The organism is Amycolatopsis sp., assembly GCF_036008905.1.
In the GTDB taxonomy this organism is placed as follows: Bacteria; Actinomycetota; Actinomycetes; order Mycobacteriales; family Pseudonocardiaceae; genus Amycolatopsis.
Genome location: NZ_DASYMU010000064.1, coordinates 1 through 57,671, shown reverse-complemented (window position 1 = coordinate 57,671; position 57,671 = coordinate 1). Strand labels below are relative to the sequence as shown.

The 57,671-nt window shown below is 67.9% G+C and carries 52 protein-coding genes and 1 pseudogene (1 of these 53 running past the window's edge); 21 read left to right on the top strand and 32 right to left on the bottom strand.

Annotated features, from left to right (window positions below):
* Positions 1-354, bottom strand: partial view of an alpha/beta hydrolase gene (locus tag VGP60_RS12620; protein ID WP_327548143.1) — the 5' end (the start) only. 498 nt of this gene lie to the left of the window's left edge; 354 of the gene's 852 nt are visible here — the first part of the coding sequence; its start codon is at positions 352-354; the stop codon falls past the left edge of the window.
* Positions 355-452: 98 nt separating this feature from the next.
* On the opposite strand from VGP60_RS12620, the gene VGP60_RS12615 reads away from it, so the two are divergent.
* Positions 453-1,007, top strand: coding sequence for a TetR/AcrR family transcriptional regulator (locus tag VGP60_RS12615; RefSeq protein ID WP_327548153.1), 555 nt, complete (start codon positions 453-455; stop codon positions 1,005-1,007).
* A 2-nt stretch (positions 1,008-1,009) separates the two neighbouring features.
* On the opposite strand, the gene VGP60_RS12610 is transcribed toward VGP60_RS12615, so the two are convergent.
* The 7 genes from VGP60_RS12610 to VGP60_RS12580 form a co-directional block, all read right to left on the bottom strand.
* Entirely contained in the window at positions 1,010-1,390 is a 381-nt protein-coding gene (locus VGP60_RS12610) for an allophanate hydrolase-related protein (protein WP_327548142.1), read from the bottom strand.
* The gene (locus VGP60_RS12605) at positions 1,381-2,826 is read right to left on the bottom strand and encodes an NCS2 family permease (RefSeq protein WP_327548141.1); all 1,446 of its coding nucleotides are present in this window, start codon (positions 2,824-2,826) and stop codon (positions 1,381-1,383) included. Before VGP60_RS12605 ends, VGP60_RS12610 begins: the two co-directional genes overlap by 10 nt.
* A 123-nt stretch (positions 2,827-2,949) precedes the next feature.
* Positions 2,950-3,444 (bottom strand): nucleoside deaminase, encoded by a 495-nt coding sequence (locus tag VGP60_RS12600; RefSeq protein ID WP_327548140.1) that lies wholly within the window; start codon positions 3,442-3,444, stop codon positions 2,950-2,952.
* Between the two features lie 23 nt (positions 3,445-3,467).
* A complete protein-coding gene (gene pucD, locus VGP60_RS12595) occupies positions 3,468-5,765 on the bottom strand; it encodes a xanthine dehydrogenase subunit D (RefSeq protein WP_327548139.1) in 2,298 nt (765 codons plus the stop codon).
* Positions 5,762-7,111: an 8-oxoguanine deaminase gene (locus VGP60_RS12590; RefSeq protein WP_327548138.1), complete on the bottom strand. Its 1,350-nt coding sequence runs from the start codon at positions 7,109-7,111 to the stop codon at positions 5,762-5,764. Before VGP60_RS12590 ends, pucD begins: the two co-directional genes overlap by 4 nt.
* A complete protein-coding gene (locus VGP60_RS12585; protein ID WP_327548137.1) occupies positions 7,108-7,581 on the bottom strand; it encodes a (2Fe-2S)-binding protein in 474 nt (157 codons plus the stop codon). The genes VGP60_RS12590 and VGP60_RS12585 overlap by 4 nt, the downstream gene beginning before the upstream one ends.
* The gene (locus tag VGP60_RS12580; protein WP_327548136.1) at positions 7,572-8,453 is read right to left on the bottom strand and encodes a xanthine dehydrogenase family protein subunit M; all 882 of its coding nucleotides are present in this window, start codon (positions 8,451-8,453) and stop codon (positions 7,572-7,574) included. The genes VGP60_RS12585 and VGP60_RS12580 overlap by 10 nt, the downstream gene beginning before the upstream one ends.
* A gap of 125 nt (positions 8,454-8,578) precedes the next feature.
* Between VGP60_RS12580 and VGP60_RS12575 the strand changes: the two genes are divergently transcribed.
* Together VGP60_RS12575 and VGP60_RS12570 are read left to right on the top strand one after the other, a co-directional pair.
* Positions 8,579-10,063 (top strand): PucR family transcriptional regulator, encoded by a 1,485-nt coding sequence (locus VGP60_RS12575; RefSeq protein ID WP_327548135.1) that lies wholly within the window; start codon positions 8,579-8,581, stop codon positions 10,061-10,063.
* 75 nt (positions 10,064-10,138) lie between these two features.
* The gene (locus VGP60_RS12570; RefSeq protein WP_327548134.1) at positions 10,139-11,437 is read left to right on the top strand and encodes a DUF2786 domain-containing protein; all 1,299 of its coding nucleotides are present in this window, start codon (positions 10,139-10,141) and stop codon (positions 11,435-11,437) included.
* A gap of 5 nt (positions 11,438-11,442) precedes the next feature.
* Here VGP60_RS12570 and VGP60_RS12565 read toward each other — a convergent pair whose 3' ends face one another.
* Together VGP60_RS12565 and dctA are read right to left on the bottom strand one after the other, a co-directional pair.
* A complete protein-coding gene (locus VGP60_RS12565; protein ID WP_327548133.1) occupies positions 11,443-11,610 on the bottom strand; it encodes a hypothetical protein in 168 nt (55 codons plus the stop codon).
* Between the two features lie 202 nt (positions 11,611-11,812).
* Positions 11,813-13,114 carry a C4-dicarboxylate transporter DctA gene (gene dctA, locus VGP60_RS12560; RefSeq protein ID WP_327548132.1) on the bottom strand — a complete coding sequence of 434 codons (1,302 nt, stop codon included), beginning with the start codon at positions 13,112-13,114 and terminating at the stop codon, positions 11,813-11,815.
* Positions 13,115-13,214: 100 nt separating this feature from the next.
* Here dctA and VGP60_RS12555 point away from each other — a divergent pair, with 100 nt between their 5' ends.
* Positions 13,215-14,546, top strand: coding sequence for a DUF2786 domain-containing protein (locus tag VGP60_RS12555; protein ID WP_327548131.1), 1,332 nt, complete (start codon positions 13,215-13,217; stop codon positions 14,544-14,546).
* Positions 14,547-14,630: 84 nt separating this feature from the next.
* Here VGP60_RS12555 and VGP60_RS12550 read toward each other — a convergent pair whose 3' ends face one another.
* Both VGP60_RS12550 and aceB read right to left on the bottom strand, forming a co-directional pair.
* Positions 14,631-15,842 carry a DUF6986 family protein gene (locus VGP60_RS12550; RefSeq protein WP_327548130.1) on the bottom strand — a complete coding sequence of 404 codons (1,212 nt, stop codon included), beginning with the start codon at positions 15,840-15,842 and terminating at the stop codon, positions 14,631-14,633.
* A gap of 4 nt (positions 15,843-15,846) precedes the next feature.
* The gene (gene aceB, locus VGP60_RS12545; protein ID WP_327548129.1) at positions 15,847-17,424 is read right to left on the bottom strand and encodes a malate synthase A; all 1,578 of its coding nucleotides are present in this window, start codon (positions 17,422-17,424) and stop codon (positions 15,847-15,849) included.
* A 100-nt stretch (positions 17,425-17,524) separates the two neighbouring features.
* Here aceB and VGP60_RS12540 point away from each other — a divergent pair, with 100 nt between their 5' ends.
* Positions 17,525-18,301, top strand: a complete 777-nt coding sequence (locus VGP60_RS12540) for an IclR family transcriptional regulator (RefSeq protein ID WP_327548128.1) — start codon at positions 17,525-17,527, stop codon at positions 18,299-18,301.
* A 31-nt stretch (positions 18,302-18,332) separates the two neighbouring features.
* Here the strand turns inward: VGP60_RS12540 and ftsY are convergent, their stop codons facing one another.
* Complete coding sequence (ftsY, locus tag VGP60_RS12535; RefSeq protein WP_327548127.1) at positions 18,333-19,628, bottom strand: signal recognition particle-docking protein FtsY; 1,296 nt, start codon at positions 19,626-19,628, stop codon at positions 18,333-18,335.
* A 144-nt stretch (positions 19,629-19,772) separates the two neighbouring features.
* Between ftsY and VGP60_RS12530 the strand changes: the two genes are divergently transcribed.
* Positions 19,773-20,993, top strand: coding sequence for an anhydro-N-acetylmuramic acid kinase (locus tag VGP60_RS12530; protein WP_327548126.1), 1,221 nt, complete (start codon positions 19,773-19,775; stop codon positions 20,991-20,993).
* On the top strand, positions 20,980-22,539 hold the full coding sequence (locus VGP60_RS12525; RefSeq protein WP_327548125.1) for a sodium:solute symporter: 1,560 nt from the start codon (positions 20,980-20,982) through the stop codon (positions 22,537-22,539). The genes VGP60_RS12530 and VGP60_RS12525 overlap by 14 nt, the downstream gene beginning before the upstream one ends.
* A 76-nt stretch (positions 22,540-22,615) precedes the next feature.
* Here the strand turns inward: VGP60_RS12525 and smc are convergent, their stop codons facing one another.
* Complete coding sequence (gene smc / locus VGP60_RS12520; protein ID WP_327548124.1) at positions 22,616-26,461, bottom strand: chromosome segregation protein SMC; 3,846 nt, start codon at positions 26,459-26,461, stop codon at positions 22,616-22,618.
* Positions 26,462-26,665: 204 nt separating this feature from the next.
* The gene (locus VGP60_RS12515; RefSeq protein ID WP_414640332.1) at positions 26,666-26,953 is read right to left on the bottom strand and encodes an acylphosphatase; all 288 of its coding nucleotides are present in this window, start codon (positions 26,951-26,953) and stop codon (positions 26,666-26,668) included.
* A gap of 223 nt (positions 26,954-27,176) precedes the next feature.
* Here VGP60_RS12515 and VGP60_RS12510 point away from each other — a divergent pair, with 223 nt between their 5' ends.
* Complete coding sequence (locus VGP60_RS12510; protein ID WP_327548122.1) at positions 27,177-27,758, top strand: hypothetical protein; 582 nt, start codon at positions 27,177-27,179, stop codon at positions 27,756-27,758.
* A gap of 101 nt (positions 27,759-27,859) precedes the next feature.
* On the opposite strand, the gene VGP60_RS12505 is transcribed toward VGP60_RS12510, so the two are convergent.
* Genes VGP60_RS12505 through kdpF form a run of 6 tightly spaced genes read right to left on the bottom strand, consistent with a single transcriptional unit; the run spans position 27,860 to position 35,621 of the window.
* Entirely contained in the window at positions 27,860-28,570 is a 711-nt protein-coding gene (locus VGP60_RS12505) for a response regulator (protein ID WP_327548121.1), read from the bottom strand.
* Positions 28,567-31,140 carry a sensor histidine kinase KdpD gene (locus tag VGP60_RS12500; protein WP_327548120.1) on the bottom strand — a complete coding sequence of 858 codons (2,574 nt, stop codon included), beginning with the start codon at positions 31,138-31,140 and terminating at the stop codon, positions 28,567-28,569. The genes VGP60_RS12505 and VGP60_RS12500 overlap by 4 nt, the downstream gene beginning before the upstream one ends.
* 16 nt (positions 31,141-31,156) lie before the next feature.
* Positions 31,157-31,762, bottom strand: coding sequence for a potassium-transporting ATPase subunit C (locus VGP60_RS12495; RefSeq protein ID WP_327548119.1), 606 nt, complete (start codon positions 31,760-31,762; stop codon positions 31,157-31,159).
* A 5-nt stretch (positions 31,763-31,767) separates the two neighbouring features.
* Positions 31,768-33,861, bottom strand: coding sequence for a potassium-transporting ATPase subunit KdpB (kdpB, locus tag VGP60_RS12490; protein WP_327548118.1), 2,094 nt, complete (start codon positions 33,859-33,861; stop codon positions 31,768-31,770).
* Complete coding sequence (gene kdpA / locus VGP60_RS12485; RefSeq protein ID WP_327548117.1) at positions 33,858-35,519, bottom strand: potassium-transporting ATPase subunit KdpA; 1,662 nt, start codon at positions 35,517-35,519, stop codon at positions 33,858-33,860. The genes kdpB and kdpA overlap by 4 nt, the downstream gene beginning before the upstream one ends.
* Positions 35,520-35,621 carry a K(+)-transporting ATPase subunit F gene (gene kdpF / locus VGP60_RS12480; protein WP_327548116.1) on the bottom strand — a complete coding sequence of 34 codons (102 nt, stop codon included), beginning with the start codon at positions 35,619-35,621 and terminating at the stop codon, positions 35,520-35,522.
* A 358-nt stretch (positions 35,622-35,979) separates the two neighbouring features.
* Between kdpF and asnB the strand changes: the two genes are divergently transcribed.
* Entirely contained in the window at positions 35,980-37,836 is a 1,857-nt protein-coding gene (gene asnB / locus VGP60_RS12475; protein ID WP_327548115.1) for an asparagine synthase (glutamine-hydrolyzing), read from the top strand.
* 28 nt (positions 37,837-37,864) lie between these two features.
* Here asnB and VGP60_RS12470 read toward each other — a convergent pair whose 3' ends face one another.
* The 10 genes from VGP60_RS12470 to VGP60_RS12425 form a co-directional block, all read right to left on the bottom strand.
* Positions 37,865-38,728 carry an ABC transporter permease gene (locus VGP60_RS12470; protein ID WP_327548114.1) on the bottom strand — a complete coding sequence of 288 codons (864 nt, stop codon included), beginning with the start codon at positions 38,726-38,728 and terminating at the stop codon, positions 37,865-37,867.
* A gap of 15 nt (positions 38,729-38,743) precedes the next feature.
* Positions 38,744-39,544 carry an ABC transporter permease subunit gene (locus VGP60_RS12465; RefSeq protein WP_327548113.1) on the bottom strand — a complete coding sequence of 267 codons (801 nt, stop codon included), beginning with the start codon at positions 39,542-39,544 and terminating at the stop codon, positions 38,744-38,746.
* Between the two features lie 27 nt (positions 39,545-39,571).
* Positions 39,572-40,465 (bottom strand): ABC transporter ATP-binding protein, encoded by an 894-nt coding sequence (locus VGP60_RS12460; RefSeq protein WP_327548112.1) that lies wholly within the window; start codon positions 40,463-40,465, stop codon positions 39,572-39,574.
* The gene (locus VGP60_RS12455; protein ID WP_327548111.1) at positions 40,462-40,854 is read right to left on the bottom strand and encodes a GntR family transcriptional regulator; all 393 of its coding nucleotides are present in this window, start codon (positions 40,852-40,854) and stop codon (positions 40,462-40,464) included. The genes VGP60_RS12460 and VGP60_RS12455 overlap by 4 nt, the downstream gene beginning before the upstream one ends.
* 58 nt (positions 40,855-40,912) lie before the next feature.
* On the bottom strand, positions 40,913-41,395 hold the full coding sequence (locus tag VGP60_RS12450) for a GNAT family N-acetyltransferase (RefSeq protein ID WP_327548110.1): 483 nt from the start codon (positions 41,393-41,395) through the stop codon (positions 40,913-40,915).
* 89 nt (positions 41,396-41,484) lie between these two features.
* A complete protein-coding gene (locus VGP60_RS12445) occupies positions 41,485-41,964 on the bottom strand; it encodes an SRPBCC family protein (protein WP_327548109.1) in 480 nt (159 codons plus the stop codon).
* On the bottom strand, positions 41,961-42,305 hold the full coding sequence (locus tag VGP60_RS12440; protein ID WP_327548108.1) for a metalloregulator ArsR/SmtB family transcription factor: 345 nt from the start codon (positions 42,303-42,305) through the stop codon (positions 41,961-41,963). The genes VGP60_RS12445 and VGP60_RS12440 overlap by 4 nt, the downstream gene beginning before the upstream one ends.
* A 136-nt stretch (positions 42,306-42,441) precedes the next feature.
* Positions 42,442-43,443, bottom strand: coding sequence for a Gfo/Idh/MocA family protein (locus VGP60_RS12435; protein WP_327548107.1), 1,002 nt, complete (start codon positions 43,441-43,443; stop codon positions 42,442-42,444).
* Between the two features lie 22 nt (positions 43,444-43,465).
* Positions 43,466-44,959: a CoA-acylating methylmalonate-semialdehyde dehydrogenase gene (locus tag VGP60_RS12430; protein WP_327548106.1), complete on the bottom strand. Its 1,494-nt coding sequence runs from the start codon at positions 44,957-44,959 to the stop codon at positions 43,466-43,468.
* Positions 44,960-44,990: 31 nt separating this feature from the next.
* Positions 44,991-45,989, bottom strand: coding sequence for a LacI family DNA-binding transcriptional regulator (locus tag VGP60_RS12425; RefSeq protein ID WP_327548105.1), 999 nt, complete (start codon positions 45,987-45,989; stop codon positions 44,991-44,993).
* A 130-nt stretch (positions 45,990-46,119) separates the two neighbouring features.
* Here VGP60_RS12425 and VGP60_RS12420 point away from each other — a divergent pair, with 130 nt between their 5' ends.
* From VGP60_RS12420 to iolD, 8 genes are read left to right on the top strand one after another with little or no spacing between them, the layout of a single operon-like run.
* Positions 46,120-47,022 carry a sugar phosphate isomerase/epimerase gene (locus VGP60_RS12420; RefSeq protein WP_327548104.1) on the top strand — a complete coding sequence of 301 codons (903 nt, stop codon included), beginning with the start codon at positions 46,120-46,122 and terminating at the stop codon, positions 47,020-47,022.
* A gap of 43 nt (positions 47,023-47,065) precedes the next feature.
* Positions 47,066-48,085 (top strand): sugar ABC transporter substrate-binding protein, encoded by a 1,020-nt coding sequence (locus tag VGP60_RS12415; protein ID WP_327548103.1) that lies wholly within the window; start codon positions 47,066-47,068, stop codon positions 48,083-48,085.
* Complete coding sequence (locus tag VGP60_RS12410) at positions 48,082-49,125, top strand: ABC transporter permease (RefSeq protein WP_327548102.1); 1,044 nt, start codon at positions 48,082-48,084, stop codon at positions 49,123-49,125. The genes VGP60_RS12415 and VGP60_RS12410 overlap by 4 nt, the downstream gene beginning before the upstream one ends.
* Positions 49,122-49,937 carry an ATP-binding cassette domain-containing protein gene (locus VGP60_RS12405; RefSeq protein WP_327548101.1) on the top strand — a complete coding sequence of 272 codons (816 nt, stop codon included), beginning with the start codon at positions 49,122-49,124 and terminating at the stop codon, positions 49,935-49,937. Before VGP60_RS12410 ends, VGP60_RS12405 begins: the two co-directional genes overlap by 4 nt.
* On the top strand, positions 49,934-50,863 hold the full coding sequence (gene iolC / locus VGP60_RS12400; protein WP_327548100.1) for a 5-dehydro-2-deoxygluconokinase: 930 nt from the start codon (positions 49,934-49,936) through the stop codon (positions 50,861-50,863). Before VGP60_RS12405 ends, iolC begins: the two co-directional genes overlap by 4 nt.
* Before the next feature lie 2 nt (positions 50,864-50,865).
* Positions 50,866-51,756, top strand: a complete 891-nt coding sequence (locus tag VGP60_RS12395; RefSeq protein WP_327548152.1) for a Cgl0159 family (beta/alpha)8-fold protein — start codon at positions 50,866-50,868, stop codon at positions 51,754-51,756.
* Entirely contained in the window at positions 51,753-52,640 is an 888-nt protein-coding gene (iolB, locus tag VGP60_RS12390; RefSeq protein WP_327548099.1) for a 5-deoxy-glucuronate isomerase, read from the top strand. Before VGP60_RS12395 ends, iolB begins: the two co-directional genes overlap by 4 nt.
* On the top strand, positions 52,637-54,472 hold the full coding sequence (gene iolD / locus VGP60_RS12385; RefSeq protein WP_327548098.1) for a 3D-(3,5/4)-trihydroxycyclohexane-1,2-dione acylhydrolase (decyclizing): 1,836 nt from the start codon (positions 52,637-52,639) through the stop codon (positions 54,470-54,472). Before iolB ends, iolD begins: the two co-directional genes overlap by 4 nt.
* Here iolD and VGP60_RS12380 read toward each other — a convergent pair.
* The gene (locus tag VGP60_RS12380) at positions 54,469-54,711 is read right to left on the bottom strand and encodes a hypothetical protein (protein ID WP_327548097.1); all 243 of its coding nucleotides are present in this window, start codon (positions 54,709-54,711) and stop codon (positions 54,469-54,471) included. The two genes, iolD and VGP60_RS12380, sit on opposite strands and share 4 nt — an antisense overlap.
* 150 nt (positions 54,712-54,861) lie before the next feature.
* On the opposite strand from VGP60_RS12380, the gene VGP60_RS12375 reads away from it, so the two are divergent.
* The 4 genes and pseudogenes from VGP60_RS12375 to VGP60_RS12360 all read left to right on the top strand — a co-directional run.
* The gene (locus tag VGP60_RS12375; protein WP_327548096.1) at positions 54,862-55,614 is read left to right on the top strand and encodes an ESX secretion-associated protein EspG; all 753 of its coding nucleotides are present in this window, start codon (positions 54,862-54,864) and stop codon (positions 55,612-55,614) included.
* Between the two features lie 71 nt (positions 55,615-55,685).
* Positions 55,686-56,174: a hypothetical protein gene (locus tag VGP60_RS12370; RefSeq protein ID WP_327548095.1), complete on the top strand. Its 489-nt coding sequence runs from the start codon at positions 55,686-55,688 to the stop codon at positions 56,172-56,174.
* A gap of 55 nt (positions 56,175-56,229) precedes the next feature.
* Positions 56,230-56,799: a DUF3558 domain-containing protein gene (locus tag VGP60_RS12365; RefSeq protein ID WP_327548094.1), complete on the top strand. Its 570-nt coding sequence runs from the start codon at positions 56,230-56,232 to the stop codon at positions 56,797-56,799.
* 5 nt (positions 56,800-56,804) lie between these two features.
* A pseudogene (locus tag VGP60_RS12360) lies at positions 56,805-57,671 on the top strand (hypothetical protein); the annotation flags it as partial.

The window sequence follows — 57,671 nt, the reverse complement described above, 5'->3', positions numbered from 1 at the left end:
GCTGAGCACGAGCCTGCCGACGCGGTCCGCGCGGTCTTCCGAAAGCAGGAGCTGGCCGCCTCCCCAGTCGTTCAGGACGAGCGTGACGTCGGTGAGTCCAAGCTTCTCGAGGAACTCGTCGATGAGCAGGGCGAGGCCGCGCAGCGAGAGGTCGGCGTCCGGGTTCATGGGCTTGCGGTGGCCGCCGATCGGCCAGGTCGGCACCACACAGCGGTAGTCCCCGCGCAGGTCGGCGACCACGTGACGCCACACCGTGCCGTTGATGGTCAGGCCGTGCAGCAACACAAGCACCGGTCCTTCGCCACCGGTGTCCTCGTACTCGATCGGGCCTGCGGACAGTTCGACCTCGGGCATCACAGCCTCCGATTTGATAGATCGCTCTAGCGTGACGGTAGCCTATACTCGGCGTCGACGCGAGGAGGTTCGAGTTGGCAGGCACGAAGGACCGCATCATGGCGGCCGGCGCGGAGCTGTTCCGCCGCAACGGGTACACCGGCACCGGTCTCAAGCAGATCGTGGCGCAGGCGGGCGCGCCGTTCGGCTCGCTCTACCACTTCTTCCCCCGTGGCAAGGAGCAGCTCGGCGAGGAGGTCATCCGCTCGTCCGGGCTGATGTACCTGCAGCTCTTCGACATCCACTTCGGCCACACCGACGACCTCGTCGGCGGCGTCGAAGCGGCTTTCGCCGGCGCGGCCGAGACACTGCGTGAGACGGACTACGCCGACGCTTGCCCGATCGCGACCGTCGCGCTGGAAGTCGCCAGCACGAACGAGCCGCTCCGGAAAGCGACCGCGGACGTCTTCACCGCGTGGATCGACGCCGGTACGGCGGTTTTCGCGAGGTTCGGCATCGGCGAGGAAGCGGCCCGCACGCTCACCATTTCGGTGGTCACGAGCCTGGAAGGCGCCTTCATCCTCAGCCGCTCCCTGCGCACCACCGAACCCCTCGCCGTCGCCTCCGCCACCTCAGTCCTGGCCGCCCGCGCCGCCCTCGCCACCGTGAGCTGAACTCACGTCAGGGTGGCGAGGTGGGCTCGCCAGTCACCCAGGGCCGTGATGTCGATGAGGTCAGGAGCGTCCACAAAGGACTTACGCAGGACGGTGGCGAGACAGGCGGCGCCGTCTTCGAGTTCGATGATGCCGATCTCGAGCTCGGGTGGTTCCGACGGGATCAGGTGGTCACGCAGGACACGCAGCGGCAGGTCGTAGACCTCGCCGACGACGCTGCCGCCGCCGGATTCGACCTCGTACATCGCCGGAAAACGGTCCCCGACGGAGAAGTACCGATACTTCGGGGCGGACTTCGCGACGCACAGCAGCGGCGCGCCCTGGAGCTGGATGTGCAGCGGGCCGCCCCGCATGCCACCACCGTTGAGGAACATCAAAGCCACGGCATGATCCCTTCGATTCCGAAGTAACAGGCGAAGACCACGGCCAGGATGCCGAGCAGCCAGCCGATCTCCCGCCACTGTCCCTTGCCGACCTTGATCAGAACGTACGCGACCAAACCGGCGCCGATGCCGTTCGTGATCGAATAGGTGAACGGGATCAGCGCGATCGTCAGGAACACCGGGATCGCGAAATCCAAGTCCCGCCAGGGAATCCGCGCGCACTGGGCCATCATCATGCCGCCGATGACGACCAGCGCCGGTGCCGCGGCCTGCGCCGGGACCACCGCCGCGATCGGCGTCAGGAACAGCGTCGCGGTGAACAATCCACCGGTCACGACACTCGCCAAGCCAGTCCGCGCGCCTTCGCCGACCCCCGCTGCCGATTCGAGGAACACCGTGTTCGGCGCGGAACCCGTGACGCCACCGGCGAACGCGCCGATCCCATCGACGAGCAGGATCCGGCCCATGCCCTCGACACGGCCGTCCTTCACCAGCCCGGCTTCCTCGGAAACGCTGGTGATGGTGCCCATGGCGTCGAAGAACCCGGACAGCACCAGAGTGAACAGGAACACCGTCGCCGTCGCGATCCCGGCCGAGCCGAAACCGCCGAACAGATCGATGTCGCCCAGCAAACTGAAATCAGGACTCGCGACCACGTGCTCCGGCACGTTCGGCACGACCAGACCCCAGCCGCCGACGTGGAACACACTGTTGACGACGATCGCCAAGACGGTCGCCACCAGGATGCTGATGAGCACCGCGCCCGGTACCGCGCGGCTGATCAGCACGATCATCAGCAGCAGGCCGATGCAGAAGATCGCGATCGGCCAGCCGACGAGATGCCCGCCGATACCCATCCGCACCGGGACCGTCGAGTTCGCCGCGTCCGGGGTCCGCGTCACGAAACCCGCGCTGACCAGGCCGACCAGCGCGATGTAGAGCCCGATCCCGACGGTGATCGCCACCTTCAGCGGCATCGGGATGGCGTTGATGATCCGTTCCCGCACCCCGGAGACGGCCATCAGCACGATGCACACGCCCTCCAGCACCACGAGCCCGAAAGCCTGCGCCCATGTCATCGCCGGCGCCATCTGGAACGCGACGACGCCGTTGACGCCGAGTCCCGCCGCGAGCGCGAGCGGCGCGTTGCCGATCAGGCCCATCAGGATCGTGGTGATCCCCGCGGCCAGCGCGGTCGCGGTGGTGACCTGCTCGGTGGTCAGGCGGGCGCCGGTGATGTCGGCCGACGCGCCGAGGATGAGCGGGTTGAGCAGCACGATGTAGCACATCGCGACGAACGTGGTCACGCCTCCGCGAACCTCGCGGCCCACCGTGCTGCCACGAAAGGAAATCTTGAAGAAGCGGTCTAGCCGGGAGGCGTTTGCGGGAGCCGGTTCCGGCGAGTGGTGGGGCGGGTTAGCGCGCAGCTGGGTCATGAGTGTCTCCACAGCGGTGTGGGCGTGCTCGACCAAGGCCCCCTTTTCGGAAGGGGCCCGGCTGGGTGGGTGGCTCGTGAGTGGCTACGAGTGTTCTAACACTCGTAGCCACTCACGAGGTCTTTAGTAGGCGAGCTTGTCGGGTTTCGACAGCCAGGCCTGGAAAGGCGCGTTGAAGTCCGAAGTGGACAGTTGGTCGATCGGGACGGGCCAGCTCTCACGCGGCTTGCCGAAGAGCTCGTAGAACTCACGGTCGTCGAAGCCCGCTTTGGCGGCGTCGTCACGATCCGCGGTGTACAGGACGCGATCCACCCGCGCCCACAAGGCTGCCGACAAGCACAGCGGGCAGGGCTCGCACGAAGAGACGAGCACGCAGCCGGTCAGCTTGTAGTCGCCGATCGCCTGGCAGGCCGCCCGGATGGCGACGACTTCGGCATGCGCCGTCGGGTCGAGCCGTGGTGTCACCTGGTTGGTCCCGGTGGCGATGATCTCGCCACCTCGGATGATCACCGCGCCGAACGGGCCTCCACCCGCTTCGACGTTGGCGGTCGCGAGCCGGACGGCTTCGTCGAGCCATTTCCGCTCGTCCGAAACAGCTATGGACAGACGTGTCCCCACGAAAGGTCTCCTAGTCTTGAGAATCAGGTGCCGGTGATGTGTTCCGGGCGCACCGGGACGCGTTGCAGTGCCAGTCCGGTGGCCGCGCGGATCGCCGCGACGATCGCCGGGGTGGACGAGATCGTCGGCGGTTCGCCGACACCTCGCAGCCCGTACGGCGCGTGCGGGTCGGCACGCTCGAGGACGTCGATGCTCATCGGTGGCATATCGAGCACGGTCGGGATCAGATAATCGGTGAACGACGGGTTCCGGATCTTGCCGCCGGCGGTCTGGATCTCCTCCATCACCGCGAGCCCGAGTCCCTGCGCCGAGCCGCCCTGGATCTGGCCGAGCACGGCCTGCGGGTTCATCGCCTTGCCGACGTCCTGCGCGCAGTCCAGCGAGATCACTTTAACCAGCCCGAGTTCGGTGTCGACGTCGACAACAGCGCGGTGCGCCGCGAACCCGTACTGGACGTGGGCCATGCCCTGCCCGGTCTCGGGGTCGAGGGACTCGGTCGGCCGGTGACGCCACTCGACGGTCTCGTCGAACGTGTCGTCACCGAGCACGTCGACCAGGTCCGCCAGCACGCCGTCGCTCGACGAAACGAGTTTGCCGCCGGTGACGCTGAGCTGGCTCGCCGCCGTGCCGAGCTTGGTTTCCGCGTGCGCGAACAGCTTCGAGCGCACGGCCAGGCAAGCCGCCTGGACCGCTCCCCCGGTGACGTAGGTCTGCCGTGACGCCGACGTCGAACCGCCGTTGCCGATGGTGGTGTCCATCGGCAGGATGGTGACCTGCTCGATGCCCAGCTCGGTACGGACGATCTGCTGCATGATCGTCACCAGGCCCTGGCCGACCTCGCAGGCCGCCGTGTGCACTGTCGCCGCCGGTTCGTCGCCGACGATCTGCAGGCGCACGCGGGCCGTCGAGTAGTCGTCGAAGCCTTCGGAGAAGCAGATGTTCTTGATGCCGACCGCGTAACCGACACCGCGCACGACACCTTCACCGTGCGTCGTGTTCGAGACGCCGCCGGGCATGCGTCGGAGGTCGAGTTCGCCTTCCGCCGCGGGCAAGGGCTTGGCGCGCAGGCGTTCCAGGAGTTCGGCGACCGGTGCGGCCGAGTCGACGACCTGGCCGGTCGGCATGATGCTGCCTTCTGCCATGGCGTTGCGAATCCGGATATCGACCGGGTCGATGCCACAGGCCTCGGCGAGTTTGTCCATTTGCGACTCGTACGCGAAACCCGCTTGCACCGCACCGAACCCGCGCATGGCGCCGCAGGGCGGGTTGTTCGAGTACGTGCCCCAGCAGTCCACGGACACGTTCGGCACGTCGTACGGCCCGACACCGAGCGTCGCCGCGTTGGCCACCACCGCGCCGGTCGAAGACGCGTACGCGCCACCGTCGAGGTACAACCGCGCCTTGACGTAGACGAGCTTGCCGTCGGCGTCCGCGCCGTGCTCGTAGTACATGCGCGCCGGGTGCCGGTGCACGTGCCCGTAGAAGGATTCCTCGCGGTTGTAGACCATCTTGATCGGCTTGCCGGTGTGCAGCGCGAGCAGGCAGGCGTGTACCTGGATCGACAGGTCCTCGCGGCCACCGAACGCGCCACCGACGCCACCGAGCGTCAGTCGCACCTTTTCCTTCGGCAGGCCCAGCGCGGCCACGATCTGCTGCTGGTCGACGTGCAGCCATTGTGTGGCCACGAAAAGGTCGACACCACCGTCTTCAGCGGGTACGGCCAACCCCGATTCCGGGCCGAGGAAGGCCTGGTCCTGCATGCCGACCTCGTACACGCCGCTCACCACGACAGCGGCTTCCGCGGTCACGTCACCGCGCCGGATCGGCACGTGCCGGACGACGTTCCCGCCGGGGTGCAGATCCGCGCCTTCACCGGCGACGGCCGCCTCGACGTCGATCACCGGTTCCAGTTCCGTGTAAACGACCTTGATGCGCTTCATCGCACGTCGCGCGGTTTCGGGGTGATCGGCGGCGACCAGCGCGACCGGTTCCCCTTGGTACCGCACGACATCCACGGCCAGCACCGGCTGATCCTGGTGCTCCAGGCCGTACCGGTTCACGCCGGGTACGTCTTCGTGAGTGAGCACCGCGTACACCCCGGGCACCTTCAGCGCCTCGCCGATGTCGATGCTCTCGATCCGGGCGTACGGGTGCGGGCTGCGCAAAGTGGCGCCCCACAACATGTCCTCGTGCCACAGGTCCGAGGAGTAGGCGAACTCACCGCGGACCTTGATGGTGCCGTCGGGGCGTTGCGGGCTCGCACCGACGCCGTTCGCCGAGCCAGTCGCCGTCGCGGTGGCGGTTTCCGTGGCGCTACTCATCGCGTCTCCCGAAGTCGTGCGCTGGCCGCGCTGAGTTCCCGCGCGATCGAAGCTTCGTCGGCCGTTCGCAGTTCGCCGCCGGACACCACGGTCTTCCCGCCGACCAGCAGCCGCGCGATCGGCGGGGTGGCACCGAGAACCAGCGCGGCGACCGGGTCGGTGATCCCGGCGTACAACAGCCCGTTCAGGTCCCAAAGGGCCAGGTCGGCGAGCTTCCCGACCTCGACCGAGCCGATTTCGCTCTCCCGGCCGAGGCAGCGCGCGCCGCCCATGGTGCCCATCCACAACGCCTGGCGCGTGGTCAACGCCTTGGGCCCACCTCGTTGGCGCGCCTGGAAAAGCGACTGCCGCAGCTCCTCGCCGAGACCGCCGGATTCGTTGGACGCGGCGCCGTCGACACCGAGACCGACCGGCGCACCCGCGTCGAGCAGCGCACGGACCGGCGCGATACCGGTGCCGAGCCTGCCGTTCGACGTCGGGCAGTGCGCCGAACCGGTGCGGGTGGCGCCGAGTTTGCGGATCGCTTCGGGCGCGAGGTGCACGGTGTGCGCGAGCCAGACGTCATCGCCGAGCCAGCCGAGTTTGTCGGCGTACTCCGCGGGCGTGCAGCCGACCTCGGCGAGGCACTGCTCTTCCTCGTCGAGTGTCTCCGCCAGGTGCGTGTGGAGCCGGACTCCCTTGCGGCGCGCCAATTCCGCGGCACCGGTCATCAACCGCTCGCTGACCGAGAACGGCGAGCACGGCCCGGCCGCGATGCGGACACGGGCGTTCGCCGACGTGTCATGGTGCTGGTCAATGGCCCGCTCGGTGCCGAGCAACGCGGCTTCGGTCTCCTCGACGAGGTTGTCCGGCGGCAGCCCGCCGTCGGACTCGCCTCGGTCCATCGAGCCGCGCACGATGTGGATCCGCGTGCCGACGCGGCTGTTCGCGGACACGAGCGCTTCGACCTGGTCACCCGCGTCCCGCGGGAACACATAGTGGTGGTCGGCGACCGTGGTGCAGCCGGTCATCGCGAGGCGGGCAAGCCCGGCCGTCGCGGCGGCGTGGGTGATTTCGGCGTCGAGCCGGCCCCAGATCGGGTACAGCTCGACGAGCCACTCGAAGAGCGTGTGGTCGGCGGCCAGCCCGCGAGTCGCCCACTGGTACAGGTGGTGATGGGTGTTGACGAGACCGGGAGTGACCAGACGCCCACGCCCGTCGATGCGCTCGTCGTACTCCCCGGCCGGTGCCGGGCCTTCGCCGACGGCGACGATCAGCTCATCCTCGATGACCACGTATCCGCTGGGGATCTCGGTGCCGGACGCATCGACGGTGGCGATCGCCGCGTTCTCGATTACCGTCCTCATGCGGTACCCGCCTTGACCGTCGCGGCGAGCCGGACGGCGTCGAGGATCTTCTCGTATCCCGTGCAGCGGCACAGGTTTCCGGCGAGCGCCTCGCGGATCTCCTCGTCGTTCGGGCTGGCGACGCGGTTCAGCAGGTCGTGCGCCGCGACGACGAGCCCGGGCGTGCAGAAACCGCACTGCACGGCTCCGGCGTCCACAAAGGACTGCTGGACCGGGTCGAGCTTGTCGCCGTCGGCGAGTCCTTCGACGGTCCGGACCTCGCGGCCCTCCACCTGACCGGCGGCGACCAGGCACGAGCAGACCGGGACCTCGTCGAGGTATACCGTGCAGGACCCGCATTCGCCCTGCTCACAAGCGTTCTTGGAGCCGGGGAGGCCGAGCCGCTCACGCAGGACGTAGAGCAGGCTTTCGCCCTCCCACACGTCGTCGGCCTGCCGGGACTCGCCGTTGATCGTCACGTTCACGCGCACGAGCGCTCACTCCCCTGGTAGTCGTTCCACGCCCAAGTCAAGGTCCGCCTGGCCAGCACCGCGAGCGCGTGCTTGCGGTATTCGGCGCTGCCGCGGACGTCGTCGATCGGTGAACTGGCCTCCGAAACGAGCTCGCCGAACCGCCGGCGCACGGAGTCGCTGATCGCCGCGCGGGTGCCCCACAAGTTCTTGTCGGTCAGTTCACCGGACAGGAACTCCTCGGCGGCCAGCGCACGACGTGGGGTCGGCGCGGCCGAGCCGACGGCGGCGCCGACCCGCGACCGCTCGGGATGTAGTGCGACGGCGAACGAGCAGACCGCGATGACCATCGCGTTGCGCGTGCCGACCTTGGAAAACTGCTGCGGCGCGCCGGTGATCGGCACGTGCACGGCCGTGATCAGCTCGTCGGCGTCGAGGGCGTGCCGTTTGACGCCGAGGTAGAACTCGTCGGCCGGGATGACCCTCGAACCGCGAACCGACGCGACCTCCACCGACGCCCCGGCGGCCAGCAGCACCGGATGGGTGTCCCCGGCGGGCGACGCGGCCCCGAGATTACCGCCGACCGTGCCGCGGTTGCGGATCTGCGGCGACCCGACCGTGCGGGAAGCCATGGCCAGCGCGGGCAGCTTTTCACCCAGTTCAGCGATGACCCGGACGTACGGGACACCGGCGCCGAGCCGGACCACACCGTCCGATGTGGACCATTCGGCCAGCTCCGCGATCCCGGTGAGGTCGATCAGCGCGGCGGGGCGGCGGTGGTCGAAGTTCAGCTCGACCATCACGTCGGTCCCGCCGGCGATGGGCACCGCGTCCGGCCGCTCGGCCTTGATGGCGAGCGCCTCCGGCAGGGTGGTGGGGCGCAGGAAATCCACTCTCTGGCTCCTCGAAGTCGGTGTAGTGACCCAGTACACACACCTACTGCCCTGAGCCGCAACGGCGCGGGAGTATGAATCGGGGGCAGCGGGGACCTGCCTCTTTGTGCTTTCCTACAACCCTGATGACAGTACTGAAAACTCTGCTCGATCTACCGGGATTGCACTTGCGCCTGCGGACCGGGGCGGATCTGCTCGACCGCAAGGTCACCCGGATCTACGGCACCGAGCTGCCCGACCCCGGCCGCTACCTCTCCGCGGGTGAGCTGGTGCTCAGCGGTTTGCTGTGGTGGCGACGCCCCGGGGACGCCGAGCCGTTCGTGGCCGCGATGGCGCGTGCCGGTGCGGCGGCGCTGGCGGCGTCCGGCGCGGATTCCGACGGCATCCCCCAGGATCTGATCGACGCCTGCGCGCGGCACCGCATCCCGCTGCTGGAAGTACCGCCGGAACTCTCCTTCTCGGTCATCACCGAACGAGTGGTCCTCGCGCTGGCCGCCGGGTCGGAAGGCGCGCGCAAACGGTTGCTTTCGGCCGCGACCGACGACGCGTCGCTGTCGACGCTGCTCGGTCACGCCGCCACTGAACTCGGCGCGCCCTGCTGGGTGCTGTCGGCCACCGGCCGGGTCGTCTCCGGCAGCGAAGAACCTCCCCCGCCGGTCGACAAGCTCGTCGCCCGGTTCGTCTCCGCCCAAGGTCATCCGTCCGGCGTCCACGGGCACACGCTGCTGCCCATCGGCGGCCGGCACGCCGTGCCGTGGCTGCTGGCCGTCGGCGCGGAACTGACCTCCGGCGCGACCGAGATCGCCGAGGAACTCGCGGGCCTGATCGGGCTGGCGCGGTCACGCGACGACCAGGTGCGCCGGGTCGGCGACCGGGTCGCGGAACCGCTCATCCGGCTGCTCGGAAGTGGCTCGGCGACCGGTGCCGAACTGGCCGACGCGTTCGCCGCGAGCGGTCTCCCCGCCGACGCCACTCTGCGCGTGGTGCTGGCGCGCACGCCCGGCGCCGGCGCGGGTCGCGAACTGCTCGGCGAACTCTTCGCCGGACATCCCGCGCGGGTTTTGATCGGTGCCCTCGGCGAAGACGCCTACGCACTCGTGGAAACCGACGACGGCTGGCCCGCCGACTGGACGACGTCGGCAACCCGCGCTCTGTCCACTGTGGAGCCAATGCTCGGCGCTTCCCGGGTACTGCTGGGAAGCGGTGGCCCGGCACAGATTTCCGGCCTGCGCGGCGCGGCCGAGGAAGCCCGCCACGCCGTGGTCGCCGCGGCGAACCGGACCGAGCGGGTCGCGGTCGTGGCGGGGGAGGAAATCGGCATGCACCGGTTGTTGCTCGCCGGTGCGCCCGACGAACTCCGAGCGGCATTGCGCCGGCGGGTACTCGGCCCGTTACTCGCTTACGACGCCGAGCAAAACAGTGACCTCGTGCGCACAGTGCGCGTTTTCCTGGAGTGTTCCGGGTCACCCGCGCGGGCCGCGAAAGCGTTGCACGTCCACGTCAACACGCTGCGCTACCGCATCGGCCGCGCGAGTGAGCTCCTCGACGTCGACCTCACGAATTTCACCGAACAGGTCGAGGTTTACCTCGCTTTGCTGGCCGACGGGTAAGGCCGAAAAGCGACCTGAGAGAATTGGGGTACCAGGTCGGCATCTCACTTTGACGCCCATGGTGAAAGGGCGGAGATGGGTAAGCAGAAAAGCCGGCTGAGGGCCGCGGCGCAACGCGCGGCCAGGGAACAGGCCGCACAGCGTCCGTACTACGCGGAAGCACCGACGGTCGACGAGATCGCCACGATCCTGATCAAGGCGGCGAACGACCTCGAAACCAACTCCGGCGCCGCGAAGCAGTGCGCCGACGAGCTGACGTCCGAGAGCTTCCCGAGCAGCTTCGGCGACGTCGAACTCGGCGCGCAGAAGGCCGTCAAGCACCTGCTGGACCGCGCGATCAAGGGCGGCTGGCTTGCCGAGGACATCTACCAGGCCACGCGGCGCCAGCTCGACGAGTTCGCCCTCGCCTACGTCGTCGACCAGCTCGCCGCGTACATCGAGCCCTACCCGCCCGCGACCGTCCACCCGACGTGGCGCGAACAGCTCGGGCAGCTCGACGCGACGGTCTGGTGGAGCAGCGACGAGCCGCATCTGGGGCAGTTCGCGGCCAAGCACATTCTCATTCCGGTGGAGGTGCTGACCAGCGTCGTCGAGGTCCTCGACCTGCTGACCACGCTGCACCCGCTGGACCTCATCGTCCCGCTGCCCGGCACGGTCGAGAACCAGAAGATCACCGGCAAGCACGGCGTCAACGAGAAGATGCTGAGCCGGGTCCGCGCGCTGCTGGCGAAGGCGGAGTCGAGCGCGTTCCCCGAGGAAGCCGAAGCGCTGTCGGGCAAGGCGCAGGAGCTCATGACCCGCTACGCGCTCGACAGGGTGCTCGTCGAGGCGGACGCCGCGATGGTGAACACGGTCAGCGCCCACCGGCTGTGGCTCGACACGCCGTACCTCGACGCCAAGTCACTGCTGGTCGACGTCGTCGCGACGGCGAACCGCTGCCGCGCGATCTTCCACGCGTCCTGGGGCTTCGTCAGCGTGCTCGGCGACGACAGCGACCTCGACGCCGTGGACCTGCTGACGACGTCGCTCCTGCTGCAGGCCACGCGCGCGATGATCGCCGCCGGCCACGACGCCGGGAAGCTCAGCGAAGCCCGCACCCGCGCGTTCCGGCAGTCTTTCCTGGTCGCCTACGCGACCCGGATCGGCGAACGCCTGGAGCAGGCCAGCGCGACGACGATCGCCGCGGCCGAGGACTCCGCCCGGCTGTTGCCGGTGCTGGCGTCCCGGCGGCAGAAGGTCGACGAGCAGTTCGAGATCCGGTACCCGAAAGCCGTCGGCAAGCGCGTGCCCGTGCGCAACGCCGCCGGCTGGGGCGCGGGCAAGGAAGCCGCCGACCGCGCCCACCTGGAAGCCCGCCGCTCCGTCGGCAGCTGAGCTCGTCAGGCGATGGCGGCGATGTCACCATCGTCGAAATAGATCGCCTGATGGAGTCTTCCCCCGAGTGCCGCCGCATAGCGAGCGAGCACGTCCTGCCCCGCGACTTTGCCTTGTTCGATCTGGGAGCAGCTCTTGCTTGCCCGCTTCGACTGCTTCCTCGCCGCCGGCACGTTCGACGTGTTGGCCGCGAATGTCCTGCCAATGGCTATAGCCGGTCATCGCCCGCCCTCTTCTTCTGCTCGGCGTTCCTCATCGACGACGCAGACGTCCCCTTCCTTAGCCGCCAGCCAGGTATAGCAAATCCTATACCTGGCTGAGCGTGACTCGTCGCCATCTGTCGACAGATGGCCGGACGCGGCGGTGGGTGCCTGCTCACGGCGCTGGGGTCGCGACTGGTTCTGGGTCGGGTTTTTTGGCCATGGTGCCGAAGGTTTCGAGCATGCGTTCGCGGTCCAGCTGGTTCTCGGACTTGGCGACGACGAAGGTCGCCACGCAGTTGCCCAGCAAGTTGACGAACACGCGCATCGAGTCCATCAGCCGGTCCGCGCCGAGCAGCAGCGCGACACCGGCGACCGGGAACGCGCCGATCGCGGCGGCTGTCGCCGACAACGCCAGGAACGACGAGCCCGGCACCCCGGCCATGCCCTTCGACGTGAGCATCAGGATTCCGACGGCGAGCAGCTGCTGGCCGAGCGACATGTCCACGCCGAATGCCTGCGCCAGGAACACCGTGCAGATCGAGAGATAGATCGTGGCGCCGTCGAGGTTGAACGAGTAGCCGGTGGGCACGACCAGTCCGGTCACCGCCCGCGAACAGCCCGCCTCGGTCAGCTTGATCATGATCCGCGGCATCACCGATTCGGTCGACGCCGTGCCGAGCGCGAGAAGGAACTCTTCCCGCGCGTAGCGGATGAACTGCCAGATCGGGATACCCGCGTAGAACCGTGAGACAGCGGCGAGGATCAACGCGAACAGCGCGGCCGCCGCGTAACAGGCGCCGATGAGTTTCGCATACGTACCAAGGGTTCCGATGCCGTACTGGCCGATGATGAACGCCATCGCGCCGAACGCGCCGAGCGGGGCGACCCGCATGATCCAGCCCATGACCTTGAAGATCACCTGCTGGAACTGCTCGACGAGACTGAGCACCAGCGGCGCCTTCGTCGGCCCGATCGCGGCGAGCGCGACCCCGAAGAACACCGCGAACACGAGCACCTGGAGCAGCTGGTTTTCCGCGAACGCGTTGACCACGCTGTCCGGGATGGTGTGCAGCAGGAAGTCCGCCGCCGACGGCAGCCGGCCGCCGTTGGTCTTGGCGTCCACCGCATTCGGGTCGAGCGTCGCCGGGTCGATGTCCAGCCCGCTGCCCGGGCGGAAGACGTTGGCCACCAGTAGACCGAAGATCAGCGCGAACGTCGTCACGATCTCGAAGTAGAGGATCGCCTTGAGCCCGATCCGCCCGACCGCCTTGACGTCCCCGACCGCGGCGATCCCGGTGACCACCACACAGAAGATGAGCGGCGCGATGATCATCTTGATCAACCGGATGAACCCGTCCCCGACCGGTTTCAGCTCCGCGCCGAAGCCCGGCCAGAAATGCCCGACGAGCACCCCGGCCACCACCGCGACGAGCAGCTGCACGAACAGCGACTTGTACCAGCCCTTGATCGACATTCCCGCAACCTAGGGGTCGGAGATTTTCCCCAAGTTCCGTGGTTGTTACGGCTGGAGCCGCCTTGCGTACGCTGTGTGCACATACCGGTGGAGGGTTGGCTTGAGCAAGCAGAACAGGCAGAAGCGGGCCGCGAAGGCGAAACAGCGCGCGGCCAAACAGCGGCAACAACCTTCGCCGGAACAGTCGTCGGCATACGACTTCACCGCACCGCCGCTTCCCGCCGACCTGATCGCGAACATGCTGCTGTCAGCGTCGTTCGAACGGGCCAAAGGCGACGTCGGAGCCGCGAAGGAATGTGCCGCCACCCTCGCTTCCCCACGTTTCCAGGGCACGACGAGGGATATCGAGACGGCCGCGCACCTGGCCACCGACCACGTGTTCATCCGGGTGTTCAGGGACGGCTGGCTGCCGGAGGACCTTTTCCAGATCACGCGCCGCCGGCTCGACCGGGTCGCCGTCAGCTATCTGGTCGACGAGCTCGCCGCGTACATGCGGCAGTTCGCACCGACGATCGTGCATCCGGTCTGGCGTGACCAGCTCGCGCAGATCGAGGCGGTCACCTGGTGGTCGCGGGACAAGCCGCAGCTAGGGCAGTGGGCGGCCAAAAACGTCCTCGATCTCGCGGAAGCGCTGGCCATCGTGATCGAAGTCCTTGGCCTCCTGATGACCCTGCATCCGGTGGCCGTGATCGCTCCGCTTCCCGGCACCGTGAAGAACCAGAAGGTGACCGCGCACCACGGCGTCGACGAGAAGATGCTGAGCCGGGTCCGCGCGCTGCTGGCGAAGGCCGAGTCGAGTTCGTTCCCCGAAGAGGCCGAAGCGCTCTCCGCCAAGGCGCAGGAACTCATGACCCGGCACGCCCTCGACAGGGTGCTGGTCGAAGCGGACACCTCCGCGCCCGCCATGGTCGGCACGCACCGCATCTGGCTGGACGCGCCTTATCTCGACGCGAAATCCTTGCTGGTCGAAATGGTGTCGAAGGCGAATCGCTGCCGGGCGATCTTCCACGCGTCGTGGGGATTCATGAGCGTGCTCGGCGACGAAAACGACCTCGAATCGGTCGAGCTGCTGACGACATCACTGCTGTTGCAGGCCACGAAAGCGATGCTCTCCGGCGGGAGCCAGACGACTCGCGGTGGCCAGTCCCGGACCCGTTCCTACCGACAGTCCTTCCTCGTGGCCTACGCGACGCGGATCGGTGAACGTCTGGAACGGACGAACACGACCACCATCGCCGAGGCACCGGACTCCGCCCGCTTGCTCCCGGTGCTGGTGTCCCGCCAGCAGAAGGTAGACGCGGAGTTCGACATCAGGTACCCGGCGACGGTGGGAAAGCACGTGTCGGTAAGCAATGCCGCCGGGTGGGGCGCCGGTACCGCCGCCGCCGACCGCGCACAGCTGGAAACCCGCCGCACGGTCGGCGGGTCGTAGAAGGTCGTGAGTGGCAACAAGTGTTAGAACACTCGTAGCCACTCACGAGCCACCCCCACAGCTGCGCCTACGTCACCGAGTCGGCTACTCGATGCGGCGGACCAGCCGGTCCAGCGCGGGCCGGTCCAGGGTGCTGAGTTTGAGGACTTCGGCTTCGTCGAGGGCGCCGCAGTCCAGGCCGCGAGTCAGGTACGCGGCGAGGGCCTGCGCGGTGGCGGGCTCGTCCATGACGCCGTTTTCCGTCTTCGCCGCGTAGTCGCGAAGCCGTGCCGAAGCGGCCGGGAAACCTTCGCGGAAGAAGGCGTACGTCGCCGCGAACCGGCTCGGCAGCTGATGCGGATGCAGGTCCCAGCCCTGGTAGAAGCCGTTTTCCAGGGACCGCCGCACCAGCCGCGTCTGCTCGGACCATGCGACACCGATGGCGTCACGATCGCCGACCGGGATCTTGTTCGTGGAGCCGTCGGACAGCCGGACGCCGGTTCCGGCGGCGGCCACCTGCATGAACTGCTTCGCGAAGTCGGCGGCTCGGTGTTCCATGCTCTGGTAGGCCGCACTGATGCCGACACCCGCGCTGTAGTCATAGGTTCCGTAGTGCAGCCCGGTGCAGCGCCCGGCCGCGGCCTGGATGATCCGCGCCACCGCGATGGTGCCGTCGGTGGCGAGAATCGATTGGGACGTCTCGATCTGGACCTCGAACTTCAGCGCGTGCGCGGTGAGCCCGTAGGCCGCTTCCAGCTTTTCGAGCACCTCCGCGCACGCCTCGACCTGTTCGACGGCCGTCACCTTCGGCAGCGTGACGACGAACCCGCCGGGCAGCGGACCGGATTCGAGGACTCCGGACAGGAAGAGATCCAACGTCCGGATCCCGCGCCGGCGCGTTGCCTGTTCGAAACTTTTGAACCGGATGCCCACGAACGGCGTGCCACCCGTGACAGCCAGCGTCCGCCCGGCCGCGACCGCCGCCGCGTCCTCGACGTCGTCGCCGGGGTTGCCGTAGCCGTCCTCGAAGTCGATCCGGAGATCCTCGATCGGCTCGGTGAGCAGCTTTTCCCTTACCCGGTCCGACACTTCGTCGTCGAGGCCGAGCAGGTCGCCGTCTTCGAGGAACACCCGAACTGCTTGCTTCCCCCAGTCCGCGACCATCCGGGCGCGGTACTGCGAGGCGGGCACGTACACCGTGTGCACGGGCTGGCGGCCGATCGGCTCACCGGGATACGCCGCCACCACCCGCGCGTCCGCCTCGGCGAGACGCGCGTCGATACCGGCGTAAACGCCGTCACTGAGCCGACCGGCCATGGAGTTACTTGATCCGTTCGTAGGCGGGGAGGGTCAGGAAGTCCGCGAACTGCTCGGCCAAAGCGACCTGCTCGAACAGTTCCACAGCCTCACCGAGGAACTCGGCCGGGATGACGTCGGCGAGCCCGGCACGGACCTCGCCGATCACCGTGCGGACCAGCTCTTCGCTGACCTTTTCACCGGTGTCGAGCTGCGTGCTGTTGTTCACCCACTGCCAGACCTGCGAACGCGAGATCTCCGCTGTGGCCGCGTCTTCCATCAGGTTGTGGATGGCCGCGGCGCCGTTCCCGCTCAGCCAGGACGCGATGTACCGGATGCCGACGTCGACCGCGGCCCGCAGCCCGGCGGCCGTCGCGCCGCCTTCGGTGCCAGACAGATCAAGGAGCTGGTCGGCCGTCACGTGGACATCGTCGCGGAGGCGGTCGAGCTGGTTCGGCTTGTCGCCGAGGACCTTGTCGAACTCCTCGCGGCAGATGTCGACCATGCCCGGGTGCGCCACCCAGGAACCGTCGAAACCGTCGCCGGCCTCGCGGCTCTTGTCGTCGCGGACCTTGTTCATCGCCTTTTCGGTGACCTCGGGGTCCTTGCGGTTGGGGATGAACGCGGCCATCCCGCCGATCGCGAACGCGCCACGCTTGTGGCAGGTGCTCACCAGCAGCTCGGTGTACGCGCGCATGAACGGTGCCGTCATGGTGACCGAGTTGCGGTCCGGCAGGACGAACCGCTCACCGGCGTCACGGAAGTACTTGATGATGCTGAACAGGTAGTCCCAGCGGCCGGCGTTGAGGCCCGACGCGTGGTCGCGCAGCTCGTAGAGGATCTCTTCCATCTCGAACGCGGCGGGGATCGTCTCGATCAGGACGGTCGCGCGGACCGTGCCGTGGTCGATGCCGAGTGCCTTCTCCGAGTGGGTGAAGACGTCGTCCCAGAGCCGGGCTTCGAGGTGGCTCTCCATCTTCGCCAGGTAGAAGTACGGGCCACTTCCCTTGGCCAGCAAGGCTTTCGCGTTGTGGAAGAAGTACAGCCCGAAGTCGACCAGCGCGCCGACGGCCTGGCGCCCGCCGATTTCGAGGTTGCGCTCGTCGAGGTGCCAGCCACGCGGGCGGACCACGATGGTGGCGTGCTCGACGTCGTCGCGGAGGTTGTAGCTCTTGCCGCCGCTCTCCAGCGAGATGGTCTCGCGCACGGCGTCACGCAGGTTGACCTGGCCGGAGACGACGTTGGCCCAGTGCGGGGTGTTGGCGTCTTCGAGGTCTGCCAGCCACACCTTGGCGCCGGAGTTGAGCGCGTTGATGGTCATCTTGCGGTCGGTCGGGCCGGTGATCTCGACGCGGCGGTCCCGCAGGGCGGCGGGGGCTTCGGCGACCTTCCACGCGGACTCGCGGATCTCGGCCGTCTCGGGCAGGAAGTCCAGTTTGCCGGTGCGCTTGGCCTCGTCGCGGCGCTTGCCGCGGGCCGCGAGCAGCTCGTCCCGCCGCGCGGCGAAGGCGTCGTGCAGGCCGCCGAGGAACTCCAGTGCCCCCGGCGTCAGGACCTCGTCGTCACGCTCGACCGAGCCGCCGAGCACCTGGACTTCAGACATGAGAACACCCATTCGATAGAAGACGTCCATACGTTTTTTACATCACGGACTATAGTTTCTGCATAGCGGAAGCTCAACGGGAACGTAAGGACGGTCATTCGTGGCGGAGGAGAAAACGGGACGCGATGGCGGCGTGCAGTCCCTGCAGCGCGCGTTCGACCTGCTCGAACTGCTCGCGGACGCCGGTGGCGAGGCGAGTCTGTCCGAGCTGGCGGTGCTGTCCGGACTGCCGATGCCGACGATCCATCGTCTCATCCGCACCCTGGTCGCACTGGGGTACGTGCGGCAGAACACGAACCGCCGCTACGCGCTCGGCGCGCGGCTGATCCGGCTCGGCGAGCACGCCAGCATGCAGTTCGGCACCTGGGCGCGGCCGCTGCTCACCGAACTGGTCGACGAGGTCGGCGAGACGGCGAACCTGGCCGTACTGGAACGCGACGAGGTCGTCTACGTGTCACAGGTGCCGTCGAAGCACTCGATGCGCATGTTCACCGAAGTCGGCCGACGCCTGCTGCCGCACGGGACAGGGGTGGGCAAGGCGATCCTTTCGCAGCTCCCGCCCGACGACGTGCGCGCGCTGCTGGAGCGCACCGGCATGCCCGCGTACACCGAGCACACCTTCACCGACGCCGACGCGCTGCAACGCCACCTCGTGAAGGTCGCGAAGCAGGGCTACGCGCTGGACGAGAGCGAGCAGGAACTCGGGGTCCGTTGTGTGGCCGTGCCTGTTCCGGGTGCGCCGACCCCGGCCGCCGTGTCCGTCTCAGGCCCTGAAGGGCGTCTGACGAAGGAAGCCGTTACGCGGATCGCGCCGGTGGTGCAGCGCATCGCCAACACGCTCGGCAGCGAGCTGGCGGCCCGAGCCCTCAGCGCCTAGGGCGCCGCGAGCAACTCTTCCCCAAAACGCCCTAGCCGAGAAGGGCGTCCACGAAGGCGCTGGGCTCGAAGGGGGCCAGGTCGTCGGGGCCTTCGCCGAGGCCGACGAGCTTCACGGGCACGCCGAGTTCGCGCTGCACCTGGAAGACGATGCCGCCCTTCGCGGTGCCGTCGAGCTTGGTCAGCACGATGCCGGTGACGTCGACGACCTCGGAGAACACCCGCGCCTGCATCAGGCCGTTCTGGCCGGTGGTCGCGTCGAGCACCAGCAGGACCTCGTCGACCTTGGCCTGCTTCTCGACGACCCGCTTGACCTTGCCGAGCTGGTCCATCAGGCCGGTCTTGGTGTGCAGCCGCCCGGCGGTGTCGATCAGCACGGCGTCCACGCCCGCTTCGACACCGCGTTTGACGGCCTCGAACGCGACGGCGGCGGGGTCCGCGCCTTCCTTACCGCGCACCACTTCGGCGCCGACCCGCTCGCCCCAGGTCTGCAGCTGCTCGGCGGCGGCGGCGCGGAAGGTGTCCGCTGCACCCAGCAGCACGGTGCCGCCCTGCGCGACGAGCACACGGGCGAGCTTGCCGGTCGTGGTGGTCTTGCCGGTGCCGTTGACCCCGGCGATCAGCACGACAGCGGGCTGCTTCACGCCGTCGACGATGTGGGGCAGCGCGCGGACGAACCGGTCCGAGTCGGTGGACAGCGCGGCCGTCAGCACCTCGTGGAGCACCGCGCGGGCGTCCTCCGAGGTCCGGACCGCGCGGCGGGTGAGTTCGTCGCGGAGGCGCTCGACGATCTCGGTCGTGGTCGCCGAACCGAGGTCGGCGATGAGCAGCGTGTCTTCGACTTCCTGCCAGGAGTCCTCGTCGAGGTCACCGGCGCCGAGCAGGCCGAGGAGGCCCTGGCCGAACACCGAGCGGGACTTCGACAGCCGTCCGCGCAGGCGCTCGATCCGGCCGGCCGCGGGCTCGATCTCGTCCAGGGGCGCGGCGGTTTCGGGCTCCGGCAGCGCGACGTCGACCAGCGGGCGCTTCGGGGCGTCACGCGGGACGGCGGCGTCGTCACCGACGGCGGGCTGGCCGTCGACCTCGGGCCGATCCTCGACGGGGTGCACCTCTTCGACAGGAGGAGCGGTCTTCTCACCGCCAGGGGCCAGCGCGATCCCGCCACCCGCCTGGTAGCTGCCTGCCTGCGGCTTCCGCTCGCGTTCGAGCCGCGCGGTTTCGTCGAGGCTGATCTTGCGGCGGCGCGCGATGACCAGGCCGGCGGCGAAGGCGAGAACCAGCACGACGACGGCGACGACAACGATCCAGAACCAGGGGGTGTTCGACACGGCCGCCATCTTCGCATCCGTGACGTGGCCACGCGGGATGGACCACCTTGGGAGAAGATAACGATGTGCGCCTTGGTTGAGCCAAAGTCCAACGAAACGGCTTGCGCCCGCACGGTCGCGTGGACTAAACCACTCCGGGTGGTCATGCACTTACGCGTCATAGGGCTCATTTCGGGAACGTCGATCGACGGGATCGACGTCGCCGCCGCCGAGCTGAGCGTCGACGGTGAAGAGGTACGCCTCACCCCTCTCGGCCATCTGGAACTCGAATACCCCGAGGGCCTGCGCGCCGACCTGCTCGCCGCGCTGCCGCCGAACTCCTGTACCGCGTCGGAGCTCACGCAACTGGACACGCGAGTAGGCCAGGCCTTCGCCGAAGCCGCGAACCTCGGCGTCGAGAACCTCGCCGACGGACGCGCGGATCTCGTCGCGTCGCTCGGGCAAACGATCTTCCACTGGGTGGAGGACGGCGTCGCCAAGGGAACGCTGCAGCTCGGCAGGTCCGCGTGGATCGCCGAGCGGACCGGACTGCCGGTCGCTGCGGACTTCCGGGCGCGTGACGTCGCCGCGGGCGGACACGGCGCCCCGCTCGCGAGCACTCTCGATGCGCTGTGGCTGCGCGGAATCGCCGACGAACGCGGGCATCCGGTGGCGGCACTCAACATCGGCGGCATCGCGAACATCACCGTGGTCGGCGAGAACGTCCTCGCTTATGACACCGGCCCCGGCAACGCGCTGCTCGACCTCGCCGCGCACCGGGTCAGCGGCGGCACGCTCCGCAGCGACATCGACGGCAAGCTCGCGCTGGACGGCGAAGTCCGGCCGGATCTCCTGGAGCGCCTCCTCGCCGACCCGTACTACAAGCGCGAACCGCCGAAGTCCACCGGCAAAGAGCATTTCCACACCACGTACCTCGACACCGCCCTCGCCGGGCTCACCGAAATCGCCGACGCCGATCTGCTGGCCACGCTCACCGAGCTGACCGCGGTCACGATCGCCGACGCCTGCTCCCGGCACGCGGTCGGCACGCTCGTCGCCTCGGGCGGCGGGGTCGAGAACCCCGCGCTCATGGCGGCGCTCGCCAGGCTGCTTCCCGGCGTCACGCTGGAAAGCAGCGACGCGCTGGGCTTCCCGAGCGCCGGCAAAGAGGCCTACCTGACGGCGTTGCTCGGCTGGCTCACCTGGTGCGGCGCTCCGGGCAACGTGCCTTCGGCGACCGGTGCCGCCGGGCCACGCGTTCTCGGGAGTATCACACCGGGTTTCGCGCAACTCGTGCTTCCGCACCCACTTACCGCTACCGTGACCCGACTGCGGGTAACGGGGGAACAGTCGGAAACGGTTGGAGAGATCCATGCGGCCACTTGATCTGGCGATCATCGTGATCTACCTGGCGGCGATGCCCGCCATCGGAGTCTGGGTCGGGCGGAAACAGAAATCCGCCGCGGACTACTTCGTCGGGGAGCGAAGTCTGCCGTGGCCGGCGGTGATGCTCTCGGTGGTCGCCACCGAGACCTCGACGCTGACCGTCATCAGCACGCCGGGACTGGTGTTCGGCAACGGATTCCTGTTCCTGCAGCTGGCTTTCGGCTACATCATCGGCCGGACCATCGCCGCGTTCGTGCTGCTGCCGCGCTACTTCCAGGGCCGGATGGTCAGCGCGTACGGCTACCTCGGCAAACGCTTCGGCTCAGGACTGCAGGGCACGGCGTCGCTGACGTTCGTGATCACCCGGCTGCTGGCCGAGGGCGTGCGGCTATTCGCCGGCGCCATCCCGATCAAGGTGATCCTGGCGCACTACGACGTGCACGTGGACTACTGGGTGATCGTGGTCGTGCTGACCGCGCTCACGCTGATCTACGCCTACGTCGGCGGGATCAAGGCCGTGGTGTGGGTCGACGTCATCCAGCTGACGCTGTACCTCGGTGGCGCCGCCGTCGCCGCGATCGTCCTGCTCGGCAAGCTGCCGGGCGACTGGGCGGGACAGGCGTCCGCGGACGGGAAGTTCATGCTGGTCGACTTCGGGAAGAATCTGTTGACCAGCCCGTACGCCTTCGTCACCGCGATTCTCGGCGGGGCCGCGCTGTCCATGGCCTCCCACGGCGCGGACCAGCTGATCGCGCAGCGCCTGATGGCCACGAAGAGTCTGCGCGACGGCCAGAAGGCGCTCATCGGCAGCGGGATCCTGGTGACCGTCCAGTTCGCGCTGTTCCTGCTCGTCGGCTCGATGCTCTGGGTGTTCTACGGCCGCCAGTCCGTGGCCCAGCTCGGCATGCAGAGCCCGGACGACGTGTTCTCGCGGTTCATCATCGACGACCTGCCCGTCGGCGTCTCTGGGTTGCTGATCGCCGGGGTGCTGGCGTCGACGATGGGCGCGCTGGCGTCCGCGCTCAACGCGCTGTCGACGTCGACCGTGGCCGACCTCTACCAGCGGTTCACCAAACGCTCACCGGAGGATTCGAAGCTGCTGCAACACGGGCGGATGTGGACGCTGATCTGGGCGGTGGTGTTCGCGCTGTTCGCGTCCTTGTTCTCCACCACCAAGAACTCGGTCATCGAACTCGGGCTCGCGATCACCGGCTACACCTACGGCGCGCTGCTCGGGGCGTTCCTGCTGGGACTGCTGATCAAGAAGGCCCGGCAGGTCGACGCCATCATCGCCTTCGTGACGACCGTCGTGGTGATGGCGTTCGTGATCCTCGGGGTGAAGTTCAGCGCCGCGTCCGGCTCGATCGTGGGGATCGACTTCAGCAAGGCGGCCGGGGACAAGGTGGCGCTCGCGTACCCCTGGTACACCCTGCTGGGCGTGGTGATCACCATGGTCGTCGGTGGGCTGTTGTCCTTGCGGCACAAGACTCCGGACCCGCTGGCGGCTGAATCGGAGAAGGCGCCGGAGCCGGTGGAGACGAAGTAGGGATGCCCTGACGCGCTATGAACGGACCCTTCCTGGCGAAAACTGCGAGGAAAGGTCCGTTCATAGCACTTGGCGACTAGGCCTCGGGAGTCTGGGCCTCGGGAGTCTCGGGCTCGGTCTCCGCGGCAGGGGCGTCAACCGGCGAAGCCGCTGCAACCGGCAAAGCCTCCGCAACCGGTGAAGCCTCCGCGACCGGCGCGAATTCCTCCGCGGGCACGAGCTCTTCGATGGGCTCGGCGTCCACCAGCGGTTCGGCGCCCACGATGACCTCGGCCACCGCGGGCTTCTTCCCAGCGGGAACGTCCGGGAGGATGTCCGCGCCCGGCTCGGCGATCTTCTCGCCCGCGCTGTTGCGCAGCCGCTGCGAGATGACCTTGGTGATGCCGTCGCCCTGCATGCTCACGCCGTACAGCGCGTCGGCGATCTCCATCGTCGGCTTCTGGTGGGTGATGATGATCAGCTGCGAAGCGGCACGAAGCTGCTCCAGCAGGGTGATCAGGCGGCGCATGTTCGTGTCGTCCAGCGCGGCCTCGACCTCGTCCATCACGTAGAAGGGCGAAGGACGGGCGCGGAAGATCGCGACCAGCATCGCGACGGCGACCAGCGACTTCTCGCCACCCGAGAGCAGCGAGAGGCGCTTGACCTTCTTGCCCGGCGGCCGGGCTTCGACGTCGACACCGGTGGCGAGCAGGTCGTTGGGCTCGGTGAGCACCATCCGGCCTTCGCCGCCCGGGAACAGCACGGAGAAGACGATCTCGAACTCGCGGGCGACGTCTTCGTAGGCCGAAGCGAACACCTCGAGGATCTTCTCGTCGACCTCCTTGATCACCTGCATGAGGTCCTTGCGGGTGTCTTTGAGGTCTTCGAGCTGCGTGGAGAGGAACTTGTAGCGCTCCTCCAGCGCGGCGAACTCCTCCAGCGCCAGCGGGTTCACCTTGCCGAGCAGGGTGAGGTCCTTCTCGGCCCGCTTGGCGCGCCGGGCCTGGGTGTCGCGGTCGTACGGGATGGGCTGCGGCGCGACGACGGACTCGCCGCGCTCCTTCAGCGACTCGTACTCGGCCATCTCGCCGGCGCTCGGCGGGACAGGCACGTGCGGGCCGTACTCCTCGACGAGGTCGGTGAGCCCGATACCGAAGTCCTCGGCGATCTTGGTTTCCAGCGTCTCGAGCCGCAGCCGCTGCTCGGCCCGCAGGACCTCGTCGCGGTGCACGGCGTCGGTCAGCTTTTCGAGCTCGCCGCTCAGTTCCCGGACCTTGCTGCGGATCTGCGTCAACGCGGTCTCGCGGGTCTGGCGCTGCGACTGCGCGTGGTCGCGCTCGGCGGCCGCGCGCTGCACGGAGATCTCGATGCGCTCCAGCGCGAGCTCACCGGCGTCGACGACCGCTGTCGCGACAGCGGCGCCGCGGGCCCGGGCGAGCCGGGACTTCGCCGCGCGCTCACGGGCTTGCTGCTCCGCGAAAGCCGCGCGCCGCAACGATTCCGCCTTACCGGCGATACTGCGCGACCGCTCTTCGGCTGTGCGCAGGGAAAGCCGGGACTCCATCTCCTCTTGACGAAGCGCGGCGAGGTCGTCGGCGGCCTGATCGCGCTCGGCGGTGTCGGGATCGTCGTCGACGGGCTCGTCGGAGAAGACGGAAAGCCGCTCCTCCAGCTCTGCCAACGCCGTGAGCGCCTGCTCGCGGCTCTCCTCGACCTTCGCGCGCTGGTTGCGCAGCCGCTCGACCTCGGCCTGGGCCGTGCGGGCGGCCTGCTGCATCCGGTTCAGCCGCTCCGACGAGCGCGCCTTGCGGACCTTGGCTTCTCCCAGGGCGTCCTTGGCCTGGCTGACCTCGTCACGACGGGCCTGCTGCTCGGCCTTGGCACCTTCGAGCTCGGCGGCATAACGCTCAAATGCGCGTTCCGCGGCGATGAGCCTGTCCTGCGCCTCGTCGACAGCGGCCTGGACCTCGATGACGCTCTCGCTGCGCGAGGAGCCGCCAACCGCCCAGCCCTTACCGAAAACGTCGCCTTCAGGGGTGACCGTGCTGATGTCCGGGTACACCGCGACCAGCCGTCGAGCCGAGTCGAGACCGTCCACAATGGCCACTCGATCGAGTGCCCGTTCGACAGCGGGACGCAGCGCTTCCGGCGCGGTGACGACTTCGCGAGCCCAGCGCGCGCCGGGCGGCAACGACGGCCAAGCACCAGTGTCCGCTGAGGACTCAAAGCCACCAAGGAGAATGCCGGCACGACCGGAATCGTTGTTCTTCAAGAACTTCAGCGCGGCGATCGCGTCTTCACCACCGGCGACGGCGACGGCGTCGGCCACCGGGCCGAGCGCCGCGGCGAGGGCGACCTCGTGTCCGGCTTCGACGGTCAGCAGCGCGGCGACGGAGCCGAGCAGTCCGGGAAGCTGGTGCGACGCGCCGAGCAACGCGCCGGCGCCGTCCTTGCGCTTGAGCCCCATGGACAACGCGTCGACCCGGGCGCGCTCGGACGCGATGTCCCGCTCAGCGGCACGTTCCGCCTTGACGAGCTCTTCGACCCTGGACTTGGCCGCGTTGTTCGCCGCGACCACACGATCGTGCCTGGCCTGCAGGTCCGAGTCGTCGGACTCCTCGATGCCGCCCTCGGCGCGGGATTCTTCGAGCTCCTCCACCGCGAACTCGGCGCGGGCACTGGCCTCGTCGAGCGAGCTGGTGAGCCGCTCGATCTCGTCGGAGGTCGCGCCGTTCTTGCTGCGCAACGCCTCCACCTGGCCGGTGAGCTTCGCGAGGCCCTCACGGCGATCGGCGATGGCGCGGACCGCGGCCATATGCGCGCGCTCCGCCGCCTGCACGAGGTGTTCCAGCTGCTCACGACGCTGGACGGTCTCCGAGAGCATCATGCGGGCCTCGGAAACGGCCTCGGCGAGCTCCTGCTCCTGCTCGGCGACCTGCTCCGCCTCGGCGAGCAGCTCCTCGGGGTCGCGGCCGCCGCTGTGGGCCTCCACATCGGCCGTCAGATGACGCTGACGCTCGACAGCGAGCCGCACGGTGCCGCGCAGCCGCTCGGCCAGCGCCGACAGCTTGTACCAGGTCTCCTGCGCCGAAACGAGCAGCGGCGCGTCCTCGGCGAGTGAGGATTCCAGCTCCTGTTCCTCGGCGGTGACGACTTCGAGAGCCTGCTCGACCTCGGCGCGACGCCGTCGGGCGGCGTTCTCGTCCTCTTCTTCCCGCGCGATGCCTTCGCGCTGGGTGACGAGGTCGTCGGCCAGCAGCCGGAGACGGGAATCCCGCAGCTCGGACTGCACGGACTGGGCCTTGCGCGCGATCTCCGCCTGCTTGCCGAGCGGCTTGAGCTGGCGGCGGAGCTCCGTGGTCAAGTCACCGAGGCGGTCGAGGTTGACCTGCATCGCGGTGAGCTTGCGGAGCGCCTTTTCCTTGCGCTTACGGTGTTTCAGGACCCCGGCGGCCTCTTCGATGAACGCGCGGCGCTCTTCGGGCTTGGCTTCCAGGATCTGGGCGAGCTGCCCCTGCCCGACGATGACGTGCATCTCGCGGCCGATACCGGAGTCCGACAGCAGTTCTTGGACGTCCATCAGGCGGCAGGTCTTGCCGTTGAGCTCGTACTCGGAGGCGCCGTCGCGGAACATCCGCCGCGTGATGGCGACCTCGGAGTACTCGATCGGCAGGGCGCCGTCGGCGTTGTCGATGGTCAGGGTCACTTCGGCGCGCCCGAGCGGCGCGCGACCGGCGGTGCCGGCGAAGATGACGTCCTCCATCTTGCCGCCACGCAGGTCCTTGGCGCCCTGGGTGCCCATGACCCAGCGCAGCGCGTCGAGCACGTTGGACTTGCCGGAACCGTTCGGGCCGACGACACAGGTGATGCCCGGCTCGAAGCGCAGCGTGGTGGCCGAGGCGAAGGACTTGAAGCCCTTAAGCGTCAAGCTTTTCAGGTGCACTGGGTGCTGACCTCTCCGGCTCCGGGATTACGTTTCAATCGTCCAAGGCTACCTGGGGGTCGCCCGGGACCGTGGGATGCGGGGCCCAACCTGGCGCGCCATACCACCGCGAGCGCCTCAAGCGCAACATCCGTCCCATCCGTATCGCCGGCGCGGTAGCAAGGGAGCTTTACTGCCGCGAGACGGTAGTAAACGGCTCCCTTGCTACCGCTCCACGAACCCGACAATGCTGCCTTTCGGCGCAGACCACCGTTCGATGACCTTGTCGACACGTCCGGGTGATTCTCCGGACCGCAAAGCGGCCAACAACCGCTCACAGTGGTCCCGGCGACCCTCCGCAACCACCTCGACACGCCCGTCCGGGAGGTTGCCCGCGCTGCCCACGAGCCCGAGCGCCAACGCCTTGCTCCGGGTCCACCAGCGGAAACCGACCCCCTGCACGGTGCCGTGCACCCAAGCGGTGAGACGGATGGCCTCTTGTTTGTCACTCACGTGGCCCATGGTGCCCTATGAACCGAACGCGGACAGTTAACACGGCGTCCGGACGAGCTCGCAGAGGGTGAGCCAACGGTGATATCGTCCCCGCCGGGGTCCACTCCGCGGGCTAACTCGTCCGGGTAGTTTGTTGGCCATTCACACGAACCCCACACAGCTTGTCTCCCGTCCCCTGTAAAGAGACCAGTCCCCGGCACATCACATCACGCAAGGAGCCAGCATGCCCCGTCCCGACGGGTCAGATTCGAGCACCCGCGTTTCCGTGGCGCCGCCACGTGAGCCGCAGGGCTTGATGCAGCGCGCCGGTTTCGCCGTTCTCGCCGTCGGCGGGGTCGTCGTCGCCACCGCTTTCGCCGCGATCGCCGAACTGGCCAGCCCCGGTGCGGGTATCGGTGCCAGCGGCACAGGCCCCGGCGGCGGCCAAGGCACCACTCCCGGTATCGAGGTCCTCCAGGGCAGCGGGGTGCCCGGCGCCCCGATGACCGTCCCCGGTTCCGGCGCCCCCGGCGACCCGACCTCCACGACTCCGACCACGGTGGCCAGTACCGGCGCCGACGGCAAGACCACGACCTCGGTCCTGCCGCCGCCCGCCCCCGGCCAGCCGAACGTCCCCATCCCGCCCGGCACCACGATCGTCCCCCCGCGCAACGACCCCCCGTCGACGCCGACCACCCCGACGACGAAGCCGTCCACACCGAGCACCCCGACGACACCCACAACTCCGACCACGCCGTCATCGGACCCGACGCCGACGCCGACTACGCCGTCAACGCCCAGCCAGGACCCGACCAAGCCGGAGTAGCACGCTTGCCGTGAAGGCCTCCTTCCCAGCGCCAGACGCCAGGAAGGAGGCCTTCACTGCATCTGCGACTGCCGCCATCTGTCGACAGATGGCGACAGTCGTCAAACCTCGAAGCGGTAGCCCATTCCGGGTTCGGTGAGCAGGTGCCGGGGCCGGGAGGGTTCGGGTTCGAGTTTCCGGCGGAGCTGGGCGAGGTAGACCCGCAGATAGTGCGACTCCGTCTCGTAAGACGGTCCCCACACCTCGTTCAGCAGCTGTTTCTGGGCCACCAAACGACCACGGTTGCGGGCCAGCAGCTCGAGCACTCCCCACTCCGTCTTCGTGAGGTGGACTTCCTTGCCGTCCTTGCGCACCTTCTTCGCGACGAGGTCGATGGAGAACGACGCCGTGTTGATGATCGCCTCGACGCCGTCCGAAGAGGACACCGCCGAGCGCCGGACGGCCGCGCGGAGGCGGGCGAGGAGTTCGTCCATGCCGAACGGTTTCGTGACGTAGTCGTCGGCGCCCGCGTCGAGGGCCTGCACCTTGTCCGACGAGTCGCCGCGCGCGGAGAGCACGATGATCGGCACGGTGGTCCAGCCGCGCAGGCCCGCGATGACCTCGTTGCCGTCCATATCGGGCAGGCCGAGGTCGAGCACGACGACGTCCGGCTTGGTCTCGGCGACAGCGCGCAGGGCCGCGGTGCCGTCGTGAGCGGTGATCACGCGGTAGCCGCGCGCGGTGAGGTTGATCCGCAGCGCCCGCACGATCTGCGGCTCGTCGTCGACCACCAGCACGGTGGCCTTCGGCGCACCCGGTTCAGGGTTCGTCATCGGACCTGCTCCCCCCTCGCGAGCTCGTCGATCGCGAGCAAGTCCTTCTCCGGATCCTGCCCGCGGTAAGCGGGCAACGAGATCACCACGGTGAGCCCGCCCCCTGGCGTGTCCTCGGCGCGGACGCTCCCGCCCATCGCCTCGGTGAACCCCTTCGCCACCGACAGTCCCAGCCCGACACCGGGCGTGGCATCACGGTCGCCAAGGCGTTGGAAGGGCGCGAAAGCCGACTGCGCGGTGCCCTTCTTCAGCCCGCGTCCGTGGTCGATGATCCGGAGCTCTACGTGCTCGGAATGCGTGCTCGCCCGCGCCGAGATCGGCTCGTCGGAAGCGCCGTGGCGCAACGCGTTGTCGAGCACGTTCGCGACCACTCGTTCCAGCAGCCCGGGATCGGCGAGCACGGACGGAAGGTGCTCGTCCACCTTGACCACCACGGCCGCCGAACCGTCCACATTGGTCAGTGCGTGCGCGACGACCTCGTCGTAGCCGACCGGACGCAGATGTGGCCGGACCGCACCGGTCGCGAGCCTCGACGAGTCGAGCAGGTTGTCGACCAGCCCGGCCAGCCGGTCGGCCGATTCCTCAGCGGTGGCAAGGAGTTCCTCGGTGTCCTCCGGTGACAGCTCGATGTCCCGCGCCCGCAGGCTGCCGATGGCGGCCTTGATCGAGGTCAACGGCGTGCGCAGGTCGTGGCCGACGGCCGAGAGCAACGCCGTGCGCAGTTCCGTCGCCTCCGCCTTGCGTTCGGCCTTCGACGCCGCGTCCGCCGCGCGTTGCTGCCGAAGGGAAAGCAGTGCCTGCCCGGCCGCGGCTTCCAGCACTCGACGGTCCGCCGCGGGCAGCGCCCGCCCGCGCAACGTCAAATGGACGTCCGCGGTCACCGCGATGTCGACGTCGGCCTCGTCCGGGTCGGCACACGGGTTGACGCCCGACTGCTCGACGAGCTTCCAGCCCCCGTCCCGTTTTTCCAGCAGTGCCACGGAAGTCAGCCCGAAGTTCTCCCGCACCTTCTCCAGCAGCCGCGAGATCGGGTTGACGTGGGTCAGCACGGTCCGCGCGTACGAAGCCAGCAGCGCCGCTTCCGTACGCGCCCGCGCGGCCTGCGTAGCCCGCCGCGCGGCCGTGTCCACGACCAGAGCCACCAGCAAGGCCACCACCACCATCGCCACCAGCGTGACGACGTTGCGCGGCGAGTGCACCGCCAGCGTGTACAGCGGCGGAGTGAAGAAGAAGTTCAACAACCCCGCCGAGAAGATCGCCGCCACCACAGCGGGCCCGACACCGCCGACACGTGCGACGATCACCGTCGCGAGCACGTAGTCGACGACGTCGGTGGAGAAGTCCAGCTGCCGGCTCAGCACGACTCCGGCGACGGTCGCCAGCGACGGCAGCACCACCGAAAGCACCCAGCCGAGCACCCGCCTCGACGCCGTCAGCGGGCTCCGGTTCAGCTTCGCCCGAAGCCGCCCGCCCGCGTGCGCGTGCGTCACCATGTGCACGTCGATCGGCCCGGACTGCTGCACCACGGCCGCGCCGACACCGCCGTCGAACAGCCGCGCGATCCTCGACCGGCGCGAAGTGCCGATCACCAGCTGGGTCGCGTTGACTCCGCGCGCGAAGTCCAGCAGCGCGTTCGGGACGTCGTCGCCGACCACGGTGTGGAAGGTCGCGCCGACGTCTTCGGTCAGCTTCCGGTACTTCCCGATGGCCACCGGCGAAAGCCCGGCGAGCCCGTCGCCGCGTAGGACGTGCAGCACCAGCAGTTCGGCGCCGGCGCGCGTCGCGATCCGGCTGCCCCGCCGGATCAGCGTCTCGCTCTCCGCGCCGCCGGTGATCGAGACGACGATCCGCTCCCGCGCCTCCCAGGTGTCGGTGATCTGCTGCTCGGCGCGGTAGCGCTGCAACGCGACGTCGACCTGGTCGGCGACCCACAGCAGCGCCAGTTCCCGCAGCGCGGTGAGGTTCCCCGGCCGGAAGTAGTTGCCGAGCGCGGCGTCGATGCGCTCGGCGGAGTAGATGTTGCCGTGCGCCAGCCTGCGCCGCAGCGCCTCGGGCGTGATGTCGACCAGCTCCAGCTGCTCCGCCTTGCGGACCACCTCGTCCGGGATGGTCTCCTGCTGGGTGACGCCGGTGATCCGCTCGACGACGTCGTTGAGACTCTGCAGATGCTGCACGTTGACCGTGGACAACACGTCGATGCCCGCGACCAGCAGCTCTTCGACGTCCTGCCAGCGTTTCTCGTTGCGCGAACCCGGCACGTTGGTATGCGCGAGCTCGTCGACGATGGCCACCTCGGGCTTACGGGCGAGCAGCGCGTCGATGTCCATCTCGGCGAACTGGTGCCCCCGATGGAACACCCTGCGCCGCGGCATGACCTCGATCCCCGCGAGCAGGTCGGCGGTCATCTTGCGGCCGTGCGTCTCGACGAGCCCGGCGACGACGTCGGTCCCCCGCTCGAGGCGGCGCCTGGCCTCGCCCAGCATGGCAAACGTCTTGCCGACGCCCGGCGCCGCGCCGAGGTAGATCCTCAGTTCCCCTCGGCGCGGCTTGACCGGCTGTTCTTCGTCCACGCCGTTCAGTCTGCTCTCATCGGGACTCAACGGCTTGGACGGCGAGGTTGAGCTTGAGCACGTTCACCCCGGGGATGCCGATCCCGTACCCGGTCGTGTTGTCCTCGACCAGTTGCCGGACCTTGTCCTCGGTGACGCCGGTGACCCGGGCCACGCGGGCGATCTGCAGATCGGCGTACGCGACGCTGATCGACGGGTCGAGGCCGGACGCCGAGGCCGTCACCGCGTCGGCGGGCACCTTGTCCGGCGTGACGCCTTCGCGCTGGGCGATGGCGTCCTTGCGGTCCTGGATCAGTTTGGTCAGGTCCCCGTTGTCGGCGCTCTTGTTCGACGCGCCCGACGTCGACGGGTCACCGGGGCCGAGCGGGTCCGAGGAGCCCGCCGACGGCCGGTTGTGGAACCACGGGTCGTTCGCCGGGTCCGCCGCGACCGGGTCGATCCCGATCAGCGACGAGCCGACGGCCTGGCCGTTCTGCGTGATCACCGAACCTTCGGCGTTGGCCTGCAGGCCGGGAATCTGCCCCACGGCCCACACCCCGAGTGGGTAGACCACCCCGAGCAGGACGGTCAGGACCAGGAGCACGCGCAAACCGGCGGCGCTCTGTTTGAGCAGGATCTTCATGACGATTACCCGATTCCCGGAATGAGACGGACGAGAAGGTCGACGAGCCAGATCCCGGCGAACGGGACCAGGATGCCGCCGAGCCCGTAGATCAGCAGGTTCCGCCGCAGCAGCGACGAAGCCGACGACGGCCGGTACCGGACACCCCGCAGCGCCAGCGGGATCAGCGCGACGATGACGAGCGCGTTGAAGATGACCGCGGAGAGGATCGCGGTGTTCGGCGAGTGCAGCCCCATGATGTTGAGGCCGCCGAGCTGCGGATAGATGGCCACGAACATCGCGGGCAGGATCGCGAAGTACTTCGCGAGGTCGTTGGCGACGCTGAACGTCGTCAGCGCGCCGCGGGTGATCAGCAACTGCTTGCCGATCTCCACGATCTCGATCAGCTTCGTCGGGTTGGAGTCGAGGTCCACCATGTTGCCGGCTTCCTTCGCCGCCGACGTCCCGGTGTTCATCGCGACGCCGACGTCCGACTGCGCCAGCGCGGGCGCGTCGTTCGTGCCGTCACCGGTCATCGCGACCAGCCGCCCGCCCTCCTGCTCCTTGCGGATCAGCGCCATCTTGTCTTCGGGCTTGGCCTCGGCGAGGTAGTCGTCGACGCCCGCGTCCTCGGCGATGGCCTTGGCGGTCAGCGGGTTGTCGCCGGTGATCATGATCGTCTTGATGCCCATCGAACGCAGCTCCACGAACCGCTCGCGCATCCCGGGCTTGACGACGTCCGACAGCCGGATCACGCCGCGCACGAAAGCCCTGCCACCGCTGAGTTCCGCGACCACCAGCGGGGTCCCGCCCTGCTGGCTGATCTCGTCGACGACCCGCTCGGTCTCGTCCGGGACGTCGCCGCCGCGTTCCCGCACCCAGGCGCGCACCGAACTGGTGGCACCCTTGCGGACCTGGCGCTCGCCGATGTCGATCCCGCTCATGCGCGTCTGCGCGGTGAACGGGACGAACTCCGCGGTCCGCTCGTCATCGCTCGCTTCGGCGGGCAGGCCGTAGTCGCGCGCGATGAGCTCGATGATGCTGCGGCCTTCCGGCGTGCCGTCGGCGAGGCTGGAAAGCCTTGCCGCGCGGGCGAGTTCCTCCGGCGCGGCCGAACCGACGGGGATCAGCTCGGTCGCCTTGCGGTTGCCGAAGGTGATCGTGCCGGTCTTGTCCAGCAGCAGCGTCGAGACGTCACCGGCGGCTTCCACCGCGCGGCCCGAGGTCGCGAGCACGTTGCGCTGCACGAGCCGGTCCATCCCGGCGATGCCGATGGCCGAGAGCAGCGCGCCGATCGTCGTCGGGATGAGGCAGACGAGCAACGCCGTGAGCACGACGACCGACTGTTCCTTGCCGGAGTAGGCGGCCATCGGCTGCAGCGCGACCACGGCGAGCACGAAGATGATCGTCAGGGTCGCCAGCAGGATCGTCAGCGCGATCTCGTTGGGGGTCTTCTGCCGCGATGCGCCTTCCACCAACGCGATCATGCGGTCCACAAAGGACTCACCGGGCTTCGTGGTGATCTTGACGACCACCCGGTCCGACAGCACCGTGGTACCGCCGGTGACCGCGCTGCGGTCGCCACCGGATTCGCGGATGACCGGAGCCGACTCGCCGGTGATGGCCGACTCGTCGACCGTCGCGATGCCCTCGACGACGTCACCGTCACCGGGGATGATCTGCCCGGCTTCGACGACCACCAGATCGCCGATCCGGAGCTCGACGCCCGGCACGCTTTCTTCGGAGCCGTCCTCGGTGAGCCGCCGGGCGACGGTCTCCTTCTTGCTGCGGCGCAACGACTCCGCCTGCGCCTTGCCCCGCCCTTCGGCGACGGCTTCGGCCAGGTTGGCGAACAACACGGTGAGCCACAGCCACACCGCGATCAGGATGGTGAACACACTCGGGTTGATGATCGCGAACACGGTCACCAGCGCCGAGCCGACCCACACCACGAACATGACCGGGTTGGCCAGCTGGTGGCGGGGGCTGAACTTGCGCAACGCGTCGGGCAGTGACGTCCAGAGCTGCCGCGGGTTGAATACCCCCGCGCCGACCCGGCCGGCGTTTTCGGCGTGGTGCTGTTGTTCTTCCAGTGGGCTTCGTTCTTGGGTGATGGTCACGCGAGTGCCTCCGCGATCGGGCCGAGCGCGAGCGCCGGAATAAAGGTGAGAGCCGCGACGAGGACGACGGTGCCGACGAGCATCGTGCCGAACAGCGGCCCGGTGGTGGGCAGCGTTCCGGCCGTCTCCGGCACCTTCTTCTGCGCGGCGAGGGAACCGGCGAGGCAGAGCACGGCGATGATCGGGATGAACCGGCCGAGCAGCATGGCCACGCCGAGCGTCGACTGGAACCAGTTGCTGGTGGCGGTGAGCCCGCCGAACGCGCTGCCGTTGTTGTTGGAACCCGAGGCGTAGGCGTAGAACACCTCGGACAGGCCGTGCGCCCCGCTGTTGGTGAGCGCCGCCGCCGTGCCCGGAATCATCAGCGCGGCACCGGTACCGAGCAGCACCAGGGTCGGCATGGCCAGCATCGAGATCGCCGCGCTGGTGACCTCCCGCTTGCCGAGCTTCTTGCCGAGGTACTCCGGGGTGCGCCCGACCATCAGCCCGGCGAGGAACATCGCGATGATCGCCATCACGAGGATGCCGTAGATACCGGCACCGACACCGCCCGGCGAAATCTCGCCGAAGAGGATGTTCAGCAGCGTTCCACCGCCGCCGAGCCCGCTATAGCTGTCGTGCGCGGCGTTGACGGCGCCGGTCGAGGTGCCGGTGGTGGTGTCGGAGAAGATCGACGACGCCGAAATCCCGAACCGCTGTTCCTTGCCCTCCATGTTGGCGCCGGCCAGCAGTGCGGCCGGGCCGCCCGCCTTGCCTTCCGAAATCCAGATGACGGCCAGCATGGCGCCCCACAGCGCGCCCATGACCGACAGCAGCACGTAGCCCTGTTTGGCGTTTCCGACGAGCTTGCCGAACGTCCTGGTGAGCGACACCGGGATGACGAGCATCATGAAGATCTCGATCAGGTTCGTCCACGAGTTCGGGTTCTCGAACGGGTGCGCCGAGTTGGCGTTGAGGACGCCACCACCGTTGTTGCCGAGTTCCTTGATCGACTCCTGGCTCGCGACCGGGGCCAATGCGATCGTGCTCTGGCTGCCGTCGGGATTCGTGACCGCCACGCCCGCCTTGAGGCTCTGGATCACGCCGAGGCCCATCAGGACGATCGCGAAGACGAACGCCATCGGCAGCAGGATCCGCACGGTGCCCCGGGTGAGGTCGACCCAGAAGTTGCCGAGCCGATCGGTCCTCGACCGGATGAACCCGCGGATCAGCGCGATCGCGACGGCGATGCCGACGGCCCCGGAGAGGAAGTTCTGTACGGTGAGGCCGGCCATCTGGACGAAATGGCCCATGGTCGTCTCGGGGACATAGGACTGCCAGTTCGTGTTGGACACGAAGCTGACCGCGGTGTTGAACGCGACGGCCGGCGAGACCGCGCCGCGGCCGAGGTTCCACGGCAGAATCGGCTGAAGTCGTTGCAGCAGATAAAGGAAGAGGACCGAAACGAGCGAGAAGGCGAGCACGCCGGTGGCGTACATCGGCCAGCGCTGTTCGGTGTCGGGGTTCACCCGGAAAAGCTTGTAAAGGCCTCGCTCGGCCTTCGTGTGCTTCTCACTGGAGAAGACGCGCGCCATGTAGTCGCCGAGCGGCTTGTAAACCAGGGCGAGCGCGACGAGGAGGATGCCGAGCTGGACGAGCCCGGCGGCGGTATCGGACATTTAGAATTTCTCCGGCCTGATCAACGCGATGAACAAGTAGACGATCAAGCCGAGCGCCAGCACACCACCGACGACGTTGGCCACCACACCGGTCCCGTTCACAGCTTCTCCAAACCGCGCAGCGTCAGCGCGAGGACCACGAATACGCCGATCATCAGAACGGCATAGAGCAAATCGGCCACTGTGCACCTCTCTCGACGGGTCACCCCTTGTGATGACCCCGACCGGCGCAACTGTGCGCCCGTTAACGAGCGTTATCGACGTCGTCATACGGGTCCTTGACGCCCCTAATGGCCCCACTTACGAAATCTTGACGGCCGATGCAATAGGTCACACTGAGCGTTCGATTCCTGACGGAGCGCGCAATTCGGACAGACAGATGTTCAGGGTTGTGTTACACAGGTGTTACGGATAGTTGCAGTCGCTACGCAACTTTCTTCGCGACGCTCGGGAGGCACACATGTGTGGGATCACCGGCTGGGTTTCCTACGAATCCGACCTGACACAATCCGGACTAGGACAGGGAAATCCGACGGTCGATGCGATGACCGCGACCATGGCCTGCCGGGGGCCCGACGGTTCCGGCACCTGGGTCCGGCGCCATGTCGCGCTGGGCCACCGGCGCCTCGCGATCATCGATCTGCCCGGCGGCAAGCAGCCCATGAGCGTCAAAACGCCCAGCGGCGAGGTCGCCATGGTCTACAGCGGCGAGGCCTACAACTTCACCGAGCTGCGCAAGGAACTCGCCGGCCGTGGCCACCGCTTCGAAACCGACAGTGACACCGAGGTCGTCCTGCACGGTTACCTGGAGTGGGGCGACGAGCTCGTCGACCACCTCAACGGCATGTACGCCTTCGCGATCTGGGACGAGCGCGCGGACAAGCTCGTGATGATCCGCGACCGCATGGGCATCAAGCCGTTCTACTACTACCCGACCCGCGACGGTGTGCTCTTCGGCTCGGAACCGAAGGCGATCCTCGCGAACCCGTTGGCACGCAAGGTGGTCGACACCGACGGGCTGCGCGAGCTGATGGCGTTCACCAAGTCGCCGGGCTGGTCGCTGTGGAAGGGCATGCGCGAGGTCGAGCCCGGCACGATCGTCACGGTCGACAAGAACGGCATCCGCGGCCGCACCTACTGGAAGCTCGACGCCGTTGCGCACACCGACGACCGGGAAACGACCGTCGGCCGCGTCCGTGAGCTCATGACCGACATCGTCGACCGGCAGATGATCGCCGACGTCCCGCGCTGTGTGCTGCTCTCCGGCGGGCTGGATTCCAGTGCTGTCACCGGACTCGCGGCCAAGCGGCTGAAGGAACAGGGCGAACAGCTGCGGACGTTCTCGGTCGACTTCGTCGGCCAGGAGGAGAACTTCAAGCCCGACGAGATGCGCGACACCGCGGACTCGCCGTTCATCCGCGATGTGGCGGACCTGGTGGGTTCCGCGCACAAGGACGTCGTGCTCAACCCCGCCGAGCTGACCGACCCCGAGGTCCGCCGCGCGGTGATCACCGCGCGGGACATCCCCGCCGGGCTCGGCGACATGGACGCCTCGCTTTACCTGCTGTTCAAGGCGATCCGCGCCGAATCCACCGTGGCGCTGTCGGGCGAATCGGCCGACGAGGTGTTCGGCGGTTACCGCTGGTTCCACGATGACACCGCGAAGAACACCACGACGTTCCCCTGGCTGGCCTTCCGCAACTCGCTCACCGGGGACCGGACGAGCGTGCTGCGCGACGACGTGAGCGCGAAGCTCGACCTCGCCGCCTACACCGCGGACCAGTACGCCACCGCCGTTTCCCGGGTGGAGCACCTCGACGGGGCCAGTGAAGAAGAACGCCGGATGCGCACCTTCTGCAACCTGCACCTGACCCGGTTCGTCCGGATGCTGCTGGACCGCAAGGACCGCGCGTCGATGGCCGTCGGCCTCGAAGTGCGCGTGCCGTTCTGCGACCACCGGCTCGTCGAATACGTCTACAACACGCCGTGGTCGCTGAAGACGTTCGACGGCAGGGAAAAGAGCCTGCTGCGGCACGCCACCAAGCACGTGCTGCCGGAGTCCGTGGCACAGCGGGTCAAGAGCCCGTATCCGTCCACACAGGACCCCGGCTACGCGGCCGCGTTGCAGCAGCAGGCCAAGGAGGTCCTCGCCGAACAGGACAACCCGGTGTTCACCCTGGTCGACCGCGACTGGCTGCACGCCGCGGTCGAACAGGACGCCGCGACCATGCCCGGCGGCACCCGGCAGGGCCTCGACCGGGTGCTGGACCTCTACCATTGGTTCGACATCTACTCGCCCGAGATCCAGCTCGCCTGACCGTTCCGCCGCTCCGTCGCCGCGACCCCTAGGCGCGGCGACGGAGCCCGGTCCGCACGGCGACGGCGCCGAGCAGCAGTGTTCCGGAGAACAGGAGCCCCGCCTCGGTCCACTGGAATCGCCAGAACCGGTCGTACGGCTGGAACTCGACGAAGTTCCGGTACCCGGCGGCGTCGAAGCATTTCCCCTGGTCCGGTCCGGACGGACACTCCGCGGGCGGCCGGAGCAGGTCGTACTCCCTGCCGTCGGGCGCGATCAAGAGCGTCTTCGTGATCTGCGCGGTTTGCAGGACCGGCAGGTTTCCCGTCAGTTCAACGCGTTCCGGTGCCACGTAGTACGGCCGGAGGAGAACCAGCCCGACCAGCACCGCCACCGACACGGCGATCGTGACGCCGATGGCCGGAAGTGTCTTACGCACCACCGCCCCGGCCGCGGCACCCAGCACGAACGCGAACAGCCACCACGCCACCGAAACGACCCCCACCAGGCTGAACAACGCCATGTCGTCGAGCGGTCGTGACTTCCCAGGGAAAGTCCGTAGCCACGCTTCGATCATCAGGCCGAACACCAGCCCGCCCAACGCCACCGCCAGGCCGACGCCGCCGAGCTTCACCGCCAGCCACCGTCCCCGCGAAACCGACTGGGTCCACATGAGTTTGTGCGTGCCCCGCTCGAACTCCTTCGCCAGCAAGGGCGCGCCCCAGAAAACCCCCACGAGCGCGGGCACGAGGATCAGCGAACTCACGAAGGTGTACATACTGCCGAACCGGTCGGACGCCGCGTGGTCGTCCGCTCCGAGAGCGTTGACCAGCAGCACCACGCCGAGGACGACGAGCAGCGCGCCGGTCACCAGTGCCTGGGTGCGGTACTGGCGCCAAGTAAGCCACAGCAAGGAAAATCCCCCCATTCAGACGCGTCGGTGGAGCGCGCCGAACACGGCGACCCCTCCGAGCAGTAGCGCGACGGCGAACAGGAGAGCCGCCTCGGTCCATTGGAACTGCCAGTAGTGCGAGCCGGGAATGATCTGGATGACCGCGGCCGGCTCGGTGCTGCCAACGGAGATCGCGTCCGAAAGAGTCGATCGCATCTCCGCTTCGCTGACCGAGCCCGGATCGAAATCCTGGGGCGTACCATAGCTTCCCCGGAGTTGGAAGACACCGAACAGTGCCAGCGCGAACACGGCGATGGCGACGGCGATCGCCGGCAGTGTCCGCCGGGTTATCGCACCGGCGGCGGCCCCGAGCATGAATCCGAAGAGCCACCAGGCAGCCGGGGCGATACCCGAGATGGCGAAGAGCCCGCCGTTACCGAAAGGCGAGGCCAGATCGCTGTCCCCGAACGCGTTGAGCCACGCCTTGACCATGAGCCCGAAAGCGAGTCCGGCGAGTGCGACAACCAAGCCCAGCCCGCCCAGTTTCACCGCGAGCCACTGCCACCGGGTCACCGACTGGGTCCACATGACTTTGTGTGTCCCACGTTCGAATTCCCGCGCCAGCACGGGTGCGCCCCAGAAAGCGCCGAACAGCACGGGAAGCACCGGCAACCAGCTCACGATTTCGTAGACCGGGACGAACCGTTCGTTCAGCGCGGCACCGGTCAGGCCGTCCGCCGACAGACCGTGCACGAGCAGCGCAACGCCGAGGACGACCAAGAAAACGAGCGTGGTCAGGACCTGCGTGCGATGCTGCCGCCAAGTAAGCCAATACACGGGTTTCTCCTTAGTGGTTGTGACCGCTCAACTGACGGCCAGCGCCGGGCGCGGCAAGGCGGCGGCGTCGGGCTTGCGCAGATACGCGAGGACGAGCTCTTCCAGGCTCACCGGCCGGTCAGTCCACTGTGGACTTAAGGGGATCGGCCCGGTGCGGGCGAACAAGGTCGCCTGGCGCTCGGACCGGTTTTCCTCGACTACCGAAACCCTTGCCGCGAGCGCGTCCGCGCCTTCGACGGGTCCGGAAAGGACACGGTGTTCGGCGAGCAGTTCGTCGAGATCACCGCTGACCTGCACGCGGCCGCCGTTGAGCACGATGAGCCAGTCACAGGTGTTTTCCAGGTCGGACACCACATGCGACGACAACAGGACGGTCATGCCGGTGTCCGCCACCGCTTCCATGAGCCCGCGCATGACGTCGTGCCGGGCGAGCGGGTCGAGGTTGGCCATCGGTTCGTCGAGCACCAGGAGGTCCGGCCGCTTCGCGAGGGCCACGGTCAGCGCGACCTGCGCCTGCTGGCCGCCGGACAGTTTGCCTGCCTTGCGCTTGAGCGGGATGTCGAGCGAGGCGAGACGGCGCAGCGCGAAGTCGTTGTCCCACTTGGGGTTCATCCGCCGTCCGAAGGTCAGCATCTCTTCGACGGTGAAGGACTCGTACAGCGGTTTGTCCTGTGCCATGAACGCGATACGTGCCAGCGCTTCACCGCTGCCCGCGGCTTGCCCGAGGACGCTGACCGTGCCCTGATCGGGACTGAGCAGGCCGACCGCCAGATGCAGGAGCGTCGTCTTACCGGCGCCATTGGGACCGACCAGCGCGATCACCCGGCCACTCGGGACCGACAGCGAGCAGTCTCGCAGTGCCCACGAACGCCGATAGCGCTTACCCAGTCCGGTCGCTTCGAGAATGGGGAGGTCAGTCACGCGGTTTCCTCTCGAAACGTGTCCATCAGTACCGAGGCGAACAACGCCTCCAGGTCCTCCTGGTCCAGACCCGCCTCCCGGCCGTCGCGGATCCAGCCGCTGAGGCTCTTGCGGAGTCGCGTGTGGTCGACGAAGGAAGCGCCGCCCAGCGAGCGCTGCACGAACGTGCCCAGCCCGGGCTTCCCCGCCACCAGGCCCTCACGCTCGAGTTCGCGGTACGCCTTCAGCACCGTGTTGGGATTGATGGCCAGTTTGCCGACGACTTCTTTGGCCGTCGGCAGCCGTTCGCCGGGTTCGAGCAACCCGAGCCGCAGCGCGTGCTTGACCTGATGCACGAGCTGCAGGTATGTCGAAACCCCCGACCCCCGGTCGAGGTGGAAATCGATCACCGGAAACACCCTTTCACTAATCAACTAGTGAAAGGGTGTTGGATGATCGGGTCCGTTGTCAAGCCTTGAGTTCGAGAGCCGCCTCGACGTCGTCGCCGTCGGTGGTCAAGCCGGCGCCGATACCACCGAGCGGTTTCCGGGCCGCGGAGTTGCCCGCGGTCGTCGAGGCGATGAACCGGGCGGCACCGGTTTTCCTTGCCATGGCAAGGAGTTCGGCGGCGACAAGCCGACCGGCGCCACGGCCGCGCCACGACCGTCCTATCCAGACACCGGCTTCGACGTCGTCGCCGGTCGATTCAAGCCGGGCCGCCCCGATCACCTGGTCATCGACCTCGATGACATACGTCGTCTCGACGGGGTGGTCCGTGCCGATGGAGCGGCCGCGATGGAATTCGAGGAACGCCTGCCTGCGCCGGTCGTTCCACCCGTCAGGCCCGTCGACGGGCGGCATGACCTCCAGCGGATCGGCGTCGGCGACGGCCGCTTCCAGCAGGCGCGCCAACTGAGCTTCGTCGAGCTCGATCAAGCGAACAGAGATCATCCACTGAGCTTGACCGGCGCTTCAGACGTCGTCAAACGAGTTTGACCGGCCCTTCCACCTTCGAAGGGCCGGCCAAGAAGACGCTGCACTCAGGACTTCGCGAGAAGCTCCTCGAGCCGGTCGAAGCTCTCGCGCGCGCCCACCTCCATGCCCGACTGGACCATGCCGTCGCGGTCTGCGACGGACTGGAAGACCGACGAGTCGATCAGCTTCGTCCGGCCGTCGCCGAGGTCTTCGAAAACCACGGTCTCCAGCAGGACGTGTCCCGCCATGCCCTCGAATTCGAAGGTGTGCACGAGCCGCTCCGGCGACCTGACCTCGTGGTAGACCCCCTTGAACGCGAACTCGTTGCCGTCGGCGTCGAAGTTGAGGACCCGCCACACACCACCGGGCTTGACGTCCATGTTCTCCACGACCGTCTTGCCGTCGCGGGGGCCCCACCAGTTCTGCATCTGCTCCGGATCGGTGTACACCTTGAACACCAGGTCACGCGGGGCGTCGAGGATCCGCGTGCACACGACCTCTTGCGTGCCTTCTTCAGCGGTGACAACGAGTTTGTTGGCGCTCATGATTCTTCCTCTTTCTGTTCGCGTTGGATCTTCTGAAGGTGTTCCTCGAACCGGTCGAGCCGGTTCTCCACGAGCTGCCGGTAGTCCTCGAGCCAGTCGGCCGACGACTCCAGCGGTGCCACGCGGATCCGGCAAGGCCGCCTCTGCGCGTCACGGCCCCGGGTGATCAGTCCGGCACGTTCGAGCACTTTGAGATGTTTCGAGATCGCCTGCACGCTGACCGGGAACGGCTCGGCCAGCTCGTTGACCGTCGCCTCCCCCGCGGCGAGCCGGGTCAGGATGGCCCGCCGGATCGGGTCCGCCAACGCGGCGAACGTGCTGCTCAGCTGATCTTCCGACATCTTCAACCTTCTGGTTTAGCAACTGATGGGTTGAATACTCGCGCGCACTTCGCCCGCTGTCAACCCCGAAAAGCCGCCATCTGTCGACAGATGGCGGCCTCTTTCGCCATCTGTCGACAGATGGCGAAACGGACGGCTAGCGGCGGACGTCGGCCAGGGCGATCGGGCGACGCTCGCGGCGCGAGATCTCGCACGCCTCGGCGATGTAGAACGCCTCCAGCGCGTCGGCGACCCCGCACGGAACCTCGGTCTTGCCGGCGACGACCTGCACGAACGTCTCCAGCTCACTCACATAGGCGGGCCGGAACCGTTCCATGAACCCCGGGTACGCGGGCCCGGCCAACGGCGGCACGCCGGGTTCGACCGACCGCAGCGGTGCCCGGTCGTCCAGTCCGACGACGATGTCGTCCTTTGATCCCAGCACTTCCAGCCGCACGTCGTACCCGGCCGCGTTGTAGCGGGTGAGCGAGACGAGCGCGAAGGTGCCGTCGTCGAGGGTCAGCGTCGCCGCGGCGGTGTCGACGTCACCCGCGTCGGCGAAGAACTGCTCGCCGCGGTTCGCGCCGAGTGCGTAGACGTCGACGATCTCGCGGCCGCTGACCCAGCGGACGATGTCGAAATCGTGCACCCCGCAGTCCCGGAACAGCCCGCCGGAGTGCGCGACGTACTCGGCCGGCGGCGGTGCCGGGTCCAGCGTGGTGGCCCGCAAAGTGTGGATCCAGCCGAGCTCACCGGAGGCGACAGCGGCCCGCGCGGCGACGTAGCCCGCGTCGAACCGGCGCTGGAAACCGATCTGCACCGGCACTTCCGAGTTCTTGATGTGGTCGATCACCGCGAGCGTCCCGGCGACATCGGCGGCGACGGGCTTCTCGCAGAAGACCGGGATCCCGGCGTCGACGGCCTTGATGATCAGGCCGGGATGCGCGTCGGTCGCCGCGGTGATGATCACGCCGTCGAGCCCGGACGAGAACAGCGCGTCGATGCTCTCGGCGAACTCCACGCCGAGTTTCGTGGCGGTGTCATTGGCCCGCCGGGTGTCCACATCGGCGACGACGACCGAATCGACGGCGTCGATGTTCTTCAGGATCTCCGCGTGCGAGGTGCCGATCCGGCCGGTACCGGCGAGTCCAAGCCTCATTGTTGTTCTCCTCCTGAGTGGTTCAGCCATGCGTGGGAAAGCCGAGGTCGACGCCGTGCGCCTGACGCGGCCAGCGGGCGGTGATCGCCTTCGCCCTGGTGTAGAAGTGCACGCCCTCGGCGCCGTGGACATGCGTGTCGCCGAAGAGCGAGTCCTTCCAGCCACCGAAGGAGTAGTAGGCCATCGGAACCGGGATGGGCACGTTGATGCCGACCATCCCGACGGTCACGCGCCGCTGGTACTCCCGCGCGGCCAGGCCGTCGGCGGTGAAGATCGCGGTGCCGTTGCCGTACGGGTTGGTGTTGACCAGTTTCAGCGCGTCCTCGAAGGTGTCCACGCGGACGACGACGAGCACCGGGCCGAAGATTTCGTCCGTGTAGACCGACATCTCGGGCGTGACGTGGTCGAACAGCGTCGGCGCGACCCAGAAACCGTCGCCGTGCCCCTCAGGCGCGTATCCCCGGCCGTCGACGACCAGCGTCGCACCGGCCGAAACTCCGGCGTCCACATGGGACGTCACGCGGTCGCGTGCGGCGGCGGTGACCACCGGGCCCATCTGGGACGCCTCATCGGTGCCCGGCCCGGTCGTCAGCTCGCGGGTGCGCTCGGCGATGGCGGGCACCAGCTCGTCGGCGACATCGCCGACGGCGACGACCACGGAGATCGCCATGCACCGCTCGCCCGCGCTGCCGTAACCAGCGGAAACAGCCGCGTCCGCCGCGCCGGCGAGGTCGGCGTCGGGCAGGACGACCATGTGGTTCTTCGCGCCGCCCAGTGCCTGGACACGCTTACCCGCGGCGGTTCCGCGGGCGTAGACATGCTTGGCGATCGGCGTCGAACCGACGAAGGACGCGGCGGCCACGTCGGGGTGATCGAGCAGCGCGTTGACGGCGAAAGCGTCGCCCTGCACCACGTTGAGCACGCCCGGCGGGAGTCCGGCTTCCGAGAACAGCTCAGCCAGCCGGACCGACGCCGAGGGGTCGCGGTCGGAAGGCTTGAGGATGAACGTGTTCCCGCACGCGATCGCCAGCGGGAACATCCACATCGGCACCATGACCGGGAAGTTGAACGGCGTGATCCCGGCGACCACGCCGAGCGGCTGCCGGAACGAGTAGGCGTCGACCCCACGCGACACCTGCTCGGAGTGCTCACCCTTGAGCAGATGCGGGATACCACAGGCGAATTCGACGACCTCGAGCCCGCGCTGCACCTCGCCGGCGGCGTCGGAAAGCACCTTGCCGTGCTCCGCGGTGATGAGCGCGGCGAGCTCGTCACGATGGGAGTCCACCAGCTGCCGGAAGGAGAAGAGGATCCTTGCCCTGGTGGACAACGAGCTGTCCGCCCAGTCCGCCGAGGCCTTCACCGCGGATGCGACAGCGGTGTCCACATCGGACTGATCGGCCAGCGCCACCTGACGGGCGACCGCGCCGGTGGCGGGCTGGAAGATGTCGCCGCGACGGCTCGACACCCCGGGCGTGTGGGCACCGTCGATCCAGTGCTGCACGAGTTCGGGCATTGTTCTCCTTAGTGGTTGCGATCGTGACCACTCATACAGCGATCGTCGTCGACCGCACGACCAACGACGGATGCAGCAGGTGGCGGACCGGTTCGGTGCGTTCGCCGCGCACGCGTTCCAGCAGCGCCTCGATGGCCAGCCGTCCCATCTCGGTACGCGGCTGGTCCACCGTGGTGAGCGAAAGGTGCCGCAGCGCGGCCAAGGACGTGTTGTCGTAGCCGACGACCGAGACGTCCTCGGGCACTCGCAGTCCGGCTTCTTCCAACGCGGAGATCGCGCCGACCGCGTTGAAGTCGTTACCGGCCAGCAAAGCCGTCGGCAAACCGGCCCTGTCGTACGAACCCAGCAGCTCGTGGACGGCCTTCTCCCCGGCATGGTCGGTGTGCTCACTGCGCACGACCAGCGGCTCCAGCCCGTGCCCGCGCATCGCCTGCTGGTAGCCCTTGCGCCGGGCCGCCGACGTCGCCGCGCCACCGCCGTCGAGATGCGCGATCCGGCGGTGTCCCAGCTCCACCAAATGGTCTACGGCAAGAGCCGCACCGGCCTCACCGTCGTCGTTCACCGTGTCCACAGTGGACGCCCGCGAAGTCCTTGAGACCAGCACGATCGGGCACTGCCGAGCCGCGTCCTCGATCGCGGACGCGGGCACCACGGGCGACAGCAGCACGACTCCCGCGGGCCGGAACGACAAGAGACTGCGCAACGCGGCGCGCTCCCGGCTGGGGCTCCGCCCACCGGTGTTGAGGATGAGATCGAACCCGGCGGCCTGCGCGGCCGCGTCCAACCCCTCGACGACTTCGGCGAAGAAAGCGTTACGCAGGTCGGAAACCATCACACCGAGAACCGTCGAGGTACGACTGGCCAGCGCTCGCGCCATCACATGCGGCTCGTAGCCCAGTTCCCGTGCCGCTTCCAGCACCGCCGTCCGCCGCTGGTCGCTGACCTTCGGCGAATTACGCATGACCAGCGAGACCAGCGCACGCGAAACCCCCGCCTTCGCGGCCACGTCCTCCATGGTCGGTCGCACCACTGCCGTCTCCCCTGTGCGTCTGCCCCGTGACTGATTTCGACCCTTGACTTTGCTGTGACGGACGTTACAAGATTAGAGCGCTCTAATCAATAGAGCGCTCCAACGGCCCCCGAACACGGAGAAGCCACTGATGACAGCGTCGTCCCCTTCAGCCGGAGTCCGCCTCGCCGCCGCGCCCATCTCCTGGGGGGTGTGCGAAGTTCCCGGCTGGGGCCGCGAACTCGACGCGCCGACCGTGCTCGGCGAGATGGCGGAGCTGGGCCTGAGCGCCACCGAGCTCGGGCCGCCCGGATACCTCCCGCGTGACCCTGCCGAGTTGCGCGCCCTGCTCTCCGGCCACGGGCTCAGCCTGGTCGGCGGGTTCCTCGCCATCGAGCTGCACCGCGATCGTGACCTGGCGCTCGCCGCCGCCGAAGACTCCGCCGCGCTGTTCGCCGCGTGTGGCGCCGACGTCCTCGTGCTCGCCGCCGCGACCGGCCTCGACGGTTACGACGAACATCCCAGTCTGAGCGACGCCGAGTGGCAGGAGCTGTTCGAGACCGCGGGCCTGATCCGCGACATCGCCGCGAAGCATGGCCTGCGCGCGGTGCTTCATCCGCACGTCGGCACGCATGTCGAGGCCGAAGCCGAGGTCGAGCGCTTCCTCGCCGGGTCCGACCTCCCGCTCTGCCTCGACACCGGCCACCTGCTGATCGGCGGCACCGACCCGGTCGAGCTCGCGAAGCGCCACCCGGATCGCATTGGTCACCTTCACCTCAAAGATGTGCGCAGTGAGCTTGCCGAAGCGGTCCACGCTGGCAAGCTGCCCTACGCGGAGGCTGTCGGCAAAGGGCTGTACGTCCCGCTCGGTGAGGGAGACGTCGACATCGAAGCTCTGGTGAAGTTCGTACACGAAGCTGGCTACAACGGGTGGTACGTCCTCGAACAGGACACGGCGCTCGGCGCGGACAGTCCGTCGGACCTCCCCAAGAAGGACGCCGCCCGGAGCCTCGCCCACCTCGACGCCATCATCGCCGGCCTGACCGCCCGCTAACTTCTGGTACGACTACCACCCGCCCGTGAACGAGGAGAAGACGATGACGTCTTACCGATCCGCCAAGACTCAACTCAAGAAGCGCCGGGCCTGGCTGGGCGCCACGGTCGCGGCCGGCGCGCTGCTGCTGTCGGCGTGCACCGGCCCGGCCGCCGACAACGCCCCCGACGCCGCGCCCGCGGGCAACCAGCCGGCCGCGTCGGGTGATCTGACCGTTGCCGTCGTGACCCACGGCAGCGCCGGTGACGCGTTCTGGAACGTCGTCAAGAACGGCGCCGAGGCCGCCGGCAAGCAGATGGGCGTCAAGGTCGAGTACAACTCGGACGGCGACCCCGGCAACCAGGCCAAGCTGATCGACAACGCCGTCGCGCAGAAGGTCGGCGGCCTGGTCATCTCGATGGCCAATCCCGAGGCGCTCAAGCCGTCCATCGAAAAGGCCGTCGCCGCCGGGATCCCGGTCATCACCATCAACTCCGGCGACTCACAGAGCGCCGCGTTCGGCGCGCTGACCCACGTCGGCCAGAGCGAGAGCATCGCGGGCGAGAACGCGGGGCGCAAGTTCAAGGAGCTCGGCAAGACCAAGCTTCTCTGTGTCATCCACGAGGCCGGCAACATCGGCCAGACGCAGCGCTGCGACGGCGCCAAGACCGGTTTCGGCGCCAACGTCCAGACGCTGCAAGTCGACATCAGCAATCCGACCGACACCGAGTCGCGGATCAAGGGCGCCGTGCAGAGCGACCCGTCGATCGACGCCGTCCTCGCGCTGAACTCGCAGGTCGCGGCCCGCGCGGTCAGCGGTATCAAGGCCGCCAGCTCCAAGGCACAGGTCGGCACCTTCGACCTCAACTCCGACGTCGTCTCCGCGATCAAGTCCGGTGAGGTGCTGTTCGCCGTCGACCAGCAGCAGTACGAGCAGGGCTACCTGCCGGTCGTGTTCCTCAAGCTGTACCGCGACAACGCCAACGTGATCGGGGCCGGCAAGCCAGTCCTCACCGGCCCGGACTTCGTCGACAAGACCAATGTGGACAAGATCGGCGAATACGTCGGACGGGGTACCCGATGACGGTGGCAGCACCCCCCGCGCTCGACGAGCGCATTGCCACACCCGGAATCCTCACCAGGCTGGTCGTCCGGCCCGAGATCGGTGCCCTGATCGGCGCGATCGTGGTCTTCGTGTTCTTCTCGGTGACCACGGACCAGTTCCTCAGCGCCAGCGGCGCCGCGACCTGGCTCGACGACGCGTCGACGCTCGGGATCATGGCCGTCGCGGTCGCCCTGCTGATGATCGGCGGGGAGTTCGACCTCTCCGCCGGCGTGATGACGGCGTCGACAGCACTGGTCACGGCGATCTTCGCGACGAAACTCGGCTGGAACGTCTGGCTGGCGCTGCTGGTCTCGCTGGTGTTCGCGCTGGCCGTCGGCGGGTTCAACGGCTGGCTGGTGATGAAGACCGGGTTGCCGAGCTTCATCGTCACCCTCGGCACGTTCCTCGCGTTGCAGGGCCTCAACCTCGGCGTGACGAAGCTCGTCACCGGCACCGTGCAGGTGTCGGGAATGCGCAGCACCGACGGCTACAGCTCGGCGGGCTCGCTCTTCGCGTCCACAGTGGACATCGGCGGCACCGCGTTCCAGGTCTCCATCCTGTGGTGGATCGCGGCCGCCGCGGTGGGTGCGTTCGTCCTGCTCCGCACCCGCTTCGGCAACTGGATCTTCGCCGTCGGCGGCTCGGCCGTCAGCTCCCGCGCGGTCGGTGTCCCGGTGATGAAGACCAAGATCCTGCTGTTCATGACCACGGCGTTCGCGGGCTGGCTGGTCGGCTCGATCAACATCCTGCGGTTCGCCAGTGTGCAGGCGAACCAGGGCATCGGGCTGGAGTTCCAGTACATCATCGCCGCGGTCATCGGCGGTTGCCTGCTGACCGGCGGCTTCGGCTCCGCGGTCGGCGCGGCGATCGGCGCGCTGATCTTCGGCATGGCCCGGCAGGGCATCGTGTTCGCCCGCTGGGACAGCGACTGGTTCATGCTGTTCCTCGGCGTGATGCTGCTCGCCGCCGTGCTGGTGAACAACGCCTTCCGCCGCAAGGCAGAAAGGGTGCGACGATGACGTTGGAAGAAGAAACACAAAAAACAGGTAGCCCGCTTATCGAGGTAAACGGCGTAGGCAAAACCTATGGCAGTGTCATCGCGCTGCGCGATGTGTCCACTGTGGTCAATGCCGGTGAGGTCACCTGCGTGCTCGGTGACAACGGCGCGGGGAAGTCCACTTTGATCAAGATCTTGGCGGGCGTGCATCAGCACGACACCGGGGAGTTCAAAGTGGAAGGTGAGCCGGTCAAGTTCACCTCGCCACGCGAGGCACTGGACCGCGGAATCGCTACGGTGTACCAGGATCTCGCCGTCGTACCGCTGATGAGCGTCTGGCGGAACTTCTTCCTGGGGTCCGAACCACGCAAGCGGTTCGGACCGATCCAGGTGCTGGACCGCAAAACCGGCCGGGAGACGACCAAGAAGGCGTTGTCCGACATGGGCATCGACCTCCGGGACGTCGAACAGCCGGTCGGCACGCTCTCCGGTGGCGAGCGGCAGTGCGTGGCGATCGCGCGGGCGGTCCACTTCGGCGCCAAAGTGCTGATCCTGGACGAGCCGACGGCCGCGCTCGGCGTCAAGCAGGCCGGTGTCGTGCTCAAGTACGTCGCCCAGGCGGCGGCCCGCGGGCTCGGCGTCGTGCTGATCACGCACAACCCGCACCACGCGTACCCGGTGGCGACGCGGTTCCTGCTGCTCAAGCGCGGGGTAGCGCTCGGGAGCTACGAGAAGTCGGAGATCGACATCAACGAACTCACCCGGCAGATGGCCGGTGGCGTGGAACTCGAGGCGCTGGAGCACGAACTGCGAGCCGTGGAGACACCTTCATGACGTTGGACGCGCTCACCATCGGCCGGGTCGGGGTCGATCTCTACCCGGAGCAGAGCGGGGTTCCGCTCGCGAAGGTCAGCACGTTCGCCAAGTCGCTCGGTGGCACCGCGACCAACGTCGCGGTCGCCGCCGCGCGGCTCGGGCGGCGGACCTCCGTGCTCACCAAGGTCGGCCCGGACGGTTTCGGTGACTACGTCCGCGACGCGCTGCGAGAATTCGGCGTCTCGGCGGAACATGTGGGTACCGCGCAGAATCTGCAAACCCCGGTGGTGTTCTGCGCGCTCGACCCGCCCGCGGACCCGCCGCTGCTGTTCTACCGCTCCCCCATCGCGCCGGACCTGACGCTGACCGAGGCCGATGTGCCTTGGGACGTGGTCGAATCGGTGCCGCTGCTGTGGGTCACCGGCACGGGTGTGTCCACGGATCCCGCGCGAGGCACCCAGCGCAAGATCCTGGAACGCCGTGCCGGGCGCGAACACACCGTGCTGGACCTGGACTATCGCCCGATGTTCTGGCCGGACGTGGAGTCCGCGCGCGCCGAGATCGGCTGGATGCTCGACCACGTCACGGTCGCCGTCGGCAACCGGACCGAAGCCGAAGTCGCCGTCGGCACGGCCGACCCGGACGAAGCCGCCCGCCGCATGCTGGCCCGCGGAGTCAAGCTCGCTGTCATCAAAAAGGGTGCCGAGGGCGTGCTGGTCGCGACGTCCGAGGGATCGTGGACCGTTCCGCCGCAACGCATCGAGGTCGTCTGCGGCCTCGGCGCGGGTGACGGTTTCGGCGGCGCGCTCATCCACGGCCTGCTCTCCGGCTGGGATCCCGTGCGCATCGCGCATTACGCCAACGCCGCCGGCGCGCTGGTGGCTTCGCGGCTGGCCTGTGCCGACGCGATGCCCACCGCCGGTGAAATCGAGGAGTTACTTTGACTTTGCTGACCGACGAGCGCTGGCGCGAACTGCTGCGAGTCCGGGCGAGCGATCCGGGCGCGGTCAAGCGGGCCTACGACGAACGGCTGCGGCGCAAGCGTTTGCTGTCCGAGAAGGGCACGCTGTTCCTGGTTGCCGCGGACCACCCGGCCCGTGGCGCGCTGGGCGTCGGGGCGGACCCGATGGCCATGGCGGACCGGCGGTCGTTGCTGGAACGACTGCTCGTCGCGTTGCAGAACCCGGCTGTCGACGGACTTCTCGGCACTCCGGACGTCGTCGAAGAGCTGTTGTTGCTGGGCGCGTTGGACGACAAGGTCGTGATCGGTTCGATGAACCGCGGCGGGCTCGCCGGGGCGGACTGGGAGATCGACGACCGGTTCACCGGCTACGATGCCCAGTCCATTGTGGACTTCGGGCTGGACGGCGGGAAGATGCTGCTCCGGCTGGTCGACTCGGATCCCGGCACGATCCCGACGCTCGAATCCTGCGCGCGAGCCGTCTCGGAGCTGGCCGCGCACAAGGTCATCGCGATGGTCGAACCGCTGCCGTACCGCCGCGACGAAACGGGAAAACTCATCCTGCAGAAGGACGCCGTTTCACTGGCCCGAGCCGTCACCGTGGCCTCCGGCCTGGGAGTCACCTCGGCGTACACCTGGCTCAAACTGCCCGCGCCGGAGGACAACGCGGTGCTGGACGCCTCGACGTTGCCGATGGTCGTCCTGGGCGGTGTCCCGTCGAACGATCCGGCCGCGGACCTCGCGTCCTGGGGCCGGACCCTGCGGCATGACGCCGTCCGTGGGCTGGTCGTCGGCCGGACCCTGTTGTATCCGCCGGACGGCGACGTCGGGACGGCCGTGGAAGCGGCGGCGAAGGTACTGGAGGCGGCGAAATGAGCAAGCTGCACCGCCCCGCGGGGACGCTGTCCGACGGCGAAGACCCGGTACGCCTGAGCCCGGATTCGGCGGGCTGGAACTACACCGGCCTGCGCGTACTCACCCTCGCAGCGGGCTCCTCGCGCGTGATCCACACCGGCCAGTTCGAGGCTTTCGTGCTGCCGCTGGCCGGTTCGTGCACGGTTCGCGTCGACGGGCTCGTCTTCGAACTGACCGGCCGCGACGCCGTGTTCACCCGCGTCACCGACTTCGCCTATGTACCACGTGACGCCGAGGTCGAACTGTCCACTGTGGAGGGCATCGAAGTCGCGCTGCCGATGGCCCGCTGCACGCGTCGGCTGGAACCCCGTTACGGGCCCGCCGAAAACGTGCCGGTCGAAGTCCGCGGCGCCGGTCAGGCGACCCGGCAGGTGACGAACTTCGGCACGCCGGGCGCGTGGGACCACGCGGACAAGCTCAACGCGTGCGAGCTGATCACCCCGGGCGGCAACTGGTCTTCGTATCCGCCGCACAAGCACGACGAGGTGAGCGAATGCGAGGTCGTCAACGAAGAGGTCTACTACTTCAGGATCGCCGGACGCGACGGCGTGACGCCGTCACGCGAAGGATTCGGTCTACATCGGACATACACGGCAGACGGTGACTTGGACGAGGACGTCGCGGTGCGGGACGGCGATGTTTTCCTTATCCCGCGCGGATATCACGGCCCCTGCGTCGCGGCCCCCGGCTATCCGATGTACTACCTGAACGTCCTCGCCGGGCCGGCCGAGGAACGCTCGATGGCGTTCTGCGACGACCCCGCACACGGCTGGATCCGTGAAACCTGGAAAGACCTGCCGACCGACGAGCGTTGCCCGGTCACGAACGCGGAGGGACGAGTATGAAGCTGACAACGGCACAGGCCTTGGTGCGCTGGCTCCTCGCCCAGCGCTCGGAAACCCTCGACGGCCGGGAAGTTCCTTTGTTCCCCGGGGTTTTCGCCATCTTCGGCCACGGCAACGTGCTCGGCATGGGCACCGCGCTGGAAGAGCACCGCGACGAGTTCCCGGTTTGGCGCGGTCACACCGAACAAGGCATGGCACTCGCCGCCGTCGGCTACGCGAAGGCCACGCACCGGCGTCAGGTCGGCGTGGTCACGTCGTCGATCGGCCCGGGCGCGCTGAACATGGTCACCGCGGCCGGGGTCGCGCACGCCAACCGCCTGCCGGTGCTGCTCCTGCCCGGCGACACCTTCACCAGCCGCGCACCGGACCCGGTGCTGCAACAGGTCGAGCACTTCAACGACCCCACCGCGACCGTGAACGACGCCTTCCGCGCGGTGAGCCGCTACTTCGACCGCATCACCCGGCCGGAGCAACTGATCGCCACCCTGCCGCAGGTCGCGCGCATCCTCACCGACCCCGCCGAATGCGGCCCGGTGACACTCGCCCTGCCGCAAGACGTCCAGGTCGAGACCTACGACTTCCCCGAAGCGCTCTTCGAACCGGTGACCCACCGCCTGCTGCGCTCCCGCCCCGACCGCCGAGCGCTGACGGAGGCCGCTGCGGCCCTGCGCGCCTCACGACGTCCGCTGCTGGTCCTCGGCGGCGGTGTCCGCTACTCCGGCGCGGGCAAGACGGCCATCGAGTTCGCCGAACGCCACGGCATCCCCATCACCGAAACCACGGCGGGCCGCACCCTGGTCCCCCATGACCACGCCCTGCACGCGGGCCCTCTCGGCGTCACCGGCTCGACGTCGGCCAACGTGCTCGCAACCGACGCGGACGTCGTCCTGGCCGTCGGCACGCGGCTCCAGGACTTCACCACCGCGTCCTGGACGGTCTTCTCACCGGATGTCCGCCTGGTCACCCTGAACGCCGCCAGGTTCGACGCCGTCAAACACGGTGCCCTCGCCGTAGTGGGCGACGCCGACGCCGGACTCACCGATCTGGCCGCCCAGCTGGAAAGCTGGCGCGTCGACGCCGGCTGGACATCCCGCGCCGCCACCGAACGGGCGCGCTGGGACGCGCACATCGACTCCCTCCGCACGGCCACCGAGGTGCCGACGTACGCGCAGGTCGTCGGCGTGGTCAACGACCTGTCCGAACCCCGTGACTACGTGATGACGGCGTCCGGCGGCATGCCCGGTGAGCTGATCGGCGGCTGGCGCGGGACCGGACCAGGCACGATGGACGTCGAATACGGCTTCTCCTGCATGGGCTACGAACTCGCGGGCGCGTGGGGCGCGGCGATGGCGCACACCGAGGGCCTGGTCACGACGATGCTCGGCGACGGCTCGTACCTGATGCTGAACTCCGAGCTGTTCTCGGCGGCGTTCGCCGGGCACCCGTTCGTCGCAGTGGTCTGCGACAACCGCGGCTACGCCGTCATCGCGCGGCTTCAACAGGGCCAGGGCGGCAAACCGTTCAACAACTTCTACGCCGACTGCCGCACCGAACACGCCCAACCGCCCCGCGTCGACTTCGCCGCACACGCGGAATCACTGGGCTGTCTGGCCTTCACCGCGACGAGCCTCGACGACGTCCGCGGTGCCTACGCCAAAGCCCGCGAAGCCGCCCTGGCCGAGCGTCGACCGGCGGTGGTGGTCGTCAGCACCCAACCGGACGCGTGGACCGAAGCGGGCGCCTGGTGGGAGGTCGGCGTCGCCGAGCACGCCTCAGGGCGCGCCGAGTACGACCGCGTGAAGCCGACACAGGTGCGCTACTTGAAGGCCTAGAGCTGGTGCCATTTACCGCGGAGCGCCTTCGCGAAATGCGGATTGTCCTGCTCGGCGACCTCCAGCATGGTCGCCAAGCGGGACACCTCCAAAGAGTGATCCCCGGCACCCCGCGCCGCCCGCAACGCCTCCGCTTTGGCGTCGGACCGCGAGAACTCACGTTTGACCAGGTCATACAGCTCGTTGGGCGCGCCCGTGGCGAGGGCGGCCGCGATCGAGACCAGTGTCGATTCGGGCATTCGCGACTCCTCTCCCAGGTTGCCAGGTTGGTCGCTCGGCGTGGATCATGTGTTGCCGGTCGGACCTGGACTTTATCGGAATGTGACCGCGAGGGTCGGTACAGTAAGTTGCCGGGTGGTTCAGCTGGGTAGCCGCGCGAGGGGAAAACGGTGTTTTCGTTAGAGCTGTCGGCCGTCGACGTGGTGGTGGAGCGGCTGGACCTGCCGCGACACTGGCAGCCGTTCGACGTCCCTCATATCGGTGCCACCATCGACGAACGCAAGCGTCACGTCGACCGAGTCTGGGAGAAACTCCGGTCCACGGGCCTCGCCGGCCCCGACCGCCTGGACGCCGAAACCGAACAAGCCATGCACGCCTGGACCCGCCCGGACCTGTTGGTCGTGGTGCGCGCGGACCAGGTCGTCGGCCAACGCCTAGTCCTCTACCGCGCCGCGGCCGCGAACGGCGTCGGCGTCCTCTCGGAGCTCATCGGCGACCAAATCGAGTTCGCTGTCATGAAAGCGGACAGGCTCGTCGGCGAAGTCGTCGCCCAACTCCCGCCACTGGCCCCGGTGCCCCTTCGCGACGTCTCCATCACCACCGGCACCCCCGCCGCGCGTGACGACCCCGACAGCCCCCTGGCGTTCCGCGAACAACCCACCGACATGCGCGCCATGCGCGCCTTCGCCTCCTGGCCGGTCGAACGCTTCGGCAGCTTCGAACTCTCCATCCGCGACCGCGGCGGCCGCCTCGCCCCCGCCGGCATCGCCCAGTTCGTCGACACCGAAGGCGGGCGCTATGTGGTCTTCACCGCCCCCCTGCCCAACGGCCAAAAGCGCGTGACCTTCGTCCCTTCGGACGGCTCGCACATCCGCCGCTGGCTGCACGAGCAGATCGCCATCGCCCAGGAGGACCGTTCATGACGGAACCCCAGACACGGACGGCAAGTCTTACTATGGTGACGATGCGACCACACACGGTGGAGGGGTGAGAGATGGGTTTCGACGAGAAGTCGCTGGCAGAACAACAAGGCACACCACCGGCCGCCGGTGATGCCACCGCCAAGTTCCTGGGTGGCGTCTTCGAGACAGACGTTACGGATACGAGCCAGGTCATGGCGTTCAACAAGGGAGCCCACGATCTCAAAGCGCTCGCCAGTGACGGCGGCTTCGCCATCAACGAAGCAGGCATGACCGAGTACATCAAGCTTTGCGACATGTTCTTGGATGGGTACTCATCGAGACAACGTGAGCTCATGAGACTGACCGAGCGGGCAAAACTGGGTTCCAGTCCGTACGCGTACAAAGTTGCCGACCACAACATCACAGTAGCCAATGGCGACAGGCACTCGCTGATCCCAAACCTCGATCTCATGAAAGACGGCTACGAGCGACTCAAAGAAGCCTTTGAAATCGCTCGGAAGAACTACCGCGAGACAGAAGCAGAGCACGACAAAGTCTTCAAGAAGATCCTTCCAGGATGAAGTGGACAGCTCTACCCCAACTCTGAAATACGCTTTCTCAAAAGATCAACTCTGAATGAAGGCAATGAACTCGTTTCTTGGTCAACGACGCATGCTGACGCTCCTCGCAATCCTCACTCTGTTCGCAGGAGCCGGATGCACCAACGAGCGCGGCGGTGTGGCAATGCCCAGCGATTCAGCTTCCTCAAGCGCAACTTCGACAACGCCGGGCAGCGCGCCTGCCGACGTCTTCGGCTCACTCAAGGCATGCAATGTCCTGGACAAAGCACTCGAGGGCCAAGGGTTTCCGGCTGCAGTCATCGACAGGGCGGGCGGAGACAACGGTTGCGATACGTTAAAATCTGGTTTTGGCACCATGTCGCTCGACCTTCACCCCAATCTAGGAATAGACGATCTCAACGCCGCTAAGAGCAAGCAGTTCCCCGGCGAAGTAAATGACCGTCGATCCATACAGGTCCGCGACGGCATTGGTTCACGCGGAAACTGCGATATCGCACTGGAGGTAACGAAAACTTCACGAGCGATCGTTGGCGTCACTCTCACTACGGGTACCACAGAGGAAGCTTGCGCGTTCGTCTACAGCATCGCCAAGAAGGTTGAGCCACAGCTACCTAAGGGGAACTGAGAGCTATGGTCGACGATCACCGGGATTATGAGGCCAAGGTCTATAGCCAGGTCGAGCAAGGCGCGAAGGCCGCGGGTGCCGACGACGGCTGGCTCCCACAGTCTCAGCAACTAGCTGAGGAGCAGGCCGGTGCGTACTCCGTAGCAGAAGAGCAAAGGCTCAAACAGGGGCAAGAGCTGCGCAGCGACGCGCCCGATCCAGACGCCGAATACCTCGCCCATACCCACCAAGCCCTTTTCAACATGGTGAACGTCGACCTGGATGCGAGCAGCATCGACGCGCGCGGTGAGGTTATCAACTCCATGGGAGAATGGCTCAAAAGTGTGCGTGCGCAGGCCGAAACAGCGGCTGCCGCAGAGAGTGCCAGCTGGCAAGGCCCAGCAGCTGAGCAGGCACATGGTTTCGTGAACAGCACTGCGTCTTGGGCCGACAGTGCGGGTCAGGCGTCGTGGCTGGCGGCAAACCGCTACTCACAGCAGGCCGCTGCGGCTGGTCACGCCAAGAACGCGATGCCGCCGCCAACCAACTTCGACCAAGCCGCGGAGATGGACAAGGCTCGGCAGCAGCTGCAAAGTGGCACCCCCGCCGGTCTCGTCGGCGGGCTGTTGGCACAGCAGGAGATCGCGCAGAAGCAAGCGCAAGCGCAACAGGCACACGAAGAGGCCGCGCGGGTCATGCACGGGCTGGACACGACCTACCACGCGACGGCCACCACTCAGCCGTCCTTCGCACCGCCTCCTGAACTGGGCGGAAGCCAGGGGAGCGATGAGCGGACCAAGGTCTCCGGGTTCACCCCACCACCGTCAGGACCGGGCGGAACAGGGTCTTTCCCTGGCGGTGGATCAGTAGGCGGACCCGGTGGAGGTCCGGCG

Coding starts and splice junctions, on each gene's coding strand:
- VGP60_RS12615 (WP_327548153.1), top strand. CDS start 453: ATGGCGGCCGGCGCGGAGCTGTTCCGCCGCAACGGGTACACCGGCACC.
- VGP60_RS12605 (WP_327548141.1), bottom strand. CDS start 2,826: ATGACCCAGCTGCGCGCTAACCCGCCCCACCACTCGCCGGAACCGGCT.
- pucD (WP_327548139.1), bottom strand. CDS start 5,765: ATGAGTAGCGCCACGGAAACCGCCACCGCGACGGCGACTGGCTCGGCG.
- VGP60_RS12590 (WP_327548138.1), bottom strand. CDS start 7,111: ATGAGGACGGTAATCGAGAACGCGGCGATCGCCACCGTCGATGCGTCC.
- VGP60_RS12575 (WP_327548135.1), top strand. CDS start 8,579: ATGACAGTACTGAAAACTCTGCTCGATCTACCGGGATTGCACTTGCGC.
- VGP60_RS12570 (WP_327548134.1), top strand. CDS start 10,139: ATGGGTAAGCAGAAAAGCCGGCTGAGGGCCGCGGCGCAACGCGCGGCC.
- dctA (WP_327548132.1), bottom strand. CDS start 13,114: ATGTCGATCAAGGGCTGGTACAAGTCGCTGTTCGTGCAGCTGCTCGTC.
- VGP60_RS12550 (WP_327548130.1), bottom strand. CDS start 15,842: ATGGCCGGTCGGCTCAGTGACGGCGTTTACGCCGGTATCGACGCGCGT.
- aceB (WP_327548129.1), bottom strand. CDS start 17,424: ATGTCTGAAGTCCAGGTGCTCGGCGGCTCGGTCGAGCGTGACGACGAG.
- VGP60_RS12530 (WP_327548126.1), top strand. CDS start 19,773: ATGCACTTACGCGTCATAGGGCTCATTTCGGGAACGTCGATCGACGGG.
- VGP60_RS12525 (WP_327548125.1), top strand. CDS start 20,980: ATGCGGCCACTTGATCTGGCGATCATCGTGATCTACCTGGCGGCGATG.
- VGP60_RS12510 (WP_327548122.1), top strand. CDS start 27,177: ATGCCCCGTCCCGACGGGTCAGATTCGAGCACCCGCGTTTCCGTGGCG.
- VGP60_RS12505 (WP_327548121.1), bottom strand. CDS start 28,570: ATGACGAACCCTGAACCGGGTGCGCCGAAGGCCACCGTGCTGGTGGTC.
- VGP60_RS12495 (WP_327548119.1), bottom strand. CDS start 31,762: ATGAAGATCCTGCTCAAACAGAGCGCCGCCGGTTTGCGCGTGCTCCTG.
- kdpA (WP_327548117.1), bottom strand. CDS start 35,519: ATGTCCGATACCGCCGCCGGGCTCGTCCAGCTCGGCATCCTCCTCGTC.
- asnB (WP_327548115.1), top strand. CDS start 35,980: ATGTGTGGGATCACCGGCTGGGTTTCCTACGAATCCGACCTGACACAA.
- VGP60_RS12450 (WP_327548110.1), bottom strand. CDS start 41,395: ATGATCTCTGTTCGCTTGATCGAGCTCGACGAAGCTCAGTTGGCGCGC.
- VGP60_RS12445 (WP_327548109.1), bottom strand. CDS start 41,964: ATGAGCGCCAACAAACTCGTTGTCACCGCTGAAGAAGGCACGCAAGAG.
- VGP60_RS12440 (WP_327548108.1), bottom strand. CDS start 42,305: ATGTCGGAAGATCAGCTGAGCAGCACGTTCGCCGCGTTGGCGGACCCG.
- VGP60_RS12435 (WP_327548107.1), bottom strand. CDS start 43,443: ATGAGGCTTGGACTCGCCGGTACCGGCCGGATCGGCACCTCGCACGCG.
- VGP60_RS12430 (WP_327548106.1), bottom strand. CDS start 44,959: ATGCCCGAACTCGTGCAGCACTGGATCGACGGTGCCCACACGCCCGGG.
- VGP60_RS12420 (WP_327548104.1), top strand. CDS start 46,120: ATGACAGCGTCGTCCCCTTCAGCCGGAGTCCGCCTCGCCGCCGCGCCC.
- VGP60_RS12415 (WP_327548103.1), top strand. CDS start 47,066: ATGACGTCTTACCGATCCGCCAAGACTCAACTCAAGAAGCGCCGGGCC.
- VGP60_RS12410 (WP_327548102.1), top strand. CDS start 48,082: ATGACGGTGGCAGCACCCCCCGCGCTCGACGAGCGCATTGCCACACCC.
- VGP60_RS12405 (WP_327548101.1), top strand. CDS start 49,122: ATGACGTTGGAAGAAGAAACACAAAAAACAGGTAGCCCGCTTATCGAG.
- iolC (WP_327548100.1), top strand. CDS start 49,934: ATGACGTTGGACGCGCTCACCATCGGCCGGGTCGGGGTCGATCTCTAC.
- iolB (WP_327548099.1), top strand. CDS start 51,753: ATGAGCAAGCTGCACCGCCCCGCGGGGACGCTGTCCGACGGCGAAGAC.
- iolD (WP_327548098.1), top strand. CDS start 52,637: ATGAAGCTGACAACGGCACAGGCCTTGGTGCGCTGGCTCCTCGCCCAG.
- VGP60_RS12380 (WP_327548097.1), bottom strand. CDS start 54,711: ATGCCCGAATCGACACTGGTCTCGATCGCGGCCGCCCTCGCCACGGGC.
- VGP60_RS12370 (WP_327548095.1), top strand. CDS start 55,686: ATGGGTTTCGACGAGAAGTCGCTGGCAGAACAACAAGGCACACCACCG.
- VGP60_RS12365 (WP_327548094.1), top strand. CDS start 56,230: ATGAAGGCAATGAACTCGTTTCTTGGTCAACGACGCATGCTGACGCTC.